This window comes from Microvirga sp. 2MCAF38, assembly GCF_052115485.1.
In the GTDB taxonomy this organism is placed as follows: Bacteria; Pseudomonadota; Alphaproteobacteria; order Rhizobiales; family Beijerinckiaceae; genus Microvirga.
Genome location: NZ_JBFRGU010000006.1, coordinates 286,218 through 343,314, shown reverse-complemented (window position 1 = coordinate 343,314; position 57,097 = coordinate 286,218). Strand labels below are relative to the sequence as shown.

Annotated in this window: 52 protein-coding genes and 1 tRNA gene (2 of these 53 only partly in view); 35 read left to right on the top strand and 18 right to left on the bottom strand. The window is 60.2% G+C overall.

The window, feature by feature from the left end:
- A protein-coding gene (locus AB4072_RS14955; RefSeq protein WP_441969135.1) for an Lrp/AsnC ligand binding domain-containing protein crosses the window boundary here: on the top strand, positions 1-83 show its end. Its footprint begins 379 nt before the window's first position; the window shows 83 of its 462 coding nt (coding positions 380-462); its start codon lies beyond the left edge, outside the window; the stop codon is at positions 81-83.
- A 106-nt stretch (positions 84-189) separates the two neighbouring features.
- The gene (locus tag AB4072_RS14950; protein ID WP_441969134.1) at positions 190-1,242 is read left to right on the top strand and encodes an ABC transporter substrate-binding protein; all 1,053 of its coding nucleotides are present in this window, start codon (positions 190-192) and stop codon (positions 1,240-1,242) included.
- A gap of 9 nt (positions 1,243-1,251) precedes the next feature.
- Here the strand turns inward: AB4072_RS14950 and AB4072_RS14945 are convergent, their stop codons facing one another.
- The 3 genes from AB4072_RS14945 to AB4072_RS14935 all read right to left on the bottom strand — a co-directional run bounded on the left by AB4072_RS14945 (position 1,252) and on the right by AB4072_RS14935 (position 4,352).
- Entirely contained in the window at positions 1,252-2,232 is a 981-nt protein-coding gene (locus AB4072_RS14945; RefSeq protein WP_441969132.1) for a hypothetical protein, read from the bottom strand.
- A gap of 82 nt (positions 2,233-2,314) precedes the next feature.
- Positions 2,315-3,448 (bottom strand): CobW family GTP-binding protein, encoded by a 1,134-nt coding sequence (locus AB4072_RS14940; protein ID WP_441969130.1) that lies wholly within the window; start codon positions 3,446-3,448, stop codon positions 2,315-2,317.
- Between the two features lie 4 nt (positions 3,449-3,452).
- Entirely contained in the window at positions 3,453-4,352 is a 900-nt protein-coding gene (locus AB4072_RS14935) for a DMT family transporter (RefSeq protein WP_441969129.1), read from the bottom strand.
- A 162-nt stretch (positions 4,353-4,514) separates the two neighbouring features.
- Here AB4072_RS14935 and AB4072_RS14930 point away from each other — a divergent pair, with 162 nt between their 5' ends.
- A complete protein-coding gene (locus AB4072_RS14930; RefSeq protein WP_441969127.1) occupies positions 4,515-5,252 on the top strand; it encodes a DUF930 domain-containing protein in 738 nt (245 codons plus the stop codon).
- Between the two features lie 28 nt (positions 5,253-5,280).
- On the opposite strand, the gene AB4072_RS14925 is transcribed toward AB4072_RS14930, so the two are convergent.
- Positions 5,281-6,615: a D-alanyl-D-alanine carboxypeptidase family protein gene (locus AB4072_RS14925; RefSeq protein WP_441969125.1), complete on the bottom strand. Its 1,335-nt coding sequence runs from the start codon at positions 6,613-6,615 to the stop codon at positions 5,281-5,283.
- Positions 6,616-6,902: 287 nt separating this feature from the next.
- Between AB4072_RS14925 and AB4072_RS14920 the strand changes: the two genes are divergently transcribed.
- Both AB4072_RS14920 and AB4072_RS14915 read left to right on the top strand, forming a co-directional pair.
- Complete coding sequence (locus tag AB4072_RS14920; protein ID WP_441969123.1) at positions 6,903-7,802, top strand: EamA family transporter; 900 nt, start codon at positions 6,903-6,905, stop codon at positions 7,800-7,802.
- A gap of 70 nt (positions 7,803-7,872) precedes the next feature.
- Complete coding sequence (locus tag AB4072_RS14915) at positions 7,873-9,012, top strand: 2OG-Fe(II) oxygenase (protein ID WP_441969121.1); 1,140 nt, start codon at positions 7,873-7,875, stop codon at positions 9,010-9,012.
- A 117-nt stretch (positions 9,013-9,129) separates the two neighbouring features.
- Here the strand turns inward: AB4072_RS14915 and AB4072_RS14910 are convergent, their stop codons facing one another.
- The gene (locus tag AB4072_RS14910) at positions 9,130-9,708 is read right to left on the bottom strand and encodes a TIGR00730 family Rossman fold protein (RefSeq protein ID WP_441969119.1); all 579 of its coding nucleotides are present in this window, start codon (positions 9,706-9,708) and stop codon (positions 9,130-9,132) included.
- Positions 9,709-9,929: 221 nt separating this feature from the next.
- Here AB4072_RS14910 and AB4072_RS14905 point away from each other — a divergent pair, with 221 nt between their 5' ends.
- Positions 9,930-11,096, top strand: a complete 1,167-nt coding sequence (locus AB4072_RS14905; protein ID WP_441969118.1) for an acetyl-CoA acetyltransferase — start codon at positions 9,930-9,932, stop codon at positions 11,094-11,096.
- Between the two features lie 9 nt (positions 11,097-11,105).
- Here the strand turns inward: AB4072_RS14905 and AB4072_RS14900 are convergent, their stop codons facing one another.
- Positions 11,106-11,372 carry a BolA family protein gene (locus tag AB4072_RS14900; protein WP_441969116.1) on the bottom strand — a complete coding sequence of 89 codons (267 nt, stop codon included), beginning with the start codon at positions 11,370-11,372 and terminating at the stop codon, positions 11,106-11,108.
- A gap of 90 nt (positions 11,373-11,462) precedes the next feature.
- Here AB4072_RS14900 and AB4072_RS14895 point away from each other — a divergent pair, with 90 nt between their 5' ends.
- The 8 genes from AB4072_RS14895 to AB4072_RS14860 all read left to right on the top strand — a co-directional run bounded on the left by AB4072_RS14895 (position 11,463) and on the right by AB4072_RS14860 (position 20,714).
- Positions 11,463-12,086: a J domain-containing protein gene (locus AB4072_RS14895; protein ID WP_441969114.1), complete on the top strand. Its 624-nt coding sequence runs from the start codon at positions 11,463-11,465 to the stop codon at positions 12,084-12,086.
- 266 nt (positions 12,087-12,352) lie between these two features.
- Entirely contained in the window at positions 12,353-13,342 is a 990-nt protein-coding gene (gene cobS / locus AB4072_RS14890; protein ID WP_441969112.1) for a cobaltochelatase subunit CobS, read from the top strand.
- Positions 13,343-13,458: 116 nt separating this feature from the next.
- Positions 13,459-15,354, top strand: a complete 1,896-nt coding sequence (cobT, locus tag AB4072_RS14885) for a cobaltochelatase subunit CobT (RefSeq protein ID WP_441969110.1) — start codon at positions 13,459-13,461, stop codon at positions 15,352-15,354.
- Positions 15,355-15,390: 36 nt separating this feature from the next.
- Entirely contained in the window at positions 15,391-16,446 is a 1,056-nt protein-coding gene (locus AB4072_RS14880) for an esterase-like activity of phytase family protein (protein ID WP_441969108.1), read from the top strand.
- 285 nt (positions 16,447-16,731) lie between these two features.
- Positions 16,732-18,129 (top strand): circularly permuted type 2 ATP-grasp protein, encoded by a 1,398-nt coding sequence (locus AB4072_RS14875; protein ID WP_441969106.1) that lies wholly within the window; start codon positions 16,732-16,734, stop codon positions 18,127-18,129.
- Between the two features lie 25 nt (positions 18,130-18,154).
- Entirely contained in the window at positions 18,155-19,099 is a 945-nt protein-coding gene (locus AB4072_RS14870) for an alpha-E domain-containing protein (protein ID WP_441969104.1), read from the top strand.
- 2 nt (positions 19,100-19,101) lie between these two features.
- Positions 19,102-19,920, top strand: a complete 819-nt coding sequence (locus AB4072_RS14865) for a transglutaminase family protein (RefSeq protein WP_441969103.1) — start codon at positions 19,102-19,104, stop codon at positions 19,918-19,920.
- Between the two features lie 44 nt (positions 19,921-19,964).
- Entirely contained in the window at positions 19,965-20,714 is a 750-nt protein-coding gene (locus AB4072_RS14860; RefSeq protein WP_441969219.1) for a peptidase, read from the top strand.
- Here the strand turns inward: AB4072_RS14860 and AB4072_RS14855 are convergent.
- Both AB4072_RS14855 and rpmB read right to left on the bottom strand, forming a co-directional pair.
- Positions 20,711-21,340 (bottom strand): queuosine precursor transporter, encoded by a 630-nt coding sequence (locus AB4072_RS14855; RefSeq protein WP_441969101.1) that lies wholly within the window; start codon positions 21,338-21,340, stop codon positions 20,711-20,713. The two genes, AB4072_RS14860 and AB4072_RS14855, sit on opposite strands and share 4 nt — an antisense overlap.
- 78 nt (positions 21,341-21,418) lie before the next feature.
- Positions 21,419-21,709 carry a 50S ribosomal protein L28 gene (rpmB, locus tag AB4072_RS14850; protein WP_441969099.1) on the bottom strand — a complete coding sequence of 97 codons (291 nt, stop codon included), beginning with the start codon at positions 21,707-21,709 and terminating at the stop codon, positions 21,419-21,421.
- A 255-nt stretch (positions 21,710-21,964) separates the two neighbouring features.
- Here rpmB and AB4072_RS14845 point away from each other — a divergent pair, with 255 nt between their 5' ends.
- The 5 genes from AB4072_RS14845 (at position 21,965) to AB4072_RS14825 (ending at position 27,763) form a co-directional block, all read left to right on the top strand.
- Positions 21,965-22,783, top strand: a complete 819-nt coding sequence (locus AB4072_RS14845; RefSeq protein ID WP_441969097.1) for a DUF3108 domain-containing protein — start codon at positions 21,965-21,967, stop codon at positions 22,781-22,783.
- A 231-nt stretch (positions 22,784-23,014) separates the two neighbouring features.
- Complete coding sequence (locus AB4072_RS14840) at positions 23,015-26,119, top strand: helicase-related protein (protein ID WP_441969218.1); 3,105 nt, start codon at positions 23,015-23,017, stop codon at positions 26,117-26,119.
- 13 nt (positions 26,120-26,132) lie between these two features.
- The gene (locus AB4072_RS14835) at positions 26,133-26,435 is read left to right on the top strand and encodes an RNA-binding S4 domain-containing protein (RefSeq protein ID WP_441969095.1); all 303 of its coding nucleotides are present in this window, start codon (positions 26,133-26,135) and stop codon (positions 26,433-26,435) included.
- Between the two features lie 50 nt (positions 26,436-26,485).
- Positions 26,486-26,824: a ferredoxin FdxA gene (fdxA, locus tag AB4072_RS14830; protein WP_441969093.1), complete on the top strand. Its 339-nt coding sequence runs from the start codon at positions 26,486-26,488 to the stop codon at positions 26,822-26,824.
- Between the two features lie 348 nt (positions 26,825-27,172).
- Positions 27,173-27,763 carry a CarD family transcriptional regulator gene (locus AB4072_RS14825; protein ID WP_441969091.1) on the top strand — a complete coding sequence of 197 codons (591 nt, stop codon included), beginning with the start codon at positions 27,173-27,175 and terminating at the stop codon, positions 27,761-27,763.
- On the opposite strand, the gene AB4072_RS14820 is transcribed toward AB4072_RS14825, so the two are convergent.
- Entirely contained in the window at positions 27,745-28,026 is a 282-nt protein-coding gene (locus tag AB4072_RS14820; RefSeq protein ID WP_441969224.1) for a hypothetical protein, read from the bottom strand. The genes AB4072_RS14825 and AB4072_RS14820 overlap by 19 nt on opposite strands.
- On the opposite strand from AB4072_RS14820, the gene AB4072_RS14815 reads away from it, so the two are divergent.
- Positions 27,980-28,852, top strand: coding sequence for an RNA polymerase factor sigma-32 (locus tag AB4072_RS14815; protein ID WP_441969089.1), 873 nt, complete (start codon positions 27,980-27,982; stop codon positions 28,850-28,852). The two genes, AB4072_RS14820 and AB4072_RS14815, sit on opposite strands and share 47 nt — an antisense overlap.
- 29 nt (positions 28,853-28,881) lie before the next feature.
- On the opposite strand, the gene AB4072_RS14810 is transcribed toward AB4072_RS14815, so the two are convergent.
- Both AB4072_RS14810 and AB4072_RS14805 read right to left on the bottom strand, forming a co-directional pair.
- On the bottom strand, positions 28,882-30,339 hold the full coding sequence (locus tag AB4072_RS14810; protein ID WP_441969088.1) for a M48 family metalloprotease: 1,458 nt from the start codon (positions 30,337-30,339) through the stop codon (positions 28,882-28,884).
- A 5-nt stretch (positions 30,340-30,344) separates the two neighbouring features.
- Entirely contained in the window at positions 30,345-31,142 is a 798-nt protein-coding gene (locus AB4072_RS14805; RefSeq protein WP_441969086.1) for a thermonuclease family protein, read from the bottom strand.
- 123 nt (positions 31,143-31,265) lie between these two features.
- Between AB4072_RS14805 and AB4072_RS14800 the strand changes: the two genes are divergently transcribed.
- From AB4072_RS14800 to AB4072_RS14790, 3 genes are all read left to right on the top strand, one after another.
- Positions 31,266-31,342 (top strand) — tRNA-Arg (locus AB4072_RS14800).
- 480 nt (positions 31,343-31,822) lie between these two features.
- Positions 31,823-33,976, top strand: coding sequence for a cadherin domain-containing protein (locus AB4072_RS14795; RefSeq protein ID WP_441969084.1), 2,154 nt, complete (start codon positions 31,823-31,825; stop codon positions 33,974-33,976).
- Positions 33,977-34,112: 136 nt separating this feature from the next.
- Complete coding sequence (locus AB4072_RS14790) at positions 34,113-34,322, top strand: hypothetical protein (RefSeq protein ID WP_441969082.1); 210 nt, start codon at positions 34,113-34,115, stop codon at positions 34,320-34,322.
- Between the two features lie 305 nt (positions 34,323-34,627).
- Here AB4072_RS14790 and AB4072_RS14785 read toward each other — a convergent pair whose 3' ends face one another.
- Positions 34,628-34,957, bottom strand: coding sequence for a helix-turn-helix domain-containing protein (locus AB4072_RS14785; protein WP_441969080.1), 330 nt, complete (start codon positions 34,955-34,957; stop codon positions 34,628-34,630).
- A gap of 565 nt (positions 34,958-35,522) precedes the next feature.
- Between AB4072_RS14785 and AB4072_RS14780 the strand changes: the two genes are divergently transcribed.
- The gene (locus tag AB4072_RS14780) at positions 35,523-37,583 is read left to right on the top strand and encodes a hypothetical protein (protein WP_441969079.1); all 2,061 of its coding nucleotides are present in this window, start codon (positions 35,523-35,525) and stop codon (positions 37,581-37,583) included.
- Between the two features lie 4 nt (positions 37,584-37,587).
- Complete coding sequence (locus AB4072_RS14775; RefSeq protein ID WP_441969216.1) at positions 37,588-37,824, top strand: LLM class flavin-dependent oxidoreductase; 237 nt, start codon at positions 37,588-37,590, stop codon at positions 37,822-37,824.
- A 237-nt stretch (positions 37,825-38,061) separates the two neighbouring features.
- Here AB4072_RS14775 and AB4072_RS14770 read toward each other — a convergent pair whose 3' ends face one another.
- The 5 genes from AB4072_RS14770 to AB4072_RS14750 all read right to left on the bottom strand — a co-directional run bounded on the left by AB4072_RS14770 (position 38,062) and on the right by AB4072_RS14750 (position 44,276).
- Entirely contained in the window at positions 38,062-38,433 is a 372-nt protein-coding gene (locus tag AB4072_RS14770) for a hypothetical protein (protein ID WP_441969077.1), read from the bottom strand.
- On the bottom strand, positions 38,430-39,089 hold the full coding sequence (locus tag AB4072_RS14765; protein WP_441969075.1) for a class I SAM-dependent methyltransferase: 660 nt from the start codon (positions 39,087-39,089) through the stop codon (positions 38,430-38,432). The genes AB4072_RS14770 and AB4072_RS14765 overlap by 4 nt, the downstream gene beginning before the upstream one ends.
- Positions 39,086-40,243: a glycosyltransferase gene (locus AB4072_RS14760; protein WP_441969073.1), complete on the bottom strand. Its 1,158-nt coding sequence runs from the start codon at positions 40,241-40,243 to the stop codon at positions 39,086-39,088. The genes AB4072_RS14765 and AB4072_RS14760 overlap by 4 nt, the downstream gene beginning before the upstream one ends.
- Entirely contained in the window at positions 40,174-41,964 is a 1,791-nt protein-coding gene (locus AB4072_RS14755) for an ArnT family glycosyltransferase (RefSeq protein WP_441969071.1), read from the bottom strand. Before AB4072_RS14755 ends, AB4072_RS14760 begins: the two co-directional genes overlap by 70 nt.
- Positions 41,965-42,062: 98 nt before the next feature.
- Positions 42,063-44,276 (bottom strand): glycoside hydrolase family 3 N-terminal domain-containing protein, encoded by a 2,214-nt coding sequence (locus tag AB4072_RS14750; RefSeq protein WP_441969069.1) that lies wholly within the window; start codon positions 44,274-44,276, stop codon positions 42,063-42,065.
- A 141-nt stretch (positions 44,277-44,417) separates the two neighbouring features.
- Here AB4072_RS14750 and AB4072_RS14745 point away from each other — a divergent pair, with 141 nt between their 5' ends.
- The 10 genes from AB4072_RS14745 (at position 44,418) to AB4072_RS14700 (ending at position 54,362) form a co-directional block, all read left to right on the top strand.
- Positions 44,418-45,926, top strand: coding sequence for a response regulator (locus AB4072_RS14745; RefSeq protein ID WP_441969068.1), 1,509 nt, complete (start codon positions 44,418-44,420; stop codon positions 45,924-45,926).
- Positions 45,927-45,997: 71 nt separating this feature from the next.
- Positions 45,998-47,392 (top strand): MATE family efflux transporter, encoded by a 1,395-nt coding sequence (locus tag AB4072_RS14740; RefSeq protein ID WP_441969067.1) that lies wholly within the window; start codon positions 45,998-46,000, stop codon positions 47,390-47,392.
- A 347-nt stretch (positions 47,393-47,739) separates the two neighbouring features.
- Entirely contained in the window at positions 47,740-48,141 is a 402-nt protein-coding gene (locus tag AB4072_RS14735) for a septal ring lytic transglycosylase RlpA family protein (RefSeq protein ID WP_441969065.1), read from the top strand.
- A 65-nt stretch (positions 48,142-48,206) separates the two neighbouring features.
- Entirely contained in the window at positions 48,207-48,527 is a 321-nt protein-coding gene (locus AB4072_RS14730) for a hypothetical protein (RefSeq protein ID WP_441969063.1), read from the top strand.
- Positions 48,528-48,641: 114 nt separating this feature from the next.
- Positions 48,642-48,947 (top strand): hypothetical protein, encoded by a 306-nt coding sequence (locus AB4072_RS14725; protein ID WP_441969062.1) that lies wholly within the window; start codon positions 48,642-48,644, stop codon positions 48,945-48,947.
- Between the two features lie 50 nt (positions 48,948-48,997).
- Positions 48,998-49,309 carry a polyhydroxyalkanoic acid system family protein gene (locus AB4072_RS14720; RefSeq protein WP_441969060.1) on the top strand — a complete coding sequence of 104 codons (312 nt, stop codon included), beginning with the start codon at positions 48,998-49,000 and terminating at the stop codon, positions 49,307-49,309.
- A 175-nt stretch (positions 49,310-49,484) separates the two neighbouring features.
- On the top strand, positions 49,485-50,690 hold the full coding sequence (locus AB4072_RS14715) for a glycosyltransferase (RefSeq protein ID WP_441969058.1): 1,206 nt from the start codon (positions 49,485-49,487) through the stop codon (positions 50,688-50,690).
- 5 nt (positions 50,691-50,695) lie between these two features.
- Complete coding sequence (glf, locus tag AB4072_RS14710) at positions 50,696-51,841, top strand: UDP-galactopyranose mutase (protein ID WP_441969214.1); 1,146 nt, start codon at positions 50,696-50,698, stop codon at positions 51,839-51,841.
- An 18-nt stretch (positions 51,842-51,859) separates the two neighbouring features.
- The gene (locus AB4072_RS14705; RefSeq protein ID WP_441969057.1) at positions 51,860-53,131 is read left to right on the top strand and encodes a family 1 glycosylhydrolase; all 1,272 of its coding nucleotides are present in this window, start codon (positions 51,860-51,862) and stop codon (positions 53,129-53,131) included.
- A 16-nt stretch (positions 53,132-53,147) separates the two neighbouring features.
- Positions 53,148-54,362, top strand: a complete 1,215-nt coding sequence (locus tag AB4072_RS14700; protein WP_441969056.1) for a glycoside hydrolase — start codon at positions 53,148-53,150, stop codon at positions 54,360-54,362.
- A 6-nt stretch (positions 54,363-54,368) separates the two neighbouring features.
- Here the strand turns inward: AB4072_RS14700 and AB4072_RS14695 are convergent, their stop codons facing one another.
- Positions 54,369-57,097, bottom strand: partial view of a glycoside hydrolase family 2 protein gene (locus AB4072_RS14695; RefSeq protein ID WP_441969055.1) — the 3' portion only. The gene runs 22 nt beyond the window's last position; only the last 2,729 of its 2,751 coding nucleotides appear in the window; the start codon falls outside the window, past its right edge — the gene reads right to left on this strand; it ends in the stop codon at positions 54,369-54,371.

Here is a 57,097-nt window from a genome sequence, read left to right as displayed (position 1 = left end):
TGCTCGCCCTGCCAGGCGTTAAGGAAACCCGCACCTATGCGGTGATGGAAGAGGTCAAGAGCGACGGAATGCTGCCGGTCTAGCTCGCATGCCTTTGTAATAAGCTGTTTCGCTTGCCTCTTCGGCATTGCCCCTTGATGCGTATGCATCGTTTTGGTTGCATGGTGAGCGAGACGGGGAGGGATTTTCATGTCGCGTCATGGGTCGGGGAACGGAAGAAGCGTTCTGAAATCATTGGTTCTCGCGGCGGGTTTAGGGTTCACCGCGCTGTTGCCCGCGCAAGTGGCCCTGGCGCAGACGCCTGTGCGGTTCAGTCTCGATTGGCGCTGGGAAGGACCGGCGGCTCCGTTCGCGGTGGCTCTCGACAAGGGTTACTTCAAGGCCGAGGGTCTCGACGTCACCATCGATCCGGCGGCGGGCTCCCGCGAGCCGATCTCCCGCGTCGCGTCCGGCACATATGATGTGGGCTTCGGCGACGTGAATTCGCTGGTGCGCTTTCGTGACGAGAATCCCGGCACGGACATCAAGGCCGTGATGGTCATGTATGACCGTCCGCCCTTCGCCATCATCGGGCGCAAGAGCCGCGGCATCACGAATGAAGTCGCGAGCCTCCAGGGCAAGAAGTTCGGCGCGCCCGCCGCCGATGGCGCCTATGCGCAATGGCCGATCTTCAAGGCCGTCAACAAGGTCGACGATTCGACCATGAAGTTCGAAAATGTCGGCTTTCCGGTGCGCGAGCCAATGTTGGCGCAAGGCGAAGTCGATGCGGTGTTCGGCTTCTCCATGTCCTCCTACATCAATCTGAAATCGCGCGGCGTACCGCAGGACGATATCGTCGTGCTGTTGATGAGCGATTACGGTGTCGATCTTTACGGCAACACCATCATCGTCTCGCCGAAATTCGCGACCGAGAAGCCCGAAGCCGTGAAGGGCTTTTTGCGTGCGATCATGAAGGGCGTGCAGGACACCATCAAGGATCCTTCGGCCGCCATCGATTCCGTGATCAAGCGCAACGACGTGGCCAAGAAGGACGTGGAGCTGGAGCGCCTCAAGATGGTGCTCGATCAGAACATGCTGACGCCGTGGGTCAAGGCGAACGGCTTTGGCGGTATCGACAGGGCGCGCTTCGAGAAGGCGCTCGATCAAATCGGCCTGACCTTCACCTACAAAGCGAAGCCGAAGACTGAGGATGTGTTCAGCGAGCAATACATGCCGCCTGCCGATCAGCGAAAAGTGAACTGATAAATCAGATCAATTTTCGGGCACCTCGGTTGAGCCGTTCCAGGAGCCTTCGAAACTCCAGGTCAAGGTGATCTTGGCTCTGCCGCTATAGGAAGGGCGCTGCGCGATCATCACCGGTGTTCGCAAGGCGATCGTTTCCGTCTTGGTGCCGGAGAGCGGAACGTTGCGGAGGTTCTTGTTCACCCAGGCGATGATATCGGTCGGAATCGTGCCCGCGCGCTCCGGGAGGAGCGGCGCGTTCGCGACAATGATATTGGAGAACGAGAAGCTATCCAGAAAAAGCTTCTTCGCTTCCGTATCCACCACGGTCATGCCGTAGCCGACGCAGAGGCCTTTGACAGCCTTTCGCTCATCCGCCCGGATGTTCGATTTCGTCGCGCGCGGACCGCCCACATCCGCTAGAAGGCCGTTTGCGGAATCCTCGCGCAGGAGATGAATCCTGCCGGGGCAAGCCTCGAAACTCTGCCAGTGCTGATAGATCTCTTTTTCATCGCCCTCCTCGTCGCTGGCGGGTGCGCGCGACGCCATGGTTGCGCCGGGGGGCGGGGTCATGAGTTGCGGTGCACTCTTCATGACCGCATCGCGGATACAGGTTTCATCGCCCTTGCAGCGGGCATAGGCTTGCTGAATGGCGGCCTGCATCGCCTGCTGCTGAGCGGCGCTCGGCATTCCCGCAGGTCGAGTGTTCGATTGCTGCGCGGCGCGGGTCTGGACGCGCGCGCTCTTCTCCTGCGCCTTCTTCACCGAGTTCGGATCGAAAATGTTGACCCCGCTGAGATCTGGAGCAGCCTCGAGAACGGTGGCGATGAAATAGCGCTGCTTGAATACCGCCTTGTCGAAGTTCGACGGCCCGTCCTGCCAGGATTCCTGGCCCTCGACCCGCACCTCGATTTTCAAGAGGCGCTGGGAGGCGGGAGTTGCATCGGCGGGCGAAGGCAGGACAAGGCCGGCGATCAGGGCCGAGGCGAGAGATGTGCGGAAGGGCGTCATGACGATTCCATGGAGCGTGCGTTGTGTTGTTACATAACGCTTCGTCGGTCCGTTGGGAATCGTAAAATCGCGCAAACGAGCCTTATCGTCTGAGGGACAACGGATTGTCGGAAAGCGCCGCCGCATCCGGTTGGTCGATGCCTGGCTTGCGCAGGAAAGCATTCCAGAGACGGTCGATCACGTCGCGATCGAGATCGTCGACGATGAAGACGATGCGGCTGCGCCTGTCTTCGCTCGGCCATTTCGGCAACACCGCGGGCACATGGATCACATGCTGAACCCCATGGATCACGACCGGATGTTCGGGGTCCTCCGCCAACGCCACGAGACCCTTCACGCGCAGCAGTTTCGCGCCTTGTGACGAGCGCAAGAGATCGAGGAACATGTCGAGCGAACCTTGCGGGATCGGCTCGTCGCTGGTGAGGCAGAACGCGCGGATACGCGCGTCGTGCCGGTTCACGTCGTGGTGGTGATGACCATGCCCATGATGGTGATGATGCTGATGGGCGTGGCTTTCGTGTTCGGCCTTTTCCACGGCCTCGGCTTTCAGCCATTCGCGCACGTCGGCGATCTTGCCGTCGAGGCCGAACAGGCCACCGGTGACGATGGCGCTGGCCGGAGCGTCGGCGGGCAGGATGTCCGCGCCGGGATTGAGATCGCGCAGACGCTTGCGCAAGGTTTCGAGCGATGCGCTATCCGTCACGAGATCGGTCTTCGTCAGAACGATCCGCTCGGCGACGGCTGCCTGCTTGAGCGCTTCGCGATGGGCATCGAGCGTCGCCGCGCCGTTCACCGCGTCGATGATGGTCACGACACCTTCGACGGCGTAGCGCATCGAGAGATACGGATGGTAAAGCACCGCGTGCAGAATCGGGGCCGGATCGGCAAGGCCGGTCGTCTCGATGATCACGCGACGGAACGGCGCGATGCGCCCGTTATCGCGCTTGCGCAAGAGGTCTTCGAGGGTCGCGATGAGATCACCGCGCACGGTGCAGCAGAGGCATCCGGCGGACAAAAGCACCATGCCTTCATCGACCTTCTCCACGAGAAGATGATCGAGACCGATCTCGCCGAACTCGTTGATGATGACAACGGTGTCGTGAAGCGCCGGATCCTGCACCAGGCGATTGAGCAGAGTCGTCTTGCCCGCGCCGAGGAAGCCGGTGAGGATCGTGAGCGGAATCGGCGGCAAAGGGCCTGCGGGTCGGTCTGACATCGGTTCAATCCGTCGGAACGAGGGGCGTGGAGCGCTTGCGCTCAAGGAGAACATTGGTGACGACGGCGATGAGCACAAGGACGCCGCCCGCAATCTGCAGGCTCGACAGTCGTTCGCCGAGCACCAGAACGGAGGAAAGCGCCGAGACGACCGGTTCGATGCAATAGGCAATGCCCGCTGCCGCGGCCGAAATCCGGGCGAGCGCCAGCATCTGAAATACGAAGCCGATCACATAGCCGCCGATGGTCATGAAGACCGCGAACGGGGCGATGGCAAGGATCGCCGGCGCTTCCAACTGGCCAGTCATCGCACCGACGAGAAGTGCTGTAGGCAATACGATCAGATGAACCCAGAACACCTTGGCGACAGGTTCCGTCTTCGGGCAGCGCGCGGCGGCAAAGAACTGGGTAGCCGTGGCGATACCGGCCCCCGCCGCCAGGGCCAGACCGCGCCAGTCGAGACCTTCGAAAACAGGCCCCACCACAAGCACCACGCCGAATAGCGAAAGGAGAACGACGCCGATGAGGGAGGGTGTGAGCGGAGTCTTGTCGACGAACGGCGTCGCGAGCACGATCATCGTCGGATAGGCGTAGAAGATGACGGTCGCCATCGTAACAGGAATGAAGGCGACGGAAGATATGTAGCAGAGACCGACGAAAGCCGTGGCGATGCCGAGCACGACCAGCGTTCGCCATTCCTCCCGCGCGACCGTCAGTCTCTGGCGCAAAAGATAAGCGACGCCGATGGTGAGAACGAGCATCAGAAGTACGCGATAGACGACGATGGCTGGGCCGTTGATGCCGGCAAGTGCTGCGACCCGCGCATAGACGATGTTCAGCCCATAGAGCCCGGCGGAGCCGAGGGCGAAGAAGAGGCCATTGACGGGAAAAGAGGTCTTGGACATCGAGTGGCTCGCGGCGGGGCAACACCGTTCGCGCGGATCGCAGCCGATTGCAAGAGTTGCCCTGTGGACCGCTTGGCTCTGCGTCGCGATTGCCACAATCCCGCTTGATTGAAACTGAATAACGGCCCGACCGATAGTGGGGGCCTTGGCGGGCTGCGATGTATGGATCTGTCTTTCGGAACGCAGCCCAGAAACTTCCTGATCAAGGCTAGCGATACGATCTCATGCGATATGAAGGCCAAGGGCCTTTGGGCATCATTGGCCCTTCACGCCTTCATGCTTCTGACGTTCTTCATTCCGCAATCAAGGGAGCCGATCCCACTCTTTGATGAGAGCGTGCCCGTCGAGATCTGGACGCAGGATCGGTTGGCTGAATTCAGCGGGATTGAAACGCCGCAAGTTTCGAAAGACGCTCAAATCCCGGAACCATCGGAGGCGGAGCCGAGCCTGCAACGAAAGGCTGCGCCTGAGCCGATTTCTCCCGAGCCTCCGATTGAGGAAAAGCCGAGGAACCGAGCGTCGATACGGGCGACCAAGATTCTCTCCGGTGACGTTCTTTCGCATCCTCTCAGCCGAAAGCTGAAAGCGATGCTTCCCTTGTTCGGGGAAGAAACGCGCCTCGAACAATTATGCGGCCTTGAGGCCATGGCGCAAATCGCGGCGCTGAAGGAATTCCAGCCCGATCGGGTCGTGGCCTACGCCATGTCGGATTCGAAGATCACCAAGACGTCTGTTCTGGCCGATGGAGCGGCGTTCCGCAGTAACGGGACGTGGTACAATCTGAAATTCAAATGCGGTCTCAAAGCCGGTCGCCAGAATGTGGAGTCCTTCGAATTTCAGATTGGCGACGCGATCCCGAAAAGCGCTTGGGAGGCGCACAATCTCCCGGCCCGGTTTTAGGGTTGGCGCGAGAGACTTTCGCCGACGCTCAATTCTTGCCCGTGGCCTTGTGCTTGGGGTCGGGTTTCTTCGGCTTTGCTTTGGTATCCACTGACGCCTGGACTTTCGCGCCAGCCTTGCTCGATGACTTGCCAGGATCGTTCACCGGTTTCAGCGAAATGCTTGCCCGGTTTTGATCCTTCTTTTCCTTGATCGTCTTTACGTCACCGGCTTTCGCGATTTTCTTTTGAGCGTTCTTCGCGTCCCGAGCGGCCTTGTCGGCTGCATCTTCCGCCGCGGCCTGGGCCGCGAGTTCCGCCTGGCTCGGCGGGTTCAGCCCGATCCAGACCGGCACCGGCTCCGCCGTCGAGCGCGGCCCAAGGGCCGTGCGTGCCGTTCCGCCTGCATAGGCGAAGACGTTGGGCGACGAGAGGAGGTTGGGTGTCGTCAGGTCGGGTTCGGCGCCGATGGTGGTCTGGTTTTCTTCCTGCGGCATCGGCCCCTTGCGGTCGCAGACGACCGGACGCATGTCCGGCGGACTCTGGCTCACTGAGGCGGGCAGGGTGTCGAGGGAATAATTCGAAGGGCCGGTCGGACTGTTGAATCCGAGATCGAACAACTCCGCTGCTTTCATGGTGCGCTCATTGGCGGAGGGCGCGCCGAGCACGACTGTGATCAGGTGGCGGCCGTTGCGGGTAGCACTTGCCACCACATTGAACCCAGCCGAGCAGATGAAGCCGGTCTTCATGCCGTCGGCGCCGGGATAGCGCCCGATCAGCCCGTTGGTGTTGCGCATGATCCGGCGGCCGTACTGAATGGCGCCGATATCGAACAGACCCTGATATTCCGGAAAATGGGTCAGGAGTGCGCGGCCGAGAATGGCCATGTCGCGGGCGGAGGTCTGGTTGCGCTCGTCCGGCAGACCATGCGGATTGACGAAATGGCTCTCGCGCATACCGAGCCGGCGGGCCTCTTCGTTCATCATCGCGGCAAAGCCGTCGATGGAGCCGCCAAGGTTCTCGGCGATGGTCGCAGCGACGTCGTTCGCCGACTTGACCATGATGATCTTGAGCGCATTGTCGAGGCGGATCTGGGTGCCGGGCTTGAAGGCCATCTTCGATGGCGGAAGCGCGGCGGCGGCCTCCGAGACGGTTAGAAGCTGGTCCATGCGCACCTGGCCCGCTTGTAGGAGATCCAGCGCCACATAGGTCGTCATGAGCTTGGTGATGGAGGCGGGAAACCAAGGGTCCGTCGCCCGGTCCGCATGCAGCACGCGGCCGGTTTCCAGTTCGACCACCACAGAAGGATTGCCTGCGAAAGCTGGGCTACTGCCGAGCACGGCGATGGCGAGGGCTGTCAAACCGAGAGCTCGACTCATACCCATGCGAACGACTCCATAACCCCAAGAAAGTCGGCGAGAGGCCTCAAAGCCCTGCTCTGCGAGCGGCCTATTGTTAACTGCAAAGACGGGTTTTGGCTAGAGACGGACCCCACCGCTGTGGGTGTGGTGCGTCTCTAGCCTATTGATTCTGCGCGATCTTCGGGAATCGGGTTCCACTTTTTCATGCCGCGCATCAGGTCGAGGATCTGCCCCCACGGCCTTTGCGTCACCCTTTCTAAGGGAATCCATGGCAAGAGCATGGCAAAGATACCGCTGTTTCGAGACCGATCATGCTTTCCTTCCTCTGGGTGCCGATAACTTTGGTGGCATCCGCCGCCCAGACTGGCCGCAACGCCACGCAGCGCAAACTGACCGAGATGATCGGCACAATCGGCGCGACGCAGGTGCGCTTCCTCTACGGGCTCCCCTTCGCCTTTCTGGCGCTTGCGGCGGTGCGGCTTTTGAGCGGCGAGGCCGTTCCGCTGCCGAACAGCGGTTTTGCGGTCTATGTGATCGGAGGCGCGATGGCGCAGATTCTCGCCACGGGGTTGATGCTGTTCGCCATGCGGGAACGCTCCTTTTCGGTCGTGACCGCCTACACCAAGACCGAACCGGTTCAGGTGGCTCTGTTCGGACTGATCATCCTCGGCGACCGTCTGACGCCCGTTGTCGCCGTGGCGATTCTGATCGCGACGAGCGGCGTGATCCTCATGTCGGTGAAACCCGGGACGAAACTTGCGGGATCGGGCCTTCGTCCCGTCGTCGCCGGCATTGCCTCCGGTGCCTTCTTCGCCCTCTCGGCCATCGGGTTTCGCGGAGCGATCCTGTCCCTTGGAGACGGATCGTTTTTCATCCGCGCGACGACGACTCTCGTTTGGAGTCTCGGTATCCAGACCGCGATCCTTCTGATCTGGCTCGGGATCTTCGACCGCAATGCTTTGCTGCAAAGCTTCCGCGTCTGGCGCACGTCGCTTTGGGCCGGCTTTCTTGGCGCCTTCGCATCCCAGTTCTGGTTCCTGGGCTTTTCATTGACGTCAGCCGCGAATGTGCGAACCCTGGCGCTGGTCGAAGTTCTGATGGCCCAGGCGGTATCCCATCGCTTTCTGTCTCAGCAAACCACGAAGCGAGAGCTCACGGGCATGGTTCTGATCGTCGTTGGTGTCGGGCTGCTGCTGGGTGGGCAGATCTGACTTGCTTTGTCGGGACCTGATATGTATCCATCTTTTGCTGTTATAACCTAACGTCATTCTCGGGCCCTTCATGACAACAAACGACAAGCCAGCCTATAAAATGATCCAAGTCGGCGACCCGGCTCCGCTTTTCACGCAAAGCTGCGCGGGAAATCCGGAATTTCATTTTGATATGGCGGCTGGGCGCTATGTCGTCCTTTGCTTCTACGGATCAGCTTCGGACGAGACCGGCATGGCCCGACTCAATCTCGTTCAGGAAGAACACCGATCTTTGTTCGACGACGACAAGATCGCGTTCTTCGGGGTCAGCGTCGATGAGAGCGATCGGAGTACAGAGCGTGCCCGCGACCTCATTCCCGGCATTCGCCATTTCTGGGATTTCGACGGCCGGGTCAGCCAACTCTATGGTGCCGTGCCCGTGAACCCGACGCTGGAAGCGGGTTCGGTGGCTGTTCGCCGCTTCTGGGTCGTGTTGAATCCAACCTTGAGAGTGCGTGCGATTTTTCCATTCCAGGACGACGGAAGCGATCGTGAAAAGGTCGTGCAATATCTGCGTGAACTGCCTTCCGTGAGCCAATTCGCGGGGTTCGAAGTGCAGGCCCCCGTTCTGATCATCCCGGATGTCTTCGAGCCGGGTCTCTGTCGCCACCTGATTGGTCTCTATGAGAAGCACGGCGGCGACGAATCGGGCTTCATGCGGGAAGTCGACGGCAAAACCGTTCCGGCATACGACTCGAATCACAAGAAGCGCAAAGACTATCTGATTACCGATGAGAACCTGATTACCCAGGTGCAGAGGCGCGTGGTCCGTCGCATCAATCCGGAGATCGAGCGAATCCATTGTTTCAAGCCTACCCGCATGGAGCGCTACATCGTCTCCTGCTACGCATCGGAGGATGGAGGCCACTTCCGGCCGCATCGCGACAACACCACCAAGGGAACGGCGCATCGTCGCTTCGCGGTGTCGATCAACCTCAACGGCGATTTCGAAGGTGGTGAGGTGAGCTTCCCGGAATACGGACCGCGCGGCTTCAAAGCGCCTCCCGGTGGTGCCGTCGTGTTCTCGTGCTCACTCCTGCATGCGGTCTCGAAAGTGACGGCCGGGCGGCGCTTTGCGTTCCTTCCCTTCATCTACGACGACGAGGCCGCACGCATCCGCCAGCAGAACAATACGCATCTCGGCGAGGGCGTGACCGTCTACGAGACCTGAGCCGCGGCTCCGTTGAAGCGTCGGGTGAGCGGAAGAATAACGTCGCGGGTCAAGACTGCGACCTCACGAGAACAACGCGACCGGCCCCATCGCGGATGAGCCCGGTGACGATCTCGATCATTGTTCGCCTTCGCGAATCCATTTCACCACGACCGGGGGTTCGTAAGCCTTGATGGCGTCGATCAAGGCTGCCGGCTCATCCTTCACGATCAGGATGGCGCGGTGGATTGGTTTTACGAAACCGTTTGCCGTCACCTCGTCGAGGAAGTCCGTGAGCTTGTCGTAGAAGCCGCCGGCATTGAAGATGGCGCAGGGCTTCTTGTGATAGCCGAGCTGTGCCCAGGTCCAGACCTCGAACAATTCCTCGAAAGTCCCGATCCCGCCGGGCAGCGCGATGAACCCATCGGCGAGTTCCGCCATGAGCGCCTTGCGCTCATGCATTGATCCGACGACTTTAAGTTCCGTCAAGCCGCTATGGGCGATTTCCTTGTCCACCAGCGCCTGGGGCATGACACCGATGACGTTGCCGCCCTCGGCTAGCGCCGCATCGGCAACCGCACCCATCAGGCCGACCGATGCGCCGCCATAGACGAGGTCGATACCATTTTGGGCGAGTGCGATTCCCAGATCGCGCGCGGCCTGGAGATAGATGGGATCGCGGCCCGGGCTCGAACCGCAGAACACGCACAAACGCATGAAAGCCCCCTTGGCGGATGATCCCGCGAGACGCAACCGCTCGCAGGTCATTCGTCTTAAGAAATCTTGGACGAAACGCATGGATCATGAATCGTGCCATCAGGACAAGCTTGTCGTTGAGCCCCCCGAATGTCCGCCATGCGCTCGACCTTCGTCTGCTTGCCCCGTTCACCGAAGAACCCCATCTTCCAAGTCATGATCGGCTTGGAGGAAAAACGCTGATGACGGCTTGTATCGTCGGTTGGGCGCATACGCCCTTTGGAAAGCATGACACGGAAACGGTCGAGAGCCTGATCGTGAGGGTCACCAGGGAAGCACTCGATCATGCCGGCATCGGGCCGGAGGATGTGGACGAGGTCGTGCTCGGCCATTTCAACGGCGGCTTCTCCCCACAGGAATTTACGGCCTCGCTGGTTTTCCAGACGAGCGATAAGTTTCGCTTCAAGCCGGCGACGCGGGTGGAGAATGCCTGCGCCACTGGCTCCGCCGCCGTGCATCAGGCGATCAAGACCATCGAGGCGAAACGCGCCAAGACTGTGCTCGTGGTCGGCGTCGAGCAGATGACGACGACGCCCGGCCCGGAGATCGGCAACATTCTCCTGAAAGCGTCTTATCTGCCGGAAGACGGCGAGACGAAGGGTGGCTTTGCCGGCGTGTTCGGCAAGATCGCGGGGCTTTATTTCCAGCGTTACGGCGATCAATCGGACGCGCTGGCGCTAATCGCGGCCAAGAACCACAAGAACGGCGTCGATAATCCTTACGCGCAGATGCGCAAGGATCTCGGCTACGAGTTCTGCCGCACGGAGAGCGACAAGAACCCGTTCGTTGCGGGACCGTTGAAACGCACCGATTGCTCGCTCGTCTCCGACGGCGCGGCGGCTCTCGTGATCGCCGATACGGAGACGGCGCTTCGCATGAAGCGGGCGGTCGCGTTTCGCGCAACCGCTCATGCGCAGGATTTTCTGCCCATGTCGAAGCGTGACATCGTGCAGTTCGAAGGCTGCGGAGAAGCGTGGCGGCGGGCGCTTGATCAGGCGGGCATCCAGCTTACCGATCTCTCCTTCGTGGAGACCCACGATTGCTTCACCATCGCCGAGCTCATCGAATACGAGGCGATGGGCCTCACGGCACCGGGTGAGGGCGCAATCGCGGTCAAGGAAGGCTGGACCAATCGTGACGGAAAATTGCCCGTGAATCCGTCTGGAGGTCTCAAGGCCAAGGGACATCCCATTGGCGCCACCGGTGTCTCCATGCACGTGCTCTCCGCGATGCAACTCTGCGGCGAGGCTGGGGGAATCCAGGTCAGGAACCCGGTGCTCGGCGGCATTTTCAACATGGGCGGCGCGGCTGTCGCCAACTACGTGAGCGTGCTTGAACGAATCAAATAGCCCGGTTCGCTATTCTCCCGGCGCCTTCGCCTGAATGGCGAGGGCGTGAAGACCACGGTCGAACGCCTCTTTCAGCACCTCGTTCACAAGGCGGTGCCGCTCCACGCGCCCCTTGCCTGCAAAGGCCTCCGATACGATATGAAGGCGGAAATGAGTTTCGCCGCCTTCTCGCCACCCTGCATGTCCATGGTGTTTATGCGACTCGTCGGTTACGGTGAGTTCGGTCGGCTGCAGTCGGTCCTGCAAGGTTCGCGTGATCCAGGTTGTCAGGGTCATGTCGGACTTCGTATGCCTCTTTAACGTGTCTGCGGCGAAAAGTGCCGGGGTCTTGGCTCCGGTTTCAAGCCCATTCATAATCGTTGTATCATGGATCTCAATTCGCCCTTTTTCGATCGCATCCGCATCAAACCTGCCGCAGACGAGCCTCGCGAGACCGAGGGGCCGGGTTGCGAACATCCGGGCTGCGCGGCTCTGGGCGAGCATCGCGCGCCGAAAGGGCGCAATCGGGAAGGGCAGTATTGGCGCTTTTGCCTCGAACATGTGCGCGCCTACAACGCTTCGTACAACTACTTTGACGGCATGTCCGATTCGGCTCTCGCGGCTTACCAGAAGGATGCGCTGACGGGGCATCGCCCGACGCAAGCGATGGGCGTCAACTCCGCCGGATCTGGTGCCGAGAGTGCTACGATCCGCGATTGGGCCTATTCCGATCCTCTGGGGATCTTGCGGGGCAAGGACTTTACGCAGACCCGTCGAAGCCGGGCGGCGCCTGCCGAGCCGAGGAAACCCCGCTATACGGGGGCGGCTAAACGAGCCCTCGACGTGCTCGGTCTCGACGAAAATGCGGACGGGCCGGCGATCAAGGCGCAATACAAGGCGCTGGTGAAACAGTTCCACCCGGACGCCAATGGCGGCGACCGCTCTTTCGAGGAGCGGCTACGCGACATCATCAAGGCGCACGATACCCTGAAGAGCGCGGGGTTGTGCTAGAGCATGATCAGAACAAGTGGAACCGGTTGTTCGCCCGGATCATGCGAATCCAAAGAATACAACTTGATCATGTTTCAAAGAGACATGATCAAGTTGTAGGACCGATCTGAAAAACGTTGGGAGGAGGAGCTGAACGCTTGCGCGGCTCATCATCCCAACTATAGAGCCGGCAAAATTTCCACCCGAAGGAATTTGCGCCTGACCGGCTTGGTTGTTAAGACACCTGAAGCGCAAGTTTTGACCGTGATTTGAACCGAGAGGTCCCTATGCAGGCATCAACCGAGACATCGACCCTTCTCCCGGACATGAAAGTGTCCGTGCGACAGGTCTTCGGCATCGACTCGGATCTGGAGGTGCCCGCCTTCTCGCAGACGGACGAGCACGTGCCGGATCTCGACCCGGATTATCTCTTCGACCGCGAGACGACCCTCGCGATTCTGGCGGGCTTCGCGCGCAACCGCCGCGTGATGATCACCGGCTATCACGGCACGGGTAAATCGACCCACATCGAACAGGTCGCCGCGCGCCTCAACTGGCCGTGCGTGCGCGTCAACCTCGACAGTCACGTCTCGCGTATCGATCTCGTCGGCAAAGACGCCATCGTGCTCCAGGAAGGCAAGCAGATCACCGCCTTCCAGGACGGCATTCTTCCTTGGGCGCTTCAGAACAATGTGGCGCTCGTGTTCGACGAATACGATGCAGGCCGCCCGGACGTGATGTTCGTGATTCAGCGTGTGCTGGAGCAATCCGGCAAGCTGACGCTTCTCGACCAGAAGCGCGTGATCAAGCCGCATCCGGCCTTCCGTCTGTTCGCCACCGCGAACACGGTGGGTCTCGGCGATACGTCCGGCCTCTATCACGGCACGCAGCAGATCAACCAGGGCCAGATGGACCGCTGGTCCATCGTCACGACTCTCAACTACTTGCCGCACGACAAGGAAGTGGACATCGTTCTCTCCAAGGCAAAGCACTATCAGGAAGACGAGAAGGGCCGCGACATCGTCAACAAGATGGTGCGCGTGGCGGATCTCACCCGCAGTGCTTTCATGAACGGCGATCTCTCCACCGTCATGAGCCCGCGTACGGTGATCACCTGGGCTGAAAACGCTGAAATCTTCGGCGATACGGGCTTCTCTTTCCGCGTCACCTTCCTCAACAAGTGCGACGAACTGGAACGCGCGCTCGTCGCCGAGTTCTATCAGCGCTGCTTCGGCAAGGATCTGCCGGAGAGCGCCGTGAATATCGCGTTGTCGTAATCGTCATTCCGGGGCGGCACAGCCGAGCCCGGAACCCATAGACGCCGACGGTGCTTTGCAAGGCTCCGTCGGAGGTTATGGATCCCGACCTTTGCCGGGATGACAGAGGAGGCTGAATGTCCATCTCGAACCGTAAGCCGGGTGAGAAGAAGGAAGCGCCGGCGGAGCCGCTGAAGCGCTCCATTGCCGGCTGCATGAAGGCGATTGCCCGCAAGCAGGATCTCGAGGTCACTTTCGCCTCCGACCGACCGGCGCTCATGGGCGACAAGGCGCGGTTGCCTGAGCCGCCGCGTAAGCTGTCGTCGCAGGACGTGGCGATCCTGCGCGGGCAGGCCGACTCGATGGCTTTGCGTCTTGCCTGCCACGACGCGACCTTGCATCGCCGCCTCGCGCCGGAAGGCCAGGCGGCTCGCGCGGTGTTCGATGCAGTCGAGCAGGCGCGTGTCGAATCCATCGGCTCGCGCCGCATGAAGGGCGTCGCCTCCAACATCACCGCGATGCTGGAAGACCGCTATCATCGCGGTACGAAGTACGAAGAGATCACAGACCGGACCGATGCGCCTTTGGAAGACGCCGTTGCCCTGATGGTGCGTGAGCGCCTGACCGGTGAGAAAGCCCCAGCGGCCGCGACCAAGATCGTCGATCTGTGGCGCGATTTCATCGAAGATCGCGCGGGTGCGGATCTCGACGGCTTGCTCAAGCGCATCGAAAACCAGCGCGATTTTGCGCGCGGCGTGCGCGATCTGCTCTCCTCCCTCGATATGGGCGAAGAATCCTCCGCCGAATCCGATGAGGACGAGAACGACGAGGAAAACGATTCCGAGCAGGAACAACAGGAAGGCGAGGGCGAGAGCGAACAGCAGGCCCAAGGCGACCGCGCCGAAGTCGAAGTGAGCGAGGATTCGACCGACGACGTCGAGGACGGCGCACAGGAGGATTCGGAAGGCTCCTCCGATGAATGGCCGGACGAGATGGACGAGGCCGATGCGGAAGATGCCGGTGAAGCCTGGCGTCCGCCGTCGTCGCGCGCGAACGAGCCGCGCGGTCCGGACTACAAGGCGTTCACGCATAAGTTCGACGAAGTCACGCACGCGGAAGATCTCTGCGATTCCGATGAGCTGACGCGGCTTCGCGCCTATCTCGACAAGCAGCTCGCCAATTTGCAGGGCGTGGTGGGGCGTCTCGCCAATCGTCTGCAGCGGCGTCTGCTCGCGCAGCAGAACCGCGCCTGGGAATTCGATCTGGAAGAGGGCATGCTCGATCCGGTGCGTCTGCCGCGCATCATCATGGATCCGTTCCAGCCGCTCTCGTTCAAACATGAGCAGGATACGAACTTCCGCGACACGGTGGTGTCCCTGCTCATCGACAATTCCGGTTCCATGCGCGGCCGCCCGATCACGGTGGCGGCGACCTGCGCCGATATTCTCGCGCGCACGCTGGAGCGCTGCGGCGTGAAGGTCGAAATTTTGGGGTTCACCACCCGCGCCTGGAAGGGCGGACAATCGCGCGAGCAATGGCTGCAAAGCGGCAAGCCCGCCAATCCCGGTCGTCTCAACGACCTGCGCCATATCATCTACAAGTCGGCGGACGCGCCCTGGCGGCGCGCGCGCAAGAATCTCGGGCTGATGATGCGCGAGGGGTTGTTGAAGGAGAACATCGACGGCGAGGCTCTCGACTGGGCGCATAAGCGCCTGCTCGGGCGGCCCGAGCAGCGGCGTATTCTGATGGTGATTTCGGATGGTGCGCCGGTCGACGATTCGACGCTGTCGGTCAATCCGGGCAATTATCTGGAACGACACCTGCGCTACATCATCGAAGAGATCGAGACGCGCTCGCCCGTCGAACTCATCGCCATCGGCATCGGGCACGACGTGACGCGTTATTATCGTCGTGCCGTGACTATCGTCGATGCGGAGGAGCTCGGCGGCGTGATGACGGAAAAGCTCGCGGAACTCTTCGAGGAGACGCCGCCTGCCATGACACGCGCGCCGCGTCGCCGGCTGCATTCCTGAGGTACGGTTTCGTGAGCGACCGCTCGGGATACGCCCATGAAACTCTCACGGCGTAATTTTTTGATCGGCGGCGCAAGCGCCGTTGCCACGGCGACCTTCGCCAACAAGACGCTCGCGCGCCCCAAGCCCGCTAATGGCATCACGCCCATCTCGATCGATGCGACGCGAATCGACCATCTCTCGGTCACCGATCGGGCTCGCGCGCGTTTCGGTGCGCTCACCTTCCGCTCCGGTCTCGATCTGCGATCGGCCGATCCCAATTTCGGTGGCTTTTCCGGCCTCTGGCGCTCCGCTGATGGTCGGCGGATCGTTTCCGTTGCCGACAACGCGCAATGGATGAGCGCGCGGGTCGAGATGCATGAGGGTAGGCTCACGGGTCTCACTGAGGCTTCGCTCGCGCCACTGCTCGACGAGCGGGGAACGCCGTTGGCGCGGACGCGCTACTATGACACCGAGAGCCTCGCGATTGTCGACGGCGTGGCCTATGTGGGTATCGAGCGCAAGCATTCCGTGATGCGCTTCGACTTGGCGGCACACGGCGCGAGGGCGCGTGGAAAACTTCTCGCCCTGCCGGGAGAGCTTCGCAAGATCATCGAAGATCTGCCGAACAACAGCGGTCTTGAAGCTCTTGGCGTAGCACCTGCGCGTTCCCCTCTGGCGGGCGCCGTCGTTGCCGTTGCGGAGCGCTCGCATGCGGGTGACGATACGCCAACCGACGGCTTCATTCTCACCGGCCCCCAGCGCGGCCTCTTCAAGGTCGCGCGCTCTCATGGCTATTCGATCAGCGACCTGAACTTTCTGCCCGATGGCGATATGTTGCTGCTCGAACGCAAGGTTTCGATTCTGGAGGGCTTCGGCATTCGTCTGCGCCGCGTGAAGGCCGCTGCGATTCGGCCGCATGCCGTTGCGGATGGTGAGGTGCTCTTCGAGAGCGAATCCTCCCACCAGATCGACAACATGGAAGGGCTCGCGATTCATCAAGACGCGGGCGAGACTGTCCTGACCCTGATCTCGGACAACAATTTCAGCCGCTTTCAGCGCACCCTGCTGCTCGAGTTCACCCTCGACACGAATGCCCGCCGATCTGCCTGACGCATAGAGCATGATCAGAACAAGTGAAAACCGGTTGTTCGCTCGGATCATGCGAAAATAAGGAACCCAGAGCTTGATCATGTTTCAAAGAGACTTGATCAAGCTCTGGGCAATTGGCGCTTTTCTCGCCGGCACGATGCCCGTTTCGAACGCGTCGCTTGCTTGCTGGCACACAATCGGCGAACCTAAGCTTCTTCGATGTGCGTTCCGGGCATCGAGCGGCAAGCGATTGCCCATTTTGGAGGCGGCTGACAGGTCGTGGCGGCAAGGGCGATTTTCGACGAAATGAACGGCAGCGCCGGCGAAGGCCGTGCCGCCTACAAGGTGCTTCGGGATTGGCTCGACACCGTACCCCCCGGTCTTCTCGAACGCCGCAGCGGGGAAGCCGAGCTCCTCTTCCGTAAGGTCGGCATCACGTTCGCGGTTTATGGCAATGCCGAAGCGGAAGAGCGGTTGATCCCGTTCGACATCATCCCGCGCATCATCTCCGCACGCGAATGGGCGAAGCTTTCAAAAGGCCTCGAGCAACGTGTCTCGGCGCTGAACCAGTTCCTGAAGGACATCTATGGTCCGCGCGAAATTCTGCGGGCCGGAATCGTGCCGTCTGAACTCGTCTATCAGAACCCCTATTACCGGCCGCAGATGCACGGACTGAACTTGCGCGGCGGCATCTATGTGCAAGTGGCAGGCGTCGATATCGTGCGCGTGGACGATGAGGATTTCTACGTTCTCGAAGACAACCTGCGCACCCCTTCCGGCGTCTCCTACATGCTTGAGAACCGGGAGGTGATGCAGCGCCTATTCCCGGAACTGATGGCGATGCAGCGCATCCTGCCCATCGAGAACTACGCCAATGATCTGCTTGCGACCTTGAAGTCCGTAGCTGGGAGAAGCGATGCGCGCACACCGACGGTGGTGCTGCTCACACCCGGCTCCTTCAACAGCGCCTATTACGAACACAGCTTTCTGGCCGACCGGATGGGCGTCGAACTCGTCGAGGGGCGCGATCTCTTCGTGCGCGACGAGATCGTCTACATGCGCACCACCGAGGGACCCAAGCGGGTCGATGTGATCTACAGCCGCATCGACGACGAGTACCTCGATCCACTGGTGTTTCGTCCCGATTCGGCGCTCGGCGTTCCGGGATTGATCGCAGCCTATCGCGCGGGCAACGTCACCATTGCCAATGCGCCGGGAACGGGCGTCGCCGACGACAAGGCGCTTTACAGCTACGTGCCCGATATCGTGCGTTTCTATACGGGCGAAGAGCCGATCCTGAAGAACGTTCCTACCTGGCGCTGCCGTGAGCCTGAGGCCCTGTCCTACGTGCTCGACAACCTGCACGAACTGGTGGTGAAGGAGGTCAACGGATCGGGCGGCTACGGCATGCTCGTCGGTCCGCATGCGACGAAGGAAGCGTGCGAGCAGTTTCGTGCCCGCGTTCTGGCGCGGCCCGACAACTACATCGCGCAGCCCACATTGGCGCTCTCTACGAGCCCGGTCTTCACGCAGAGCGGCCTCGCGCCGCGCCATGTGGATCTGCGGCCGTTCGTGCTCACCGGTAGCGACCGCGTGCGGCTGGTGCCCGGCGGGTTGACGCGAGTGGCGCTCACCCCCGGCTCGCTTGTCGTCAATTCGAGCCAGGGCGGCGGCACGAAGGATACGTGGGTGTTGAGCGAATGAAGAACGCGAGCGAGCGGAGGCGTCCTTGCTGAGTCGTGACGCTGACAGTCTGTATTGGCTCTCCCGCTACGTGGAGCGTGCCGAAAACACCGCGCGCGTCCTCGACGTGGCTTACCGCATGGCGTCCATGCCCATCGCCTATAATGAGGCGCATACCAATGAGTGGGAATCGGCACTCGTCACGGCGGGCGCCATCGATCAATTCAAGACCGTCTACGACGAGGTGACGCCGGAGCGAGTCATCGAATTCCTCGCCTTCTCGGACGTGAACCCGTCGAGCATCCAACGCTGCTTCGACACGGCGCGGCAGAACGCGCGCTCGGTTCGCGGATCGCTCACCTCGGAGATGTGGGAAGCGATCAATTCCGCCTGGCTCGATCTGCGCCGCTTCAGAGCCGAGAAGGTGCAGGTGGAAAACCTGCCGGCATTCCTCAACCTCGTGAAGGAAACCTCGCTGCGCTACGACGGCTCGGCCTTGCGCACCATGCTGCGCAACGATGCTTATTGGTTCTCACGGCTCGGCGTTTATATCGAGCGCGCCGACAACACCGCGCGCGTGCTCGACGTGAAATACCACGTGCTGTTGCCGAAAGATTCGGAGGTTGGCGGCGGTATCGATTATTACCAATGGGCCGCGATCCTGCGCTCCGTCTCGGCGCTGGTGAGCTATCAATGGGTCTATCACCAGAACCTGAGGCCCTGGCTCGTGGCGGATCTGCTCATCCTGCGCGAGGAAATGCCGCGCTCATTGGCGGCGTGCTATTCGGCCCTGTCGCGACATCTGGACGATATCGGCCATCGCTACGGCACGTCAGGCCCGTCGCAGCGTCTTGCCCGCGCCGCTCATGCGCGGCTCGCAAACCAGACCATCGAGGATATCTTCCAGCACGGGTTGCATGAATTCCTCGAGGAGTTCATAGCCGAGAACAGTAATCTCGGTATCGCCATCACGAACCAGTATCTCGCCTGACCATGCGCATCCGGATCCAGCACGAGACGACGTACCGCTACGCGGAGCCGGTCAAGTCGGCGATCCAGTTGTTGCGTCTCACGCCGCGCAGCCATGAAGGCCAGACCATCCTGCATTGGGCCATCGACAGCGACCACGGCTCGCGCCTGATGCGGCGGGAGGATTGGTACGGCAACATCATGCACAGCCTCTATGCGGAAGGGCCGATCGATCAGATCGGGCTCAAGGTCGTGGGCGAGGTCGAGACCGCCGATGTGGCGGGCGTCATTCGCGGCAGCGCCGAACGTTTCCCGCCGATGTTCTATTTACGCGAGACTCCGCTGACGGCGGGTGACGCTGCGATCTATGATTTCGCCACGAGCGTTGCGGGTCATTTGCAAAACCCGCTCGATAAGACCCATGCGCTTATGGGAGCGTTGAACGAGCGTCTGCGCTTCGATGTTGCGGCCACCGATGCGGGCACGAAGGCCACGGAAGCGTTCGCCGCAGGGCATGGGGTCTGCCAGGATTTCACGCATATCTTTCTCGCCTCCGCGCGCCGTCTCGGCATTCCGGCGCGCTATGTGTCGGGCTATCTCCACAAGCCCGATGAGACTGTGCAGGAAGCAGGGCACGCCTGGGCCGAGGCTTATATCGAAAATGTCGGCTGGGTGAGTTTCGACGCGGCGAACGCGGTCTCCGTGACCGAGCATTACGTGCGCGTTGCCATCGGCCTCGATTCCACGGAAGCCGCGCCCGTGCGCGGCACCTATTACGGCCTGTCGAGGGAAGACCTCGCCGTATCCCTGAAGATTGAAAGCGCGCGGCAGATACAAGCATGATCCGCCAGCCGCAGCCGGGCCAGAGAGCCCTCGGAGGAACGCCCGTGACCTATTGCGTCGGTATCCTGGTGAAGGAAGGCCTCGTGATGATCGCCGACACGCGCACCAACGCGGGCGTCGACAACATCGCCACCTTTCGCAAGCTGCACCTGTTCGAAGTTCCCGGCGAGCGTGTCGTGACGCTCGCGACCGCGGGCAATCTTTCCGCGAGCCAGACGGTGCTCTCGCTCCTGACCGAAGGGATCGAGGATCCCGAGACGGGGCGCACGGAAACGCTCCTTACGGCGTCCAGCATGTTCAAGGCGGCGCAGCTTGTCGGTTCCGCGATCCGGCAGGTCTATGCCCGCGACGGCGTCGAGATGGAAAAACATGGCATGACGTTCGACGTCACCATGCTGCTTGGTGGCCAGATCGGCCATCAGCCCATGCGGCTCTATCAGATCTATTCCGCCGGCAACGCCATCGAGGCGACCCAGGATACGCCCTTCCTCCAGATCGGCGAACCGAAATACGGCAAGCCCATTCTCGACCGGGCGATTGCCTATGACACCTCCTTGATCGAGGGCCTGAAACTCGGCCTCATCTCGATGGATTCGACTCTCAAATCCAATCTCGGCGTGGGCCTGCCCATCGATATCGTCGTCGCACGGCGCGATGCGCTGAAAGCAGGCGTCAATTACCGCATTCAGGAAGACGAGCCGTATTTCAGGGATCTGCGCGAGCGCTGGTCGGCGGCTCTGCGGGCCGCGCATCAGGCCATTCCCCACCCGCCCTATACGGACGGTGCTTTTTAAGCTGTGCGGCGCTGGATGGTCAGCGGGCGCATGAAGCGGAGCATCGCGCCGTAGGGGATGATCGAGATGACGGAGAGGGTCAGTTTGACGCCGTAATCGGCGATTGCGAGGGTGACCCACGGAAGCGCCACGCATTCATCGGGGATGCCAAAGGCGCTCAAGATGCCGCTGATCGTGTGATCCGTACCCGGAAGAGCGCCGCAATAGAACGCGATCGAGAAGAAGAGCATCGTGTCGACCGCCGCCGAAATGGTCGAGGAGGCGAAGGGCGGCAGCCACCAGGCACGGTCGCGCAGGCGCGAGAAAATCGAGATGTCGAGAAGCTGAGCCGTCAGGAAGGCAGTGCCCGAGGCAATGGCGATACGCGGCGTCGCGAGGACCACCGAGAGCACGACAGCAAGGACGAAGCCTACATAGACCACCCGACGGGCGCCTTTCGGGCCGAAACGCCGGTTGGCGAGTTCCGTCACGAGGAATGCGAACGGATAGGTGAAGGCGCCCCAGGTGAAATAATCCTGCAGGCCCCAGGCCTCGAACGGATATTGGACCAGGATATTGGACGACAGCACCACCACGGTCATGGCGGCAAGGGCGATTCCGAAGTCGCGACGATCCAGAGCGGTCATGATCTTCTTCCTGAGGCGGCAACGCAAAACGGGCGGCTGTGAGGCCGCCCGCTACGCGAATTCTTGAGTGAATCGAGATTAGTTCGCCGCAGCGAGCTTCTTCTCGATTTCGCGCTTGATCGTGCGGGCGTTGGACGACAGCTCTTCGCACTTCGCCTTGGCGAGGAAGCTGTCGAGGCCGCCGCGATGCTCGACCGAGCGAAGGGCGTTTGCGGAGATGCGCAGGCGCACGGAGCGCTGCAGAGTATCCGACTGCAGGGTGACGTTGCAGAGGTTCGGGAGGAACTTCCGCTTGGTCTTACGGTTCGAGTGGCTCACCAGGTGGCCGCTCAGGACGGCCTTACCGGTCAGTTCGCAACGGCGCGACATGGTACTATCCTATCGTCTCGAAGGGGCACGGCTTGGTTTTCACGGGTTTGCTTAAACGCAGATCCCGCGGCGCCGGACACCGAAAGTCTGTGAAGGTGCGAGGCTATAGGCCGAAAACCCGGCCCACGTCAACAATAGCCATCGCGCACTGGCGATTTTTGTAACATCGTGGTCACGATTTATTCCGATTTTCGTGCGATCACGCTTAACGAATTTTCCAAAGACCCTTTCCAAAGACCCCCAGAGACCCTCCCGATGCGTCTTCCTCTTTTCGCTCTTTTGAGCCTGGCCCTTGCCGGAATCGGCTCGGCCGAGGCGCAGACCCTCAAGGCGGATTATGATATCAGCCTGGCGGGCATCCCCCTCGGCACGGCGGATCTGTCGTCCACCTTCGAGGGCCCGAAATACAAGATGCAGCTCGGCGTGAAGCTGACCGGGATCGCCAAGATGCTCACCGGCGGCAAGGGGGCGGCCACCGCGTCCGGCAATATCGCGGGGGCGCAGCCTCAACCGGCGGCTTTTGCGGTCACCTCGCGTTCCTCCGGCGATCAGCGCACGGTCCGCATGGGTCTGAATGCGGGCACGGTTGCCGCCGTCGAGATCGTGCCGCCCATCGACGAGAAGCCTGACCGGGTGCCGGTCAAGGATGCCGATAGGAAAAGCATCGTCGATCCGATCAGCGCGCTTCTCATGCCGGCCTTGGTGGGGGGCATGACCGATTCAGCCAATTGCAATCGCGTCATTCCGGTCTTCGACGGGGCGGCCCGGTTCGATATCGTTCTGACCTATGGCGAAACCAAGCAGATCGACAAGCCGGGCTACAACGGTCCTGTCCTTGTCTGCAACGCCCGCTATGTCGCGATATCGGGCCACCGGGCCTTGCGGCCCTCCACCAAGTTCATGGAAGACAACAAGGACATGTCGGTCTGGCTCATGCCGCTGGAAGGGACGCGTCTGCTCGTTCCGGTGAGGATCGCCGTTCGCACCATGGTCGGCATGAGCGTGGTCGAAGCCTCCAATCTGTCTTTCGGCAAGGATTCGAACGCACCGGTCCAGGCTGGTGCGATCCGCTAAAGCCAAGAGCGAGACTTCTCGTCGCGCGATGGAAAAGAGGCAAGGGCGCTCCCATATGCGAGGCATGATCCCGTTTAGGAAAAACATGATCATGCTTTCCATTCCTGCTATGACGCGTGATCTTTCGGCGAACCGGATCCTCCTCGCCGGATCGTGCTCCAAGGGATCGTGCTCCAGGGGATCTGGCCAGTTTTGAACCAGAACGCATTCCCGAAGACCCGCATCGAGCCCGTGGGTCGCCGTTCGCTGCCGCCGCAGTTCCGATCGCGCGGTGTCACGGCCGTGCTCGGCCCGACGAATACCGGCAAGACCCATCTCGCCATCGAACGCATGCTGGCGCATGAGAGCGGCATGATTGGCCTGCCACTGCGCCTGTTGGCCCGCGAAGTCTATCAGCGCGTGTTGGAAAAGGTCGGGCCGCACAACGTGGCCCTCGTGACGGGCGAGGAGAAGATCAAGCCGGACAAGCCGCGCTACTGGATCTCCACCGTCGAGGCGATGCCGCGCGATCTCGACGTGGCTTTCGTGGCCATCGACGAAATCCAGCTCGCAGCCGATCTCGACCGGGGGCACGTGTTCACCGACCGTCTGCTGAACCAGCGCGGGCGCGAGGAGACGCTTCTCATCGGGTCCAATACCATGCGGCCCCTGATCGAGGCGTTGATCCCCAACGTTCATGTGGTCACCCGCCCGCGCCTGTCGAATCTGACCTTCGCGGGGGAGAAGAAAATTTCCCGCCTGCCGCGCCGTTCGGCCATCGTCGCCTTCTCGGCTGAGGAGGTCTACGCCATCGCCGAATTGCTCCGCCGCCAAACCGGCGGCGCGGCAGTGGTTCTCGGCGCGCTCTCGCCGCGCACGCGCAATGCCCAGGTCGAGCTCTATCAATCGGGCGATGTGGAATATCTCGTCGCCACCGATGCGGTCGGCATGGGGCTGAATCTCGATGTGGATCACGTTGCCTTCGCCTCGGACAAGAAATTCGACGGCTTCCGTTTCCGCAAGCTTTACCACTCGGAACTGGCACAGATCGCCGGCCGCGCCGGGCGTCACATGCGCGATGGCACGTTCGGCACGGCGGGGCGCTGTCCACCTTTCGATGCGGAAACCATCGAGGCGCTGGAGAATCACACCTTCGATCCGCTTCGCCTGCTGCAATGGCGCAACCCCGATCTCGATTTCCGGTCGCTGGAGCGCTTGCGCAACACTCTGGCGGAACAGCCCCGCGAATACGGGCTGGCGCGCGCGCCCATGGCGGATGATGTCGCGGCCCTGGAATTGCTGGCGCGGGATGACGACATTCAGGCCTTCGGGCGCTCGCAAGTCGCGGTGGAGCGGCTCTGGCAGGTATGCCAAGTGCCTGATTACCGGAAGGTTTCTCCACAAACCCATGCGGATCTCGTCGGCCAGATCTATCGGTTCCTGATGCAAAGCGGCGCGGTGCCGGAGGACTGGTTTTCCCGTCATCTCATGACGCTCGACCGCATGGATGGGGATATCGACACCCTCTCCAACCGCATTGCCCAGGTGCGTACCTGGACCTTCGTCGCCAACCGTCCAGACTGGTTGAAGGACCCGGAGCATTGGCAGGGTGTTGCGCGTCAGGTAGAGGACAAGTTATCGGACGCGCTCCATGAGAGGCTCGCGCAGCGCTTTGTCGACAGGCGCACGAGCGTCCTTATGCGGCGGTTAAGAGAGAACGCGATGTTAGAGGCCCAAATTACGACTTCCGGCGATGTCACCGTCGAAGGTCAGCATATCGGTCACCTGCACGGCTTCCAGTTCGTGCCGGATCCTCAGGCCGACACAACGGAAGCCAAGACCCTGCGCAATGCGGCGGGCAAGGCCCTGTCCGGTGAGATCGAGGCGCGGGCGGACCGTTTTGCGGAAACGCCGGACACGACGCTTGTCCTGTCCAATGACGGCACCGTGCGCTGGATGGGCGACCCGGTGGCGAAAATGGAGACGGGCGACAAGTTGTTCGACCCGCGCGTGCGCATTCTCGCCGACGAGCACCTCACCGGCCCCGCCCGCGACAAGGTCGATCATCGACTCCGTGCCTGGCTCAAGGCCTATATCGTGCGCCTTCTGGGGCCCGCGATCCAACTCGAGGAATCGGCTGAGCTGCAAGGCCTTGCTCGTGGCATCGCCTTCCAGATCGCGGAATCACTCGGCGTTCTCGAGCGAGCCAAGGTTCTGAACGATGTTCGCAGCCTCGATCAGGAGGCACGCGGCGCGCTGCGCAAGGCGGGCATTCGCTTCGGCGCCTATCATCTTTATCTCCCGACGCTCCTCAAGCCTGCGCCCCGCACGCTCGCGGCCCAGCTCTGGGCGTTGCAGAACGGCGGACTGGAACAGAAGGGCATCGACGAGATCGCCCATCTCGCCCAATCCGGCCGCACGTCGATCCCGGTCGACACGGAGATCGCTGCCGGTCTCTATCGCGCCGCCGGTTTCCGCGTCTGCGGCGGCCGCGCCGTGCGCGTCGATATTCTTGAGCGTTTGGCGGATCTCATCCGTCCGGCCATCTCTTACCGTCCCGGCATCACCCCCGGCGAGCCGCCTGCGGGCGCTGCCGATGGCGAAACCTTCGTGCCGACCGTCGCCATGACGTCGCTCGTCGGCTGTGCGGGTGAGGATTTCGCGACGATCCTGAAATCGCTTGGCTACGCGATGGAACGCCGCGCCGGTCCCGCCATCACCGTGCCGCTGGTCGAGGCGCCGCGGGAAATCGTCGCTGCCGCTCCTGTCGCGGCCGAGGTCGAAGGCGAGGCTGCCGTCTCCACCGACGCTCCGGCCGAAACGCCCGAAGTCGCCCCTGCACCGGAGGCACCCGTCGTCGAGGCTGTCGCGGTCAGCGAAGCTTCCGTTCCAGAAGCCGCTCCCGCCGCCGATGTTGCAGCGGAGGCAGAGGCTCCCGCCGAGCCGGTTCTGATCGAAGTCTGGCGTCAGCACCGTCGTCATCATGAGAGCGGACATGCCCGTCAGGGACGCGGCCGACAGGATCGGGGACAGCAGCAGGAACGTGGTCAGAATGAGCGCGGCGAGCGTCGGCCGAGGCATGGACACGGAGAGCGCTCGCAAGGGGAGCGTCCCGCAGGTGAGCGTCCTCGTGGGGAGCGTCCGCAGGGCGAGCGCCGACACGATCGTCGCCCGGACCAGCGTCGCGACGGCGGCGAGGGTGGACGGCCGCAGAACAGGCCGCCGCGTGGGCCGAACCGGCAGGACGATCACCGGGCACCCCGTTTCGAGCCCCGTCGCGAGAAGCAGCCGGACCCGGATTCGCCCTTCGCCAAGCTGATGGCCCTCAAGGCCCAGCTTGAGGATTCCAAGAAGTAGCCCCATGTGAACGATGCGTGAGGATCGGCAGCGACTGGACAAGTGGCTGTGGTTCGCGCGTTTCGCGAAAACAAGAACGCTCGCGGCCAAGCTCGTCGCGAGCGGCTTCGTCCGGGTTGGCGGCCAGCGCACCGACAATTCTGCAAAAGCCGTGGCCGTGGGAGACGTCATCACCGTCGCGCTTCCCAAGCTCACGATGGTGGTTCGCGTGGAAGCCCTCGGTGAGCGTCGCGGCCCTGCAGTGGAAGCAAGGCAGCTCTACACGGATCTGAATGGCGATGCCGGAGCGCTTGTCAGCGACGGCGACAGGAGCTAGAGCGGCCTATTCGCCCTGTGGTTTGCGTAAAAGAGCCTGAAGGATCGGCCATGCCCTACGTCGTCACCGAAAATTGCATCAAGTGCAAATATATGGACTGCGTGGAAGTGTGTCCGGTCGATTGCTTCTACGAGGGCGAGAACATGCTCGTCATCCACCCGGACGAGTGCATCGATTGCGGCGTCTGCGAGCCTGAATGCCCGGCAGAGGCTATCAAGCCCGACATGGAGCCGGGCCTTGAGCAATGGCTGAAGCTGAATGCCGACATGGCGAAGAGCTGGCCCAATATCACTCAGAAGAAGGACGCGCCCTCCGACGCCAAAGAATTCGACGGTGTGCCCGACAAGTTGGAGAAGTACTTCACCCCTAATCCGGGTGAGGGAGACTAGGTTCGAACCTAAACCATAATCTCAGCTTCTTTCCCTTCTCACTGAAATATTTTGCTTTTTGGCGCGAACTATGATACGGTTCGCAAATGCCGTCGCTTGCGCCTGACGTGCTGCAATCCCCGCGGAAGAAGCGGTTCAAGAATATGAAAGATGATGCACGGTCGATGGTGGAAGATAGCATTCGCTGTCTGAAGCCTTTGGTTATGGGCGCGTTTTAGTTACTGGCCGATCAGGGAGACGAGCGGGACATTCCGTTTCGCCGTCAAAATTGTTGTTTCTCGGGACCCTGCCTGTGGAATGAAAGCTCTTTCCGTGAGGACAAGAGCCATGCAAGGAGGCCTCTCTCGCATGACGACCGCCAAGAAGTCCGCCCAGCGCCTGGGTTTCAAGACCGGTGAAGCAGTTGTGTACCCGGCTCACGGTGTTGGCCGCATCACGGCCATTGAAGAGCAGGAGATCGCAGGTTTCAAGCTGGAACTCTTCGTGGTCTCCTTCGACAAGGACAAGATGGTCTTGCGCGTCCCGACCGCGAAAGCCTCCTCTGTCGGCATGCGTAAGCTCGCCGATGCGGCTCTCGCCCAGAAGTCGCTCGACGTTTTGACCGGACGCGCCCGCGTCAAGCGCACCATGTGGTCGCGCCGCGCCCAGGAATACGAGGCCAAGATCAATTCCGGCGACCTCATCGCCGTTGCCGAGGTCGTTCGCGATCTCTACCGCTCCGAGGCGCAGCCCGAGCAATCCTACAGCGAGCGCCAGCTTTACGAATCCGCGCTCGACCGGGTCGTCCGCGAGATCTCGGCCGTCAACAAGATCACCGAGACCGAAGCTCTCAAGCTCATCGAACAGAGCCTGGCCAAGTCGCCGCGCCGCGCCGCCAAGGGCAGCGAGGCCGAGGCGGAAGACGCCGAGGATATTCAGGATCAGGAAGAAGCCGCCTGATAAGCGGTCAACCGTTTTTCTGAAAGCCCGGCTTTGTGCCGGGTTTTCTTTTGCCAAGCTTCCGTCCAAGCTTCCGCTTGGATTTCTTTTTGACGGCCTTTTGCTTGGAAAATCTTGTCTTTTCGAGATGGGATTCTATTTTTCCCTACCTTGACCGTTTTGCACTGAACTTTTTCCCGTCTTGCCCGTTTTCCTCCTGCGCAAGGGAGGACGAGTATGGGAGAAATCTCAGGAGTTCGTCGCAAATTTGTCCGGGCCGCCATGAACGCGCCCTTCCTCGAACGGCAGGAAGAGCACCTTTTGGCGGTGCGTTGGAAAGAGGAGCGCGATGAGGACGCGCTCCACCAGCTGACGTCAGCCCACATGCGGCTGGTCATCGCAGTTGCTGCCCGGTTTCGGCACTATGGCTTGCCGATGGCCGATCTTGTCCAGGAGGGACATGTTGGGCTCCTGGAAGCTGCCGCCAGGTTCGAGCCTGAGCGGGAGGTTCGGTTCTCTACATATGCTACCTGGTGGATTCGGGCTTCGGTTCAAGACTACATCCTGCGGAATTGGTCGATTGTCCGGGGCGGAACGAGTTCTGCCCAAAAAGCGCTCTTCTTCAATCTCCGCCGCCTTCGCGCCCGCCTGACCCGTAACGGGGACGAGCGCATTTCCTCCGAAATTCACAGCAAGATCGCAGAGGCCATCGGGGTTTCTGCCGCCGATGTTGCCATGATGGATGCCCGCCTGTCGGCGCCGGACGCTTCCCTGAATGCGCCCGTGCTCGATGCGGATCCCGGCAATTCGGCGGAGCGGATGGAGTTTCTGGTCGATACCAGCCCTCTCCCGGACGAGAGCGTGGGCGACGTCATCGACGGAGAGCGCCGTGTGAGCTGGCTGAGGCAAGCCTTAAAGGTCCTGAACGAGCGTGAGCTGCGTATTCTTCAGGCCCGCAGACTCGACGAGGAGCAGGTGACCCTGGAATTTCTCGGTGACCGGCTCGGAATCTCGAAGGAACGTGTCCGCCAGATCGAGAACCGCGCGCTCGAAAAACTAAAGCGTGCTCTCATCGAGAAATACCCGCTGGCGCACGGCGCTTTCGTGTGAGGATCCAGCGGATCTGGGCCAGCTCGAGTTCAATCGCCGACGATCTTGTAGCTCTCGCCGGCTTTTAACGGACCGCTGCGATCTAGCCCGTTGAGCAAAATGAAGCGCTCGAGTGGGCGCTCGCTCGCAGGCATTCGCGCGGCCAATGTTTCGCTCGTCTCGCCGTTCTGCGCCGTCACGATCTTGAGGTGGAGGGGTTGCACGCTGCGCGCCTCGTCGGGCTGCACATGGCGCACGCTCGCGAGCATCTGTCGGAACATCCCATCCAGATCCCCGGATCCGACTTTTGCCGCCACGATCAGGCGATAGGTCGTCGTGCCGATCCTGACGGCGGACAGCCGGAAATGCCATTCCTTGCCGCGCGAGAGGGCCGTCGCAACCGGGAGCCCGTTGATGGTCGATGTCTCCATGCTGCCCGGCTCGATGGTGTCTTTCCAGGTGGAGCGCAGGACTTCTTCGAGACTCTGACCGTTCGGTGTCTCGGCGGCATCGAACAAAAGTCGGCGGCCCCCATCCGCCGAGGCGCCCAGCACAGCCTGCGACGTATTTTCCAGAGTGAACCCGACAGGAGCCACGAAGGCGACGCCAAGGCGGGCGTGGATGAAAGTTCGCCCGCGCACGACGCCATCGACCGGATCGTCGCCATAAGCGAGCCCGTCGATGGTTGCCAGATAGCGCGCCCTATCAGCTTCGCCGATGCCGGGTGCGTTGGCACGCCGCGCGGCCTGGACAGCCTGCGAAATTCGCTCCGAAGTCGCCGGGTGGCTCGAGCCGATATCCCCGCCGCTGGTGCGGCCCGTATCCGAGCTGTTGGCCGAACGGCCAAGGGCGGTGAGCAAGCGTGGTGCGCCGAAGGGATCGAACCCGGCGCGGGCGAGAACCTTCACGCCGGCCTGATCGGCCTCCAATTCCTGCGAACGTGAGAAGCTCGCGAGCGTCATGCGCGACTGGTCACGCACAACTGCAGCCTCGGCCGCGTTGTTCAGAACATTCTCGGTCACCCGGGTGATCAGGCTGGAACGCGCCTGCAATTCGTTCCGCTGCGAAGCATGTCTCAGGGTCACGTGAGCGATTTCATGCGAAAGCACCGCAGCGATCTCGGATGTATCGTTGGCGAGCGCCAGAAGGCCCCTCGTGACATAGATCCGACCGCTGGGTAGCGCAAAGGCATTGACGACAGGGGAATTGAGGATCGTGACCTGGAAAGTCTCGCTCGGCCTGTCCGAGGCCTGCACCAGGCGTGTGATGATGTCGTTGAGAAGCTGGTGCGCGCTCGGAGCGCGGACCTCACCGCCGAAAGCTGCAACGAGCTTGGCGTGATCCCGGTCGCTTTGGCTCTCCGCGACGGTGCGTGGTGCGGTCGGAGGCAAAGGGATGCCTGAGCCGCTGCCCGATGTCGAGCAGCCGGCGAGTCCCATGGCGATCAGCAGAATGCTGAAAGCCAGGCCTGTCTTAAAGCCAGTATTGATGCGACGCGTTCCGTTCATACTGTTCAGTATCGTGAGCCTTCATCCGCGATGCGCTCGATCATGTCAGGGACAGTGATCGTGAGTGCCGTGCCTTGCCAATTCTCCAGGATGCCTCTTGCCCGAATCCGGGCTCCCCGCAACGCTTTCGCCGTCAAACCGCGTTCAGCCATGAGAGTCCAGACTTTCTTCGGAATGACGATGGTAAAATCCTCGGCCCAGTTCCCCCCGAAATTGAGATAGGTTTGCTGCTGACGTTCACCGGCATTTCGAACGCGCCCTTCAACGAGGACGAAAGTGTCGATTTTCTCCCGTAGACGCTCGGCTGCGAGGGCGTCGACCGGCTTATAGCGGTCTCCTGCCCAGAGACCAAGGCCGCGCTCCCGCGCGGTTTGCTCCATCCCGAAGAGGGCCTGCTGGCAAAAGACCGGCGTGCTGCCGGGATCGACGAGGGCTAATCCCGCCATTACGAGTCCTTCCGAGAGATCGAGAGTTGTAGAGCCATCCGCAAGCGCAACGCGTGCCGGAAACCGGTTCCACCGGTCACGCTCGCCCATGATTTGCACGGTCAGCGGCTGGCCGATCCGCGCTCGAAGCCCCGAAAACGCGTCTAACCGCGCCGGATTGTCATCGGGGAACCTAATTCCGGACAGATACACCAGGGATCCGGAGGCCAGTTGAAGATCGCCCTGCGGGGTGAGTCCCGTGATCTGATCCCGCGACATTGTTCCCCGACACTCACGCCGCGCAGCCGCAAGTTCTTGCGCCACAAGCGGATTGAGGCTCGCGACGAGCACAAAACCGAGAAAAAACCTGAGCATCATTGCCGGTCAGGCTACCCGAAGTGGCAGGACCGACACAACCGATGCCGCTGACCCTTCACCACAGGCGCGGCGGCTTCCCCCATTTACCGGAACCACATTTCTGGTTACTCATCCGGCTCAAGCGGTCCCGTAGCTCAGCAGGACAGAGCAGCGGTTTCCTAAACCGAAGGTCGGAAGTTCGAGTCTTCCCGGGATCGCCAAGGGTTTTGAGGCTACGCAAGGGGTAGCGGCGAGGCGCGGTTGCCGGGCGGTTACAGGTTCGGGGTGGGCGCGAAAAAGTCTGCGGATCCCGTCACGGACAGCTCAACAGATCAATCCGAGAGAGGATGCCATGCCATACGCAACCCTAGGCATATGGATTTATCCATCCAATCGCGACTGCGCTGATGGGTTAGTCGCTCTGAATGCGCTTGGGTGAGGCTAAGGTCGACTACCCTGCTATCCTCGACAAAATCTTGATCGTTCACGCGGAGCGATGCCGTCAGCCGGGATCGGTGGCAATTGACTTTTGTGCCTTGGGCATAAGCGATCTGCCCACCATTCCAGTTTCACCGCATTAGAACTGCACCTCCGGCAGGAAATAATCGGGACGAATGGGTGGGGTGCGCCGCCGCACCTGCGCTGATCCGGCCGCAAGAACCTAGCTATTCAACGAGAGACGCCGTAGCGGAAGGCGTGGCATGCGGCCCTCCTACACTTGGGAGCGCTATATGACCGTCATCACCACATCTGTCGTCAAAACTGGCGTCGAAAATGCCGTCACATTAAATTACGGCGGATTTGCTTTTATCGGTTCGGGCATAACAGTCGCGACTGAAGGGGGGGTCGGAGTTTTTAGCGCTGCCGGCGGCGTAGAACTGCACTCATATGGCAACATCATTGGCGGCGGCGGGATTACACTAGAAAAGGGCGGAAACTCAATCCGCCTTGGTGAGACCAGTGTCCTTCATGCGTTTGGCGATGCCATTGCTATGGGTGGGCCAACGACTCCTGACAACTCTGTGATCAACTACGGCATTATCGAAGCCGGCTCCACCGCGATTCATCTGTATGGGCCTGGGAATACCATTACGAATTATGGGCGGATTATAGGGGAACGTGGAATTCATATCCGGAGCGAGGGGGCTTTCGATCGCCCCAACAAATTTTGGAACCGGGGGACACTCGAAGTCTATGACGCTAGCTCGCCCAATTCAGATGCGTATTTGGGCTCGCAAGCAGATGACACAGTGATTAACGACGGCGTCATACGCGGGCGCGTGGCGATGGCGGGCGGGCAAAATTTTTATGATGGTCGCAATGGAAGCGTGGAAGGTTTGATCACCTGCAGTGGCAATGACACGATTTATGGTGGGGCACAGTCGGAGACCGTCAACGTCTCTTACGGCACCAGCTACGTGAACGGGAATGGCGGACAGGATACCATCCAGCTTGGCTTCGAATGGTGGGGCAACCAGAATACGACAACGTTAGATCTCAGGATCACAACAAGCCAAAATACGGCCTATGGAAAAAGCACGATACTAAATTTTGAGAATATTCAGTCGTTCGGATCTGATGACAAACTCACCGGCAACGAAACGTCGAATATGATCTCGTCTGGCGCCGGCGCCGACACGCTGGATGGCTGGTTCGGCGACGACACGCTGGATGGCGGCGACGGCATCGATACTGCCCTGTTCGCCGGTGACGTCGGCGCTCGCGTCGATCTGACAAAGCAGGGCGAGCGGCAGGATACAGGCTACGGTCGCGATGTGCTCATCGGGATCGAGAACTTAGAGGGCGGCTCCGGTGCGGATTGGTTCCGTGGCGACGGCGGCGCCAATCGGCTCACTGGGAATGGCGGCAACGACACCCTCGTCGGCGGCGCGGGTGATGACACGCTGGACGGCGGGACAGGCGTCAACACCGCCGTGTTTTCAGGATCCGCGAGCCAATCGACCGTGACCGACAACGGCGACGGCACTTGGACTGTGACCGGTCCCGATGGCACCGATCTGCTGCGCGACGTGCGCCTGGTGCAGTTCTCGGACAAGACGGCGGCTTTGTGGAACACAGCACCCACAGCGTTAGGTTTGTCCACGACCGTCGTGGCCGAGGATGCGCTCACCGGCATCGTGGCGAGTTTATCGGCGACCGATGCCGATGGCGATGCGCTGACTTACAGCCTGACATCCACCGACGGTCCGTTCCGCATCGACGGCAACAACCTCATCCTCACCGGCGCGCTCGACTTCGAGACCAAGGCCAGCCACAGCCTGACGGTCGTGGCCAAGGATGCCTATGGCGGTCAGACCAGCCGGTCCTTCACGATCCAGGTCGCAGACGTGGTCGAGCTGACCCCGTTCATCCTCACCGGCACGGGTGGTGACGACCGGCTCGAGGGCGAGGCCGGCAATGACGTGCTCAGGGGCCTTGGCGGCAATGATGTGCTCCTGGGGGAAGCCGGCAACGACCGGCTGTCCGGCGGCGCAGGCCGGGATGTGCTCACGGGCGGATCGGGCCAGGACGTGTTCGTGTTCGACACCAAGCTCTCGAAGTCGTCGCGTGTGAACAAGACCAACCAGGACACGATCACCGACTTCAATGTCCAGGACGACACGATCCATCTCGCCAAGAGCGTGTTCACCAAGCTGTCGAAGAAGGGCGTTCTCAAGGCGGGCGAGTTCTATATCGGCACCAAGGCGCATGATCAGGATGACCGGATCATCTACGACAAGAAGAAGGGTGCGTTGTACTACGATGCCGACGGCACCGGATCACAGGCTCAGATCCAGATCGCCACGCTGACCAAAAACCTCAAGATGACCTACAAGGACTTCTTCGTTGTCTAAGTCTTCATCTCTCATCGGCGTCGTTGCGATTATGTCATGTCTGAGCGCCTGCATGGCACCCGGTGCTGGCGGAGGCATCACAGGCACTGATCCGCTCGGTCCCTTGGCAGCTGGGCCGGTATCAACGGCTCTAGGTGTGGCTGCGGCCACCGGTGCAGATCCGACGGGTCTTAGCGGTATGGCTGCTGGCTATGCGTACCAAGCTGAAGTCAACGCCAACTTAAAAGCTTGGCAGGCGCAAAATCCGGCGCCCAATCCTGATGCCGAACTCGCCAAAGTGGAAGCGATCCGACAGAAGGCGATTGCGGATGGGGTGCTTAACCCCGACGGGACTTCAAAGCGATAAGGAGAGAAGGCTGAGAGTGCACGATCTGTGAGGCCCTGCCGGGTTCCTCTGGCAGGGGCTCGATCAACCGCCTCTCAGTGACACCCCTGAGCAGCTCCGATCGATCCCTTGAGGTTCCGGTAACTTCGCCAAAGACGCATTGAGCTTACAGCCGTTGCTGTGCGGTATTGAAGCCAAGAAATTTGGCTCGAACGTGATTCGAAGGACGCTTCGTGCCTTCCGGGCGAAATCTACATTCCAGTCGCCTCTTTAGCCAGATTTGCGAACGATTGAATCGGGCATTTTCGGGCAAGTCCTAAACCACATCAGCCCTTGCTGCCCTCCGCTTCTCGCATCAGCCCATAAGGGTCCGCTCCGATCGATCGGCTGATCTCCAGGTACTCCGCCGCGTCGAGGCGACGCTCACCCAGTTCGTACTTTGACACGAAAGTCTGCCGCTGCCCGATGCGCCGGGCCACTTCGGTTTGGGTCAAGCCAGCCTCTTTCCGCGCCTGGATGAGCAGGGCGATGAGCCGGCGGTAGAGGTCGGAGTGGATCGAGGTCAAAGCCGAAGTGCCAGTTTGGAAACCAGCACTCCAGAGAAACCCGATTTTTGAGTACCCCAAAATCGGGTAATCAGCGACGCTTGCCGCCACGATCACTCTGATTCGGGGCGGCCATGAAGGAACAATACGTCGGGGACATCAACGGTTCTGATATCGCTAGCCGAACCTTCTCAACGCTCAATCTGGCGGCGGGAGATTGGGACTGGAAGATTGAGGAATTCAAAGGGGAAACCAACAGATTACTTGATTACTCGCAAGAAAGACGGAACAAGCTACTACACTGCGTTCGATCCTCTGGCTCAGAGTGACATCGAATGGTACTCTGTCGTGAAAGACAGGGACCAGCGTCATTCATCCGCCAAAACGCACTATGACAACGGCGATGACAAGACCGAAACATGGACCTTGTCTGGGGGCGCTTGGCTTCACGAAACGCGTATAGTCAGTGCTGGCATCTCCGGCAGGAGATAATCGGGAACGAACGGGCAGGGTGCGCCGCCACACCTGCGTTGATCTGACCTCCAAAAACCTGGTTGTTCATCTAGAGGCGACGCAGCGGAATGCGTGGCAAGAAACCTGAGAAGTCAGCTCCTACTCAGGTTTTCCCGTGACAACATATATCACCAGCTCAATGTATGTAACTTCAGGCAATGCAGTGAATCTGCAACCTGATGCCTATGTCGTAGCTCAGAACGTGACTGTCACATCGACATCTCAAGTGGCGATGTTTGGCGAGCAAGGCGGAGCGGAAATCTTCGTGTATGGATCTCTCTTCGGGCGGCACGGTGCCATCGATCTGTTGAAGGGAGACAATCGAGTCACGGTAGCATCCAGCGGTGTCCTCCATAGTGACGCGTATGGCGTCGCGATTGGAGATGCAGCAACCGCGCTCAACAATCGTCTGGAAAACAAGGGCTCCATTTATGGTGGCTTTTCCGGAGTCTTCATAGCTGGCAGTGACTGGTCCGTCCACAATTCGGGTCTTATTCAAGGTGGAAACGAGAGCGGAATTCGCTCGTTTGGCAGAGGGACAATCGTCAATGATGGCGTGATACAAGCGCCCTTTCAGGATGGCAGATACCAAGTCGCAATCTACAGCGGCTCCGGCGGCAGCATTATAAACAACGGCTTGATCAAAGGAGATGTGAAATTTAACGGCTCTGAGAATCTATACGATGGCCGTCTCGGAGCCATTTCAGGAAAGATTATTGGTTCGGTTTTCAATGATACTCTCCTGGGAGGAGCGGGCAACGAAACCTTCTATAGCGGAATAGGCAACAACATTATCGATGGTGGAGATGGCATCGATACTCTTGAATATTCACTGCAAAGCGATGACTACGCACGGGTTGATCTTCGCATAATTGGAAGTCAGGTTACGGGCGCAAGATCAACCGATACGATCTCAAACATTGAGAATTTGGTCGGTAGCGCCGAGTCCGATTTTTTTGTCGGCAATGACACATCTAATGTTCTGTCTTCCGGTGCCGGCGATGACACGCTGGATGGCTGGTTTGGTGACGACACGCTAAATGGCGGCGACGGCATTGATACGGCGTTGTTCTCCAGCTCTATCGGAGCTCGCGTCGATCTGACAAAGCAAGGCGAGGGGCAGAACACCGGCTACGGTTTCGATACTCTCATCAGCATTGAGAACTTAGAGGGCGGCTCCGGCGCGGACTGGTTCCGTGGCGACGGCGGCGACAACGTGCTCACAGGGAATGATGGAAACGACACCCTCATCGGCGGTGAGGGCAACGACACGCTCGACGGTGGTGCCGGCAGCAACACCGCCGTGTTCTCCGGCACGTCCGCTCAGTCGCAGATCACCAACAACGGTGACGGGACGTTTACTGTCACAGGTCCCGACGGCACCGACCTGGTGCGGGATGTCCGCCTGCTGCAGTTCTCGGACAAGACAGTGGCCTTGTGGAATGCCGCTCCCACATCCCTTGGCCTGTCCACGACCGTCGTGGCCGAGGATGCGCTCACCGGCATCGTGGCGAGTCTATCCGCGACCGATGCCGATGGGGATGCGCTCACCTACACCCTGGCCTCAACTGACGGTCCGTTCCGCCTCGACGGCAACAACCTCATCCTCACCGGCGCCCTCGACTTCGAGACCAGGGCCAGCCACAGCCTGACGGTCGTGGCCAAGGATGCCTATGGCGGTCAGACCAGCCGGTCCTTCACCATCCAGGTTGCAGACGTGGTCGAGACGACCCCTTTCATCCTCACCGGCACGGGCGGTGATGACCGGCTCGAGGGCGAGGCTGGCAACGACGTGCTCACAGGTCTTGGCGGCAACGATGTGCTCTTGGGCGAAGCCGGCAACGACCGGCTGTCCGGCGGCGCAGGCCGGGATGTGCTCACGGGCGGATCGGGCCAGGACGTGTTCGTGTTCGACACCAAGCTCTCGAAGTCGGCGAGCGCGAACAGAGCCAACCAGGACACGATCACCGACTTCAACGTCAATGACGACACGATCTATCTCGCGAAGAGCGTGTTCACCAAGCTGTCGAAGAAGGAGGTGCTCAAGGCGGGCGAGTTTTATGTCGGCACCAAGGCGCATGATCAGGATGACCGGATCATCTACGACAAGAAGAAGGGTGCGTTGTACTACGATGCCGACGGCACCGGATCACAGGCTCAGATCCAGATCGCCACGCTCACCAAAGACCTCAAGATGACCTACAAGGATTTCTTCGTGATCTGACAGACTGGCCAAGGCTCATGACGCCGGCCCTCTCCAGCTTGCTGCGATCGTCGCGCAGAAGACCAAACGCCTCAAGATCGGCCTCGCCATCATGGTGTTACCGTTCCACCATCCGCTGCGACTGGCCGCTTGGAAGCGGGTGTCGGCCGCGGCGCTTCTCCGTATCGGGCTGAGCGCTATTAAAGAAACATGCCGGACGATGCGAGCCGCCGTTTCTTTGAAGAGCATCTCAAGATCATGATGACCCATTGGCGGGATCCTGAGGTGGACCACGCTCATGGCGGCGAATTTTTCAAGTATCCCGATGCGACGGTCCCGCGAGATCGGAGCCGACGATATTTGCGGCCTGGTTGCCACAATGGCGGCGCTAAACGCAAAATCACGCGATCCTACGAAGACCCGGCAGCAGCCCGTGAGACGCCAAGATCAGCACGGCGATCAGGATCTTCATCACCAACGTCGCCTGGCTCGACCCACCTTAAATATTCACCAGTGAGACACCGAGCACGATGAAAATAGTGCCGGCAATTTGCAGCGCGGAGATTGGCTCGCGCAGCCAAAGTGCTGCCAGAACAGGCACGATGGCAAAGGTCAGTCCGAGAATCGGGTATGCCGTGGAGAGCGGCAACTTGGCGAGGATGTAGATCCACATCAATGCGGTGAGGCCATAAAGGCAGAGCGCAAAGAAGACCGCCGGTGTCAGGATGACGCGAATGATCGCGACGAAATCGGTGGCACTGAGGGCCTGTCCTTGGGTTGCCCCCACAATCCCCGACTTCAGCAATACCTGAGCGATTGACGCCATAATGACGACGACGACGGCGAGGAAAGTTGCTTGAAGCGATGTCATGCGCTGGCTCCCTTCGCGCGATTTCTTGCCACCAGCATCATCTGCTTGCCAAGAGGCCGGATCGGGCTTGCGAGATAGGCCCTGATCAGAAGGGGGTGAACCGGAAGGCCCGATTTCACCGTGAGCGGAAGAAACCGCGGCACTACTTTCTCGATTTCCAACCCTTCGGCCTGGAAAAAATCACCAAGGGAAACATCGCTCCAAACCGCGATATGCGTATAGTCATCGAAATATTCGCGATAGGCGAACTTATAGTTAGGCTGAACGGCAATCAGGCGCCCACCGGGTTTCAGCTTCAGTTTCGCGGATGCAACGCATGCCCGCAGCGCATCTTGCGTCACGTGTTCGAACAAGTTGCTCGCAAAGATCACATCCAGGCTTCCATCAGGAACCTCGCTCATACGCGAAAGATCGCCGACAATGGTCCGTACGCCCGGCGCAGCGAAGTCGACCATCCCTGGCCATAGGTCGAGCGCGTATTTTTCGGAGGCCTCGATGCTGTTGATGAAGTCGCAATAGCCCGCGCCAAGCTCGAGAATGGCTCCATCGCGAGGGACGTAAGCCTGGAAGACATGACGGGTCAGTGTATCCCACAGCACGGAACGGCGATTGTCGTGCGAAAACCGAGTCGCATGGTAGTTGGCATAACTCGTCACTTAATTCGCTTCCATCCGAGCACGATTCCGAAAATCATTCTCAGTCCGACCCGGACCGCGACTTTGTTCGAAATATTGCCGCCTTTGCTCACGCCGACGCGGGGGTGGAACGTGATGGGGCATTCGACGACGCTCAGCCCCTGGCGGATCGCCTGTTCGAGAAGATGAGGATTGAACTCGAGATTCACGTCGGTATCGAGATGTGGCATCAGTCGGGTCAGCGCATCTTTGCGACAAAGCTTATAGGTCGTGCCCACATCCGACAGCGTCGCCTCTCCGAGATATTTCATCTCCAGCAACTTGCCGACCGCCAGGTTGCCGTAGTGGATGAACGTGGAGATCTGCGTCGAAGCCTCTTGCAGTTGTTCGACGATGCGCGTTCCGTTCACGATATCGGCGTGCGGCGCGTAGGCGAGGAACTTGGGAATATCGCTCGCGCGGAATGTCATATCTCCTTCGCACAGAAGAACGAGTTCAGTGTCCTCAAACCGGCAACCTTCCATCAATGCCCGGTAAACGCAGGCGCCATAACCCTGTTTGGTTTCGTCAAAGACGATTGCCCCGGCGCGGGAGGCTTCATCCATCGTTCGGTCGGAGCTGTTGTTGCTGATGACGACAACGCGCTTCACATAGGGTGACGCCGCGAAGTCCTTGACGGCGTGATAGATGCTGAGTTCGTCGTTGTAGGCTGTCAGGACGACAGTAACGTCGGTACTGGCGATCTCGTCGAACCGGACTTTCTTGGCGGTACGCTTGATCCGCACCGTGAACAAGATGTCATAAGCAATGCTCAGAATTCCGGCGACAACCGGAAGCGCGCTGTACCAAACGATAAACTCGTTGAACCGCAGCAGCCATCCGGGATCCCCCACGGCGATACGGAGGACACCCAGTAGCGCGCCGAGCACGAAGGCCGTGACGCCGAGAGAAATCAACAACGTTCCGAACAAAGCAAAATAGGTGGCTCGCCGACCTTGCTTAAATGCCGATACGGGGCCCTGGGCCGGAGACGGCGTCTCGCGGTTTGCCGTCACGACCGGCTTTTCCCTGCCCAGAGAGTCTGCATCTTGGATGCGTGACTCCATTACATCGATCCTCTCATATAAATTTTGTAGTGACCTATTTTCTTCAGCGTTGTATCCTTCGAAACCCAAGCTTCAAGAGCTGGATTGAAGATCAGCTGATCCTGGCCACGACCTTCGGTGAATATAAATACGCGAATTTTAAGGTTTTCGACAACCTGATCGAGCCTTTGCATCTGACTTGGGTCGTAAATCCATTCATAATTCTCAAGATAGCGGCGTCCGGTAGCAAAGCCGACGTCCTTCATCGACATGATCACTTCGTCGGGACGCGTATTCTGCTCGACCCAGTTACGAACTTCGTTGAAGCCGATCTGGCCATAATCATATTGCGTCGCGTGATCGGCGCGCACCTGATACACGGCGATACCGACCCCTTGCGCGATGACGGCAATAATGGCTAGCCACGCGAATTGGCCGAGGATGCCTCGTACAAAGCCTTTCTGCAAGGAAAGGGAAGCCAAGATCGAGCCGACGGCAGCAATGCCGAAGGGCAACAGCAATCCAATCCAGATGAAACGCAATTCGCCCAGGAGCGCGGCATCACGAATCCAGGATAATCCCAGGCTGAAGGCAAGAACCGCAGAAATGGCGCCGATGATTAGGTGACGAGGGGACTGGCTGCGGAAGGATTTTAGAAGAGGTTGAATGAGAGCTGCGCTTGCAAGCGCCAGGAGCGGCAAGGCGGGTGCGATGTATTTGAAAGGCCCGCCACCATATGGACCCGTGATCAGATTGTAGATCGCAATGATAGCGAATCCCAGCAGCAAAACGCTCAGGGCAGCGATCGAACGGGGACGTTCCGCGGGTTTTCCGCGATAAACCTGCCAGAGCAAAACGCTCGCCATAGCAAGTGCGCAGGCGAAAATCGGATACAGACTCCAGCGGCCCTGGTCGATCAGGTTGCCTCTGAATCGATCTGCATAAATGGCCAATTTTTTCGAGAAGCTGGTATTGGGCGCTGACTTCGAGGAGACCGTGTCGAGCAGGAAACTAAATGTATAATTGATGTCGAGCCCCGTCGCCCAGCCATAGACGCGGTAAGTGGCGAGAAACAGGCCGAATGCAGCAATCGTGAGCGCCGCGCCGAGCAGAAACGATTTGATGAGGCCGAACCGGATGCTCAAGATCGCGACGACGATCGCAGGCAGAATGAGAGTGGTCGTCAGCTTCGACCAGAAACACAGTGTCAGTGCCAGAGCAATCAGCAGGAACTCGACGGGCGCAACGGGCGTCGAACGCAGCTCGCCTTCCTTGAACACGATCCGCACGAGCGCCCAGATCACAACCATCATCAAGGGCACGTAGATCGATGTGTCGATGTCGACGATCGAAAATGCCTGCAAAGCAAAAGGATTGAGCAGATAAATAACGAAGAACACCGGAGCGATCTTCCAGGCTTTGGCCGAACCGAACATGGCCCGAACGACCTGCAGCAGAATTAAACCACCTCCGATGGCACAAACGACGTCGAACATTCGCGCGGAAACGGGGCCGGGGCCGAAGATCTTGAACCATCCAGCCAAGGCGTAAATGTACAGCGGTGGATGATAGAGGCCGCTGTGATTCTGGTGTTCTTCCCCGCGGTAGTATATCGGGACCCCGCTTTTTGCAGTTGCCGCTGCGACTGCAGGAAAATCCATGTTGTCGAGTTGGAGTGGCGCCGCAGCCTGAAATAGAGCCAGCAACACAAAGCCTAAAACAGCTGTAAGTAGAACCGCTGTCTGTATTGGGTTATGTCTCGCGAAAGTCTGCCAGCTATTGTCAACCATTACGGAAAAATGTTTCGACATCGAGATTGCCACGGGATTTGACAGAACAACGGAGCATTATTCAGTGCCCGCCTCTGAACCACAATCGTATGCGTGTGTCTAGAGGAAGTCAGGCCTGCCTACTCCTGGGGAGGGGCCCGCCTCGTCTCTTCCGTGATCTCGACCTCGCCGATTTTGTCCGCAAGGGAACTTCCGCCGACGAAGACCTGAATGGCCCCACGTTCGACAAGATAAGTCCCATCGTCGAGGTGGAAGCCCAGCCTGTCGACCGGGACTTCGAGGGTCACCTGCCGACTTTCTCCGGGCGCGAGGGCGATTTTTTCGAAGGCTTTCAATTCGCGAAGCGGTCGACTGCGGCTTGCCACGGGATCGCGGGTGTAGAGCTGCACGACCTCCTGTCCTGCCCGCTCTCCGGCATTCTTCACGGTGACCGTAACGGACAGGGTCTCGTTCTTTGCGAGTTGCGATTTGCCGATGCTCGCATCCGAATAGGTGAAGGCGCTGTAGCCGAGGCCCCAGCCGAATGGGTAGAGCGGCGTGATCGCCTCATCGATATAGTTGAGCGTGAATCGGTTGTTCGGGAGCGTCGGGCGCCCGGTCGGCAAACGGTTGTAATAGAGCGGCAATTGGCCGCCAGCGCGCGGCCAGCTGACCGGCAGCTTGCCACTCGGGTTCGTGTCGCCGAAGAGGGCATCCGCCACGGCTGAGCCCCCTTCCGTTCCCGGATACCAGGCCATCAGGATCGAGGAAAGCTTGTCGGCGAGCGAGTTGAGTTCCAGCGGCCGTCCGGCGATCAGCACGAGAACGACCGGCTTACCTGTGGCAATGAGCGCCTTGAGCGCGGCTTCCTGGCTTCCACTCAGCGTCATCCGTGTGCGCGAGGCCGCCTCGCCGGACAGTTCCTGCGGCTCGCCGAAGACCGCGATGATGAGATCGGACGAACGGGCAGCCTCAACCGCCTCCGGCAGATGATCGATGGTCCGGCAGAACAGATCGCAGGCCGGAGCATAGCGAACCTCGACGCCCGCCCTGGCGGCACGGGCGCGAATGCCTTGCAGGAGGCTGACACTGTCCTGCTCATGGCCACGGGCGGCATGAGGGCCCAATTGGTCGCGCGGTGCGTCCGCCAGAGGGCCGACGACCGCAACCGAGCGGATGCCCGCCCCGATCGGTAAGGTCTGGTCGCGATTCGCGAGCAGGACAAGGCTCTCGGCCGCGACGTCGCGCGCGGCCTGGCGGGATTCGCGGGAGGGAAAAGCCGAATCATCATGGCTCGGATCCGCGTCGGGGCGCTCGAAAAGGCCGAGTTCCATCTTGGCCCGCAGCACGCGCCGAACGGCCTCGTCCACCGCCTTCTGCGGGACGCGCCCGGCGCGGACCTCGTCAGGCAGGTGGGATACGTAGAGTTCTCCCATCATGTCCATGTCGACGCCTGCGAGAAGCGCTTTTCGGGCGGCTTCCGCGCCGTCGGCGGCGATACCATGGCCGATGAGTTCTCCGACGCCGCCCCAATCGGAGGTCACGAAGCCGCGAAAGCCCCATTGATGGCGCAGGACCTCGGTCTGAAGCCATTCATTGGCTGTTGCCGGCATGCCGTTGAGCGCGTTGAAAGCCGCCATGACGCTGACGGTTCCCGCCTCCACCGCGGCTTGGAAGGACGGGAGGTAGATGTCATACATCTCCGCGCGCGGAATGAAGGTGGTGTCGTAGTCGCGCCCGCCCTGCGGAGCCCCGTAGCCCGCGAAATGCTTGACCGCCGTTGCGAGGCCACCCTCCCGAAAGCCCCGGACGCGGGCGGCGGTGAGAACCGAGCCCAGATAAGGATCCTCGCCGAATCCCTCCACGATTCGGCCCCAGCGGCTGTCCCGGGACAGATCCGCCATAGGCGCAAAGGTCCATTGCACGCCGACATGGGACGCTTCCCGTGCGGCAAAGGTCGAGGCGAGTTGCGACAATCTGGGATTAAAAGCGGCGGCTTCGCCAAGTGGAACAGGAAACTGGGTTCGGAATCCATGCAAAATATCGAGACCGAAGAGGGCCGGGATCTTCAAGCGCGACTGGCGCGCGAGGCTTTGCGCCTGGGCGATATCCCCAGCACTGTTGAAGTTCAGAAATGCCCCGATCTTGCCATTTGCAATATTATTCCAATCCAGGGGGGGGCCATGAGAGATGAGATTGAGCTGTCCCACCTTCTCTTCGAGCGTCATGCGGGATAAAAGCTCATTGATGCGATGCTCGACATTGTCTTGTGCGTGCGCGACCGAGGCCAAGCCCAAGAGAATGGGCAAGGCCGGGGAAAGGCGTGTCAGGTTCAACGAAAAGCGAAATCGCAAGATGAACTCCCAAGAAAAGACAAGAGCACAAGGACTTGACCGCCGGGTGAGCGCTAGATCGAAAGTTCCTCGTCTCGCATATCGGATTGCTCTTGGCGTCCGGTTCCCGCCACGTCAATGCCTTTGCTCGGACGGCTCGTGATGAAGCGACTGCCTCAACCCATCAAGTTCTACCTCGCGGCTTCGAGTTGCGTGCTGATCCTTGCGGGCTTTGTCGTGACCGGCGTCGCTCTCGCGAATGGCGCTGTCGCCGTGGCCGTTGTCAGCACGCTCGTGTTTCTCGTCGCAGCCGTCGGGATTCCATTGGCGATCGGGCGGCAGGTCGGCCGTTTCATCGAGCCGGCGGAAGAGGGCGAACTGCGGGTCGAAGATGCCTTTCCGATGGAGCGCTCTCCGTCCATTCCTCATATTGGCGTCGCGGGTTGGCGCGCATCGCTGACCGAGCCCGTTCAGCAGAGCCGCACGGTCGATGAACGGATCGAGAGAATGCGCGTTGCGCAGAAGCTCGATGCGGTGAACCGCCTGCGGGGCGGCGTGGCTCACGATCTGAACAACAAGCTGATGGTGATCAGCGCCAACGTGGATGCGGTCGCCAAGCAGATCAAGGATCAGCCCACACTTCAACGAAAATTGCTCTCGGCCCTGGTGGCCTCGGATCAGGCGGCGGTCCTGATCGCGAAGGTGCTGGCCTTCACGCGACGTAACGATCCGGAAGTGCAATATGTCGATGTGGCCAAGCAGATCGGTTCCGTCGCCATGCTGCTCGGACGCTCCTTCCGCAGCAGTGGTGTGGACGTCCGTTGTTCGACCGCGGAAAAGCTCTGGCCCGTGAGGGTGGATCCTCAGGAGCTCGAAGCCGCCATCGTTCATCTGGGCGTCCATATTCGCGATGCGCTACCGAACGGCGCGGCTGTGTCGATCGAAGCCTCCAACCGGCATGTGGAGCCGGGCTCGCTCGCCAACGCCGATCTGTCCGGCGATTGCATTCAGATTGCGTTTCATGGGAGCCAATCCGGCCTTACTGTAGAGGTCTCCGAACCCGTCCCGGATCCGATGCTCACTTCCTTCGAGAAGGACGATGTCTCCGTCGATCCGGGGCTTGATCAGGTGTTCAATTTCGTTCGAGAAAGCAGCGGCGCAGTCGAAATGGGGCAGCTGATCGAGGGGTCGATTTCGGCGTTCCTTTACCTGCCTCGCGCTGAACTGCCTTTGCGTATCGGCGCGCGAGCCGGTTCGGACGAGACGGCTTTCGAGGATGGCAAGATTGCGGCCAACATTCTCGTCGTCGACGACGAGCTGGAGGTCGCGCTCGCATTGCAGAGCATGCTCGAGGAATCCGGCTACGCGGTTCGCATCGCAACCGAAGTCGAGGAGGCGGTTGCGACGCTGAGCCGGCAAAAACCTGATCTCATCATCGCAGACGTGACCATGCCCGGGCCTATGGACGGGGTCACCTTCGCGCGGGAAATCAGGCAGGCACATCCGGATCTGCCTGTGGTGCTGCTCACCGGAAACACGCTGGTTCCAGAGGATTGGAGCGAGTTCACGCTGCTTCACAAACCGATCGTCAGCGGTGATCTCGACCTGGCGATCCAGCGCCATCTCCCACGGTCGGGCGACGACAAGATCGTGCCTCTGTTCCAATCCTGATCGTAACGCTTTGTCGATAGCGAGGATCGGGGTGGCGCTATCCTCGCCTTTCGCGCTACAAGCGCGGCACCATGGATACCTCACGCAATAACGACAAACGCTCGGCCTGGGCTGCGGAATTTCGCGCCACGCTCGCTCTCAGCTGGCCGCTGGTTCTCACAAACGTTGCGCAGAACGCTTTGATGACCACCGATGTCATTCTCATGGGACGGCTCGGGTCGGACGCGCTCGCGGCCGGCGCACTCGGCACGAATCTCTATTTCGCCTTTCTGATTTTCGGCATCGGGTTGATGAGTGCAACATCGCCTTTGATCGCGGAAGAGCTTGGCCGCAAACGCCACTCGGTGCGCGATGTGCGCCGCACGGTTCGACAGGGTCTATGGTGCGCGGTGATGGTAGCTATTCCGATCTGGATCGTGACCTGGAACGGGGAGCGAATTCTGCTTGCCATCGGGCAGGAGGCCAATCTCGCGAGGGAAGCGGGCGCTTATATCCGCGCCTTGCAATGGAGCCTTCTGCCGTTCCTGTTCTATCTTGTGCTGCGGTCGTTTCTTGCCGCGCTCGAACGGCCTGGCTGGGCGCTCGTCATCGGCATCCTCGCGGTGCCGATCAATCTCGGCGCAGCTTATTGCCTGATGTTCGGAGAGTTCGGGCTTCCGGTCTTCGGCCTCCAGGGAGCGGGCCTCGGCACGGTGATTTCCAGCACCTTTATGTTCGTCGCGCTAGCGATGGTGACCAGGTATGACCGCAGGTTCAGACGCTATCATCTCTTCGGGCGTTTCTGGCGTGCGGACTGGCCGCGCTTTCGCGCCTTGTGGAGGATCGGTATTCCGATTGCGCTCACCTTGGCCTTTGAAGTGACGATCTTCAACGCCGCCGCGCTGCTCATGGGGCGCATTGGCGCCAGCGAACTTGCGGCCCACGCCATCGCGCTGCAGATCGCGTCCTTCTGCTTCATGGTGCCGTTCGGCTTTGGGCAGGCGGTGACTGTCCGCGTCGGGCGCGCCTATGGGGCGCAGGATCCTGATGGGATTGCACGCGCGGGTTGGACGGCCTTCGCGCTCGGCGTCGGCTTCATGATCTTCACGGCGGCGCTGATGCTGTTTGCTCCACGCTTGCTCATCTCCGCGTTCCTTGACCTAGGCGACCCTCGGAATACGCCGGTGATCGAGTTCGCACTTTCCTTCCTGATGCTGGCAGCTCTGTTCCAATTGGCGGACGGGGCACAGGCGGTCGGCGCAGGCATGTTGCGCGGATTGCAGGATACGAAAGTTCCGATGATCTATGCAGGGCTCGGCTACTGGGGTGTCGGACTGCCGCTTGGTGCGGCTCTCGCGTTCGGCACGAGCCTCAAAGGCATTGGAATCTGGATCGGGCTCGCCACGGGTCTGGCGGTGGTAGCCGCTCTCATGCTGTGGCGCTGGCTGCGTCGGGATGCGCTCGAACTGACGGTCGCACCAGCATAGACCCTCCAGTCGCCTCTTCAGGACATCTTTCACAAAGAGCACGGGGGAACCCGTGCTCTTTGTGCATTGGGGCACCGTCTCCACCCTGCGACCATCATTGCATGTGGTTGCTGTGTTCCTTTTTATTCAACTTTCACGAGTAACATTTCGTTACGAAATGCTACAGTCGTTGTTATATAATAATATAGGAAAACCTATATTTACATAGCGTAGCCGTAATCAAAACCCAAGCTTAGCCATATAAAGCAAGATCTGTTCCAAAATTTTCGAGGCTAGCTGAGCCATAATCTCGCCTTGTTACAGCGCAGTTTTCCCCTTTCTGCAACCAGGAATAGGGGAGATTTCCTTTGAATAACATCCTCGTCCGCGCACCAATTCTAGCGCTCCTTAGTGTTACAGCTTGTAACGCAACGTCAGCAGATCGAACCGGTTCGATCGTCAAAACATCGTCTGGACAGGAAATTCAGCGAGGCGGTGCCTCCTGGTACGGCCCAGGCTTCCATGGTCGCCGCACGGCGAGTGGAGAATCCTTCAACTCGAACGCCATGACCGCCGCCCACCGCACTCTGCCATTCGGAACGAAGCTCCGTGTGGTGAACGAAAGGAACGGGCGTTCGGTCGTGGTCCGCGTGAATGACCGGGGGCCGTTCATCCGTGGCCGGATCATCGACCTCGCGAAAGGGCCGGCACAGGAACTTGGGGTCACGTCCACCGGCACAGCTTACGTGTCCCTGCATAGACTCGATTAGGGTTAGGTGGTTTTTAATTCCTTCCAGCGATCCTCGGGTTCGATTCGGGACCAAGGGTTGCTTAAATGGAAACGACATCCCTCCAGCCGACGAACGTGGTTCGTTTTCCGGGCGCACGCTCGTCGGCTTCTTTAGGACGTGATCAGAAAAGCCTGATGGACGCGATCTACATGGCCGGTTCTCTGCCGATAGCGGCCGAAGACCGGGCGACGAAGGTCATGGCGACGCGCCTCAATATCTCCGGTTTCGTGATGATCGACGAGGTCATGGCGGATGGCACCGCGCGCCGCTTGCGAGCCTCAGAGGCGATCAACGCCTCGACGGAGCATCCCTGGCGGGTTTCAAAGCCCTCGCACCGGCCTGTCTATGAGATGATGCAAGCCTAAAGATACAGCCTTGTGAAACATGATCCCGCTCCGCCGAGGATCATGTTCTCAAGCTCTCTCGATCTTTTGGCAAACCGGTCTCCTCTTCGCCCGGTCACGCTCTAGATTGATGGCATGCATCTGGTTCAGATCCTGTTGCCATTGGCCGATCCGGCGGGTCGACGCTTTCAGGGAGAGGCCTTCGCGCGCGTCCGCTCGGAATTAGTGGGCCATTTTGGTGGCGTGACGAGCTACACCCGCGTGCCCAGCGACGGCGCCTGGAAAGAAGGTGGTCACACTCATCACGACAACGTCGTGGTGTTCGAAGTCATGACCCGCGATCCGGATCGTGCTTGGTGGGAAAAGTACCGCGCCGAAATCGAACGACGTTTCGAACAGGAAACCATTGTCGTGCGCGCCTTCAAGGTCGAGATGCTGTAACCATGAACGATGCCCGGCTTCGTGCGAGGCTTTGACGACGGGAGCCACAAATGTCCAAGCCGCTTGTCGTTTTCATTCCTCATCGTTTGGGCAAGGATGAAGCCGCGCGCCGCTTGCAGAGCGGCTTGACGATGCTCGAATCGCAATTCGCTGAAATGATCGCCGGGCTGAACCATGAGTGGAACGAGGACCGTTTGAACTTTCACCTCGGCTTGATGGGACAACATATCGATGGACATATCGATGTGATGGCCGATCAGGTGCGTGTCGAGGTGCAATTGCCCTGGCTTTTGTCGATGCTTGCGGAGAAAACGAAGGGTTTTATCCAGAAGCAGGGCACGCTCATGCTTGAGAAGAAGTAGCTCTGCTCTTCCAGCCTTCAATCCGTCGCACCTGGAAACCGGAACTCGCATGCACCAATTGCGTTTGTCCAATGATCGCGCCTGCTTCTGTGCGCCGGTCCGATCCTTAAAACACCACAATTCTTACCCCTCCGGACTTCGGTTGTCCGAATTTTGAAATGTAAGGACTCGCGAAATGCACGAGCGTGCGACGACTTCTGCGCATGCCTATCACTCTCTCAGGGCCAGTTCGCAAAAGCCACTTCTGGTCTGTTATTCTCACCTGCGCTGGGACTTCGTTTGGCAACGCCCGCAGCATTTGATGACGCGAGCGGCGAAAAATTATGATGTCCTCGTGATCGAGGAGCCAATCCTGGAAGTTGGCGCAACGCCACACATGAGGGTGAGCCAGCGCGGTCACAACCTCGCCGTTGCCGTTCCGATCCTGCCGGAGGGTTTGAGCCCGACCGATGTTTTGCTTCATCAGCACAATCTCGTCGAAGACCTCATCGACAACGAGGACGATCGCGCGCGCGTCTTCTGGTACTACACACCAATGGCTATTGCCTTCACGCGAGGCCTGGAGTGCGATCTGTGTGTCTATGACAACATGGATGAACTCTCGCTGTTTCACGGGGCCTCTCACGAACTGATGTTGCTGGAACGGGATCTGTTCGAGCGCGCCGACCTCGTGTTCACTGGCGGATTGAGCCTCTACGAGGCGAAGCGGCGGCGACATCGCAACGTGCACGCCTTTCCATCTTCCATCGATGCCGCTCATTTCGCTGCTGCGCGCCGAGGGCGCTGCGATCCGGGCGATCAGGCGAATATCCCGTTCCCGCGTCTCGGATTTTTCGGCGTCATCGATGAGCGCATGGATACGGATTTGCTTGATGAGGTCGCGCAACTGCGGCCCGATTGGCAATTCGTGATGATCGGCCCCATCGTGAAGATCGACCCGAAAGTTCTGCCCCGCCACGCCAATATCCATTGGTTGGGGCCGAAATCATACTGCGAACTCCCGGTCTATCTGGCTGGTTGGGATGCGGGGTTCATGCCGTTTGCCCTCAACGACGCCACCCGTTTCATCAGCCCGACAAAAACGCCTGAATTCCTCGCGGCGGGTCTTCCCGTCATCTCGACGCGGATCGCGGACGTGGTGCGACCCTATGGCGAGAAGGGTCTCGTCGAGATCGCGGATAATGCACGGGATGTTGTTGCGCGGGCTGAAGCCATCTTGAAACGCCCGAAGGAATTGTGGCTCGCGAAGGTCGACCGTCAACTCGCGACCGGATCCTGGGACAAGACATGGGCTTCGATGCATCAATTGATGCTCTCGGCGATGGAGAGCAAAGCGACGAGGCACGCCCCCATCTCACGCCTCGCGGTACGGGCGGAGTGAGCGGCATGTATGATTGGCTGATTGTGGGTGCGGGTTTCGCCGGAAGCGTTCTTGCCGAGCGCATCGCTGTCGATCGCGGCGAACGCGTTCTTCTCATCGACCGACGCAATCACATCGGCGGCAACGCCTATGACCGATACGATGAAGAAGGTTTGCTTATCCATCAATATGGGCCGCACATCTTCCACACTAACGCGAAGCAGATCTTCGATTATCTTTCCCGCTTCACCGAGTGGCGGCCCTATGAGCATCGCGTTCTTGCCGAAGTCGATGGAATGCTCGTTCCCATTCCGATCAACCTCGACACGGTCAACAAACTCTACGGTTTGCATCTGACCTCCGAAGACCTCGAGCAATGGTTCGCCGAGCGGGCGGAGGATGTCGGCGAGATCAGGACTTCAGAAGATGTGGTCGTCTCAAAGGTCGGACGTGAACTCTACGAAAAGTTCTTTCGCGGTTATACCCGCAAGCAATGGGGACTCGATCCTTCCGAACTCGACAAGTCCGTGACCGCGCGGGTGCCGACCCGAACGAACCGGGACGATCGCTATTTCGGCGACGAATTCCAGTTCATGCCGAAATACGGCTATACGCGCATGTTCGAACGTATGGTTCGTCACCCCAACATTCATGTGATGACGCAGGCCGACTATCATGACGTGAAGGATCTCGTTCCGTTCCGGCGTCTCATCTATACCGGGCCTATCGATGAGTATTTCGATTTCAGATTCGGCAAATTGCCGTATCGTTCTCTGCGTTTCGAGCATGTGACGCTCGACGAGGAATGGCATCAGTCTGTCGGCGTCGTGAACTATCCGCAGACATACGACTATACGCGGGTGACCGAATACAAGCATCTGACCGGGCAAAAGCACGCCAAGACAGCGCTGACCTATGAATTTCCGACGGATGAGGGAGATCCGTACTACCCCGTTCCCAAGCCTGAGAACCAAGCCCTCTACAAACAATATGAACGCCTGGCGGAGGCGATGCCCGACGTCTGGTTCGTCGGAAGATTGGCGACATATCGTTATTACAACATGGATCAAATCGTCGGGCAGGCGCTGGCCACTTTCCGCCGCATCAACGAAACGCTGCCCATCGGTTCCGGCTTTACGATGCCGCGCAGAGCCGCGCGCATTCCGCTCTGAGCTCTCGCGGGTCGCGTCATGCCCCTCCCAAGACGCTCGCAACTTCCGAGGCTGACCGCGCCGGATGCGTTCTTGTGGGCAACCGGGATCGAAGACACCTTCATCACCGCGCCATGGCCCGCGACGGGACGAACGCTCGACGAGTACGAGCTGACCGGCCACTACGAACGCTGGCGTGAGGATATCGATCTCATCGCGCAGCTCGGCGTGACAACGGCGCGCTATGGAATTCCCTGGCACCATATTCAGCCCGAAGCGGGCCGGTGGGATTGGGATTTCGCCGACAAAACCCTGGAATATTTGCTTGAACGCGGCATCGAGCCCATTGTCGATCTCGTTCATTACGGCTTGCCGCCCTGGATCGAGGGCGCTTATCTCGATCCCGATTATCCTGAACTTGTAGCGGAATATGCGCGACGCGTGGCGGAGCGCTTCAAGGGGCGCGTTTTCTGGTACACGCCCCTTAACGAGCCGCGTATCACTGCGTGGTATTGCGGGCGGCTCGGCTGGTGGCCGCCTTTCCGACGTGGATGGCGCGGCTTCGTCGCAGTCATGCTCGCCATTGCCCGTGGCATCGTGCGGACAGTGGAGGCCTTGAGCGCTGTCGATGCGGAGATCGTCATCGCTCACGTGGATGCGACGGATCTGTATGCGGCGGCAACACCCGATCTGGCCGCCGAGGCCGCACAGCGGCAGGAGATCGTCTTTCTGGCGCTTGATCTCATCAGCGGGCGCGTGACGCGCGATCATGCCTTGTTGCGTTTTCTGCTCGCGTACGGCGCAGGGGAGGAAGAGCTCGACTGGTTCAAGCGTCATGCGGTCGATCTCCCGCTCATCGGCATGAATCTCTATCCCATGTTCACGCAGAAAATCCTGCGGCGTGACAGGCAGGGGCGGCTTCGTATCGACAAACCCTACGCCTCGGGCGATCTCGTCGCCGCGCTCGGGCGCCTTTATCACCGACGCTACGGAGCGCCCATCTTTGTCAGCGAAACCGCCTCCATGGGTTCGGTGCGGCGACGGCAGGATTGGCTCGACGATTCTCTTACCGCCGTGCGCGTCCTCCGTTCGGAAGGCGTTCCTCTGATCGGCTATACCTGGTGGCCGATGTTCGATCTCGTCGCCTGGGCCTACCGCCAAGGTCGGCGTTCACCCGCGGATTATCTTGGGCGAATGGGATTGTGGGATCTGGATCCGCGCAATCTTGATCGAACTGAAACTCCTCTCGTCCGTTCCTATCGGAGCACCGTCGCGCGCGGCGTCGAAGGCGTCGGCCTTTTGCGCGCATGAAGGAGCGGGAGTCTTCATGTTTCGTAGTTTCTTTCTTGCCGGTTTCGAAGGCTCGACCGGCTACAATCGCCACGGACAATGGTTCGATCAGGTTGTCGCCACTGGCCATGCTGCCACGCTTCAGGACGATTATCGGCAAATCGCCGCACTTGGCATGCGTGGCGCTCGCGAGGTCGCGCGCTGGCCACTGATCGATCAGGGCCGAGGGCGGTACGATTTTTCCTCGGTCGAGCCCTTTGTGAAAGCGGCGGCGGCGCACGAGGTGGATGTGATCTGGGATCTGTTCCACTACGGCTTCCCGACTCACATCGATCTCTGGAGCCATGATTTCCCCGCCCGCTTCGCCGACTATTGCTACGCTACCGCGCGCTATCTCGACAGACGCATTTCCGGGCGGCTTTACATGACCCCGGTCAACGAACCGTCCTTCATGGCCTATGCCGCAGGTGAAAAGGGTCTCTTTGCGCCCCATACCACCGGTCGCGGTTGGGATTTGAAGGTCGCTCTCGTGCGCGCGGCGATTGCGGGCATCGACGCGATCCGTTCCGTCCGCTCCGATGCGTGTATCGTCAATGCCGACCCGCTTTGCCGTGTCGCGCTGCCGCCGGACAAACCCGAATGCCACGCCGAGGCGCGGGATTTCAACGAGCGGCTCGTTTTCCAAACCTGGGACATGCTGAGCGGGCGGCTCCTGCCGGAACTCGGCGGCAGTCGCGCGCATCTCGATGTGGTGGGCATCAACTATTATTGGACCAATCAATGGGAATGGGGCGTCGCACCGATGGCCGATGGGGTGATCCCGCCGCTGGCGGATGACGATCCTCGTCGCGCACGACTGCGCGATCTCGTCCGAATGGTCTGGGAGCGGTACGGCGGTGACGTGATGATTACCGAGACGACCCACGTCGGCGACATGCGTGGGCCCTGGTTGAGAGAGGTCGCCGAGGAATCGGAAGCTTTGCTGCGAGAAGGTGTTCCATTCCACGGCGTCTGCCTTTACCCGATCCTCGGTATGCCCGAATGGCACCGGCCGGAGGATTGGACGCCAATGGGGCTCTGGGATCCGCTCGTTCCCGCGGAACCACATGGCGAGCGCCTCGCCTGCAGTCCGATGCTCGACGCATTCCGTGAGGCGCGGCATCTGGATATGCTTCATCAGCGCATGCTCAAGCGTCGCGAGCGGACCTTGCCACGAGGCCGCAATGGCGTAGCTCCGGTCGCTGCCGAGTAACGACGATCAGGCGGCAGCCTCAGCTGCACGTACAGCCTCTTCGAGCCGGGCCGCACGCGATTCGATTGAGAGTTCGAGAAGGCTGTCGGTGAGAATCGTCGCCGTGGGGTCGGCAAGCGGTGCGTCCCGGAACAAACGAAAGGTGGAGGCCACGATACGGCCGCGCCCATAGCTGCGCTCGACGCCCAGCGCCACCGGCTTGTGAATCCAGCCGACGACGAGGCCGGCAAAGACGCGCGCCTGGAAATCGAGCAGGTTGCAGCCGGAGATCACGTGAGTGGGTAACACCCGGTCCATGGTCTCATCGAGCAGCGGGCCGCTCGGGAAGGATGCGAAATGGCCGGCCCGGCGCAACCATGCAAAGGACGAGGCCCAGTCACCGCGCCAGAGTGTGCCGTCCCGCTGTTTGACGCGCACATTCTGCCAATGCGGGAAGAACGGGTAGAGGTTCATCTCGTCTTCCGGCAGCAACAAGAGGCTCGCGCCTTTGCGCACATGATCGGCGACATCCTTGTCGTGATGATGAGAGACGACGATGTTCGCTTCCTGCAAATCGCGCGCGATGCCATAGCCAAGGGTGGCGAAGCGCTCGCGTAAATCCTCGTCGAACGCAAAGACGAGATGCTTCTCTCGCTCGGGAAAGCCGCGCTTCGTATGGACGGCGATATCGACATGGTTCTGGGCGATAAGGAGCCCTTCGCTTGTGCGCAATTCCATGCCGATACGACGCAATTCCGGATCGCTCGGCTCAGGAACGTGCATTTCGACGTCTCCGAGATCGACGACGCAGGGAGCTTCGAGCCGAGGAACCGAGAGGCGTTTATTGTTGCCGCCGAGTGAAATTTCCAGCTTGCAACCTTCCAGTACAGGCCCCGCGCCGTGCGCGATGGAAATCTGAAGCTTCACGGTCTCGCCGGCCCAATAGGAGACCCGCTCCCATTTCGGAACGATGATCGTATCGGCGTTGATAATGTGAAACAGCTCATGGAAGACGCGCGGGTTTCGCCGCATGTCGAGAAGGCCGTTCGATTCCCAATGGCAATCGTGAAGTTCCGTGATCACGTAACCAGCAAGGCTTGGTTTTCGCCGCATCGCCTCGATTTCGTATTTCAACGCTCGGAACTGCTGCCACTGCGCAGCTGTCACGAAGCGGCGCAGATCGCCGAAGACACGGTCCATGCTCCAATCGGAAAAGCGATTTTCGACGCCGTGAGCGTACATGACGCCTTCGCCCCAATCATGACCCGTCTCGAACCACCAGGGCTCGTCGCCATTCTCGTCGCGCAGGTCCTTGGGGTAGGGCAATCCCCAATTGCCGAATTCAGAGCACATCAGGGGCTCGCGGCCCGTGATCACCGCGTCGCCGTGAGGCGAATAGAGCCAGGAGGCCCGGTGCGCCAGTTCATCGACGAAGCGGTCCCATTCATCACGGTGGTCGGGAAACCCAGCGTAGAAGTGATAATCCGCGATGTCGGATTCCACGTGGAAACTCGGCGCCAGCGGGGAATTGTCGACCACCAGGCGGGTCGGATCGTATGCCTTGAGCCAGGCGAAGGTGCGCTTCAGCCAATCCCGGTGGTCGGCATCGTTGACGAGATCCACGCCCCAGTTCTCGTTGATGATCGTCCAGATGGCGATGGAGGGATGATTGCCGTCGCGGTCGACGATGCCCTTCAGAAGCTTTTCCTTTCGCCCGCGCAGGCGATCCGTCGTCATGCCGCCGTTGGGCAGTTCCGTCCAGATGAGAACACCCATCCGATCCGCCACGTCGTAATAGCGTGGGTCCGCCGCCTTGATGTGGCAGCGCAAGGTATTGAGACCTAGCTCCTTCACCTTGCGAAACTGATCTTCGAGGAACTCTACCGAGGGAACTGTGCAGATGGTCCCAGGGTAATAATCCTGATCGAGGGCAGCGCGCATGTAGAAAGGCTCGCCGTTCAGGTAGAATTTTCCATCGCGGGCTTCGATGGTTCGAAAGCCGAACTCCTCCTTGATTTCGTCCTTGACCTCGCCCTGCCTGATCATCATTAGGCGCAGGTGATAGAGATGCGGATGATCCGGCGACCAGGACATGACCTCCGGGATGTCGAAATCGAAAGGCATGCTGGTGACGCCGACCTGCGTTCCATGGGTTTCGTCGATGACGATCGTCCCGGACGGGTCGCGCACTTCGACGCGGATTTGCGTATCGGCGAGAACATGGCGGGCAAAAAAGACGCCGGCTGCGACACGGCCCGTGTCACGGTTCGGCACGACGCGCACCCGCGTCATGTGATCGGCGATACGGCGATCGAGATAGACCGATTGCCAGATGCCGGAGAGCGGCCCATACCAGCTCTGCTTGCCGAACGGGATCTCGGCGAAAGGCGAATCCGGAAACTCGGCCGGATTGTCGGTGGGTGAATCGACGCGAACCTTGATCTCGTTGCGCCCCGCTTTCAGGTGTCCCGTGACATCGAACGCAAAGGGGAGAAACCCGCCTTCATTGGTGCCGACCTGTTCGCCGTTGATAAAAACACGCACGTTATGAAAGACCGCGCCGAAGCGTATCCATATGTTGTCGTGGAGCCATTCCGCCGGGATGTCGACATTGCGGCAGTAAATACCGATGCCGGCACGCATGCGAAGATCTGAGAACTCTGCCTGCCACGGGCGCGGCACGGTAATCTGGCGCACTTCCGCGGGGCCAGAAAGACGGTCGTCGGAAACGTGGAGAAATTGCCAGATACCGTCGA

What these genes read in the sequence shown, in the direction of transcription:
- AB4072_RS14950 (WP_441969134.1), top strand. Translation starts at nt 190, where the DNA reads ATGTCGCGTCATGGGTCGGGGAACGGAAGAAGCGTTCTGAAATCATTG.
- AB4072_RS14945 (WP_441969132.1), bottom strand. Translation starts at nt 2,232, where the DNA reads ATGACGCCCTTCCGCACATCTCTCGCCTCGGCCCTGATCGCCGGCCTT.
- AB4072_RS14940 (WP_441969130.1), bottom strand. Translation starts at nt 3,448, where the DNA reads ATGTCAGACCGACCCGCAGGCCCTTTGCCGCCGATTCCGCTCACGATC.
- AB4072_RS14935 (WP_441969129.1), bottom strand. Translation starts at nt 4,352, where the DNA reads ATGTCCAAGACCTCTTTTCCCGTCAATGGCCTCTTCTTCGCCCTCGGC.
- AB4072_RS14930 (WP_441969127.1), top strand. Translation starts at nt 4,515, where the DNA reads ATGGATCTGTCTTTCGGAACGCAGCCCAGAAACTTCCTGATCAAGGCT.
- AB4072_RS14925 (WP_441969125.1), bottom strand. Translation starts at nt 6,615, where the DNA reads ATGGGTATGAGTCGAGCTCTCGGTTTGACAGCCCTCGCCATCGCCGTG.
- AB4072_RS14920 (WP_441969123.1), top strand. Translation starts at nt 6,903, where the DNA reads ATGCTTTCCTTCCTCTGGGTGCCGATAACTTTGGTGGCATCCGCCGCC.
- AB4072_RS14915 (WP_441969121.1), top strand. Translation starts at nt 7,873, where the DNA reads ATGACAACAAACGACAAGCCAGCCTATAAAATGATCCAAGTCGGCGAC.
- AB4072_RS14910 (WP_441969119.1), bottom strand. Translation starts at nt 9,708, where the DNA reads ATGCGTTTGTGCGTGTTCTGCGGTTCGAGCCCGGGCCGCGATCCCATC.
- AB4072_RS14905 (WP_441969118.1), top strand. Translation starts at nt 9,930, where the DNA reads ATGACGGCTTGTATCGTCGGTTGGGCGCATACGCCCTTTGGAAAGCAT.
- AB4072_RS14900 (WP_441969116.1), bottom strand. Translation starts at nt 11,372, where the DNA reads ATGACCCTGACAACCTGGATCACGCGAACCTTGCAGGACCGACTGCAG.
- AB4072_RS14895 (WP_441969114.1), top strand. Translation starts at nt 11,463, where the DNA reads ATGGATCTCAATTCGCCCTTTTTCGATCGCATCCGCATCAAACCTGCC.
- cobS (WP_441969112.1), top strand. Translation starts at nt 12,353, where the DNA reads ATGCAGGCATCAACCGAGACATCGACCCTTCTCCCGGACATGAAAGTG.
- cobT (WP_441969110.1), top strand. Translation starts at nt 13,459, where the DNA reads ATGTCCATCTCGAACCGTAAGCCGGGTGAGAAGAAGGAAGCGCCGGCG.
- AB4072_RS14880 (WP_441969108.1), top strand. Translation starts at nt 15,391, where the DNA reads ATGAAACTCTCACGGCGTAATTTTTTGATCGGCGGCGCAAGCGCCGTT.
- AB4072_RS14875 (WP_441969106.1), top strand. Translation starts at nt 16,732, where the DNA reads ATGAACGGCAGCGCCGGCGAAGGCCGTGCCGCCTACAAGGTGCTTCGG.
- AB4072_RS14865 (WP_441969103.1), top strand. Translation starts at nt 19,102, where the DNA reads ATGCGCATCCGGATCCAGCACGAGACGACGTACCGCTACGCGGAGCCG.
- AB4072_RS14855 (WP_441969101.1), bottom strand. Translation starts at nt 21,340, where the DNA reads ATGACCGCTCTGGATCGTCGCGACTTCGGAATCGCCCTTGCCGCCATG.
- rpmB (WP_441969099.1), bottom strand. Translation starts at nt 21,709, where the DNA reads ATGTCGCGCCGTTGCGAACTGACCGGTAAGGCCGTCCTGAGCGGCCAC.
- AB4072_RS14845 (WP_441969097.1), top strand. Translation starts at nt 21,965, where the DNA reads ATGCGTCTTCCTCTTTTCGCTCTTTTGAGCCTGGCCCTTGCCGGAATC.
- AB4072_RS14835 (WP_441969095.1), top strand. Translation starts at nt 26,133, where the DNA reads ATGCGTGAGGATCGGCAGCGACTGGACAAGTGGCTGTGGTTCGCGCGT.
- fdxA (WP_441969093.1), top strand. Translation starts at nt 26,486, where the DNA reads ATGCCCTACGTCGTCACCGAAAATTGCATCAAGTGCAAATATATGGAC.
- AB4072_RS14825 (WP_441969091.1), top strand. Translation starts at nt 27,173, where the DNA reads ATGACGACCGCCAAGAAGTCCGCCCAGCGCCTGGGTTTCAAGACCGGT.
- AB4072_RS14815 (WP_441969089.1), top strand. Translation starts at nt 27,980, where the DNA reads ATGGGAGAAATCTCAGGAGTTCGTCGCAAATTTGTCCGGGCCGCCATG.
- AB4072_RS14820 (WP_441969224.1), bottom strand. Translation starts at nt 28,026, where the DNA reads ATGGCGGCCCGGACAAATTTGCGACGAACTCCTGAGATTTCTCCCATA.
- AB4072_RS14810 (WP_441969088.1), bottom strand. Translation starts at nt 30,339, where the DNA reads ATGAACGGAACGCGTCGCATCAATACTGGCTTTAAGACAGGCCTGGCT.
- AB4072_RS14805 (WP_441969086.1), bottom strand. Translation starts at nt 31,142, where the DNA reads ATGATGCTCAGGTTTTTTCTCGGTTTTGTGCTCGTCGCGAGCCTCAAT.
- AB4072_RS14795 (WP_441969084.1), top strand. Translation starts at nt 31,823, where the DNA reads ATGCGGCCCTCCTACACTTGGGAGCGCTATATGACCGTCATCACCACA.
- AB4072_RS14770 (WP_441969077.1), bottom strand. Translation starts at nt 38,433, where the DNA reads ATGACATCGCTTCAAGCAACTTTCCTCGCCGTCGTCGTCGTCATTATG.
- AB4072_RS14755 (WP_441969071.1), bottom strand. Translation starts at nt 41,964, where the DNA reads ATGTCGAAACATTTTTCCGTAATGGTTGACAATAGCTGGCAGACTTTC.
- AB4072_RS14745 (WP_441969068.1), top strand. Translation starts at nt 44,418, where the DNA reads ATGAAGCGACTGCCTCAACCCATCAAGTTCTACCTCGCGGCTTCGAGT.
- AB4072_RS14740 (WP_441969067.1), top strand. Translation starts at nt 45,998, where the DNA reads ATGGATACCTCACGCAATAACGACAAACGCTCGGCCTGGGCTGCGGAA.
- AB4072_RS14730 (WP_441969063.1), top strand. Translation starts at nt 48,207, where the DNA reads ATGGAAACGACATCCCTCCAGCCGACGAACGTGGTTCGTTTTCCGGGC.
- AB4072_RS14725 (WP_441969062.1), top strand. Translation starts at nt 48,642, where the DNA reads ATGCATCTGGTTCAGATCCTGTTGCCATTGGCCGATCCGGCGGGTCGA.
- AB4072_RS14720 (WP_441969060.1), top strand. Translation starts at nt 48,998, where the DNA reads ATGTCCAAGCCGCTTGTCGTTTTCATTCCTCATCGTTTGGGCAAGGAT.
- AB4072_RS14715 (WP_441969058.1), top strand. Translation starts at nt 49,485, where the DNA reads ATGCACGAGCGTGCGACGACTTCTGCGCATGCCTATCACTCTCTCAGG.
- glf (WP_441969214.1), top strand. Translation starts at nt 50,696, where the DNA reads ATGTATGATTGGCTGATTGTGGGTGCGGGTTTCGCCGGAAGCGTTCTT.
- AB4072_RS14705 (WP_441969057.1), top strand. Translation starts at nt 51,860, where the DNA reads ATGCCCCTCCCAAGACGCTCGCAACTTCCGAGGCTGACCGCGCCGGAT.
- AB4072_RS14700 (WP_441969056.1), top strand. Translation starts at nt 53,148, where the DNA reads ATGTTTCGTAGTTTCTTTCTTGCCGGTTTCGAAGGCTCGACCGGCTAC.